Here is a 55283-nt window from a genome sequence, read left to right as displayed (position 1 = left end):
CCGGCGTGACAGTGCTGGACGATGGCACGATCCCCGACCGCCGCGGCTCCATCAGCATCGACGACGAGGGCACGCCGTCGGGCAAGACCGTGCTGATCGAGGATGGCATTCTGGTGGGCTACATGCAGGACCGGCAGAACGCGCGGCTGATGGGCGTGGCGCCTACCGGCAACGGGCGGCGCGAAAGCTATGCCCATGCGCCGATGCCGCGCATGACCAACACCTACATGCTGGGCGGCGACACCGATCCCGCCGATATCGTGGCGGATCTCAAGGACGGTATCTACGCCGTGGGCTTCGGCGGCGGACAGGTCGACATCACCAACGGCAAGTTCGTCTTCAGCTGCACCGAAGCCTACCGCGTGCAGAACGGCAAGATCGGCGCCCCGGTCAAGGGCGCCACGCTGATCGGCGACGGGGCCACCGCGTTGAAGAAGATCCGCGGGATCGGCAATGACATGGCGCTGGATCCCGGCATGGGCAATTGCGGCAAGGCGGGCCAATGGGTGCCCGTGGGCGTGGGCCAGCCGACACTGATGATCGGCGGATTGACCGTGGGCGGATCGGCCACCTGACCCTTCGCTTCATCTTTCCACAAATACTCATCAGCACGGCCTGCCTTCGGGTGGGCCGTTTCTTTGTTTGGTTTACCGGCCATTAACCACCCATCGTCTAAACCTGATTCTGCAAGCAGACGGAGTCGTGATGACCTGGGAACCCACCTCTTCCACTCACCCCCCACTCCCACCCACCACGGAAGATGACCGGGTGTCATGGCTTCGTCTCTTGCGCTCCTCCCGTGTCGGACCGGCCACCTTTTTCCGGCTGATGAACGAACATGGCAATGCCACCGCCGCCCTTGGCGCCCTGCCCGATGTCGCCCGCGCTGCGGGTATCGATGACTATCGCCCCTGCCCCGTCGGCGTGGCGCAGGCAGAACTGCGCGCGGCACGGGCGGCAGGCGCGCGGATGATCTGCGCGGGCGATCCGCTCTATCCCGCGCTACTTGCCCAGATCACCGACGCGCCACCGATCCTCTGGGCGATGGGGGATCCCGCGATCCTTGCCCGCCCGATGCTGGCGCTCGTGGGCGCGCGCAATGCCTCGTCGCTGGGGACGCGCATGGCCCGCAGCCTGGCGCGCGACCTGGCCGAAGCCGGGTTTGTCATCGTCTCCGGGCTGGCGCGCGGCATCGACACCGCCGCCCATGCCGCAACCCTGGACAGCGGCACCCTGGCCGTGCAGGCCGGTGGCGTGGATGTGCTTTATCCCGCCGAAAACGCCGGGCTTGCCCATGACATCGCGGCAACAGGGCTGCGCCTGTCCGAACAGCCCATGGGGCTGATCCCCCAGGCCCGACATTTTCCGCGCCGCAACCGCATCATCTCGGGTCTGGCCCAGGCGGTGGTGGTGATCGAGGCGGCCGCGAAATCGGGCAGCCTGATCACCGCCCGCTGCGCCCTGGACCAGGGACGCGAGGTGATGGCCGTGCCCGGTCATCCGTTCGATGCGCGCTCGTCAGGGTGCAACATGCTGATCCGCGACGGGGCAAGGCTGGTGCGTAACGCATCCGATGTGATCGAAGGGCTGGGCCAGGTGCCCGCCGCCGGCACAGCGCGCCACACATCGGCCGTCAAGCCCGCCCCTCTCCCTGCCTCGGCCCCGGCCACCGCACTGCCCCCCGCACCGGCCCCCACACCGGACAGCCCCCAGCCCGCGCGCCGGACATTGCGCGAAACCGCCGCATTGCACGGGCAGATCCTGGCCCGCCTGGGTCCTTCACCCCTGGCCGAAGATCAGCTGATCCGTGATCTGGACAGCCCCGCGCATCAGGTTGCCCCGGCCCTTCTGACGCTGGAGCTTGAAGGGCGGATCCTGCGCCAGCCCGGCGGCTTGCTGGCACGGGCAACGTAGCCCTGGCCGCAAGGTCCCGGGCGGCTTGCAGCCTGTCGCAAAGCACGTGACGCGGGCGCGCAGCCGCGCGTCGGCTGCGCGCCCACGCCGGATTTTCCCCGCATTGACAAAGCCCCCTTTCACCCCACATGGTCCCCCGCCATGGTGCACCGGCACTGATCAGTGTCCGAGTCGAAAGGAAGTGTGATGCCCGTCGTCGTTGTGGAATCCCCGGCCAAGGCCAAGACAATCAACAAGTATCTGGGATCCGACTACACGGTTCTGGCCTCTTACGGCCATGTGCGCGACCTGCCCGCCAAGGATGGCTCGGTCGATACGGAACACGGGTTCGACATGACCTGGGAAGTGGGCGCGGACAGCCGCAAGCATGTGAAAGCCATCGCCGATGCGCTGGCCAAGGACAACGCCCTGATCCTGGCGACCGACCCCGACCGCGAGGGCGAGGCGATCAGCTGGCATCTGGAAGAAACCCTGCGCCAGCGCAAGGCCATCAAGAAAGACACCCCCGTCAGCCGGGTTGTGTTCAACGCCATCACCAAGGCCGCCGTGACCGAGGCGATGCAGCATCCCCGCCAGGTCGATGCCCCGCTGGTCGAGGCTTATCTGGCCCGCCGCGCGCTGGATTACCTCGTCGGGTTCAACCTGTCGCCCGTGCTCTGGCGCAAGCTGCCGGGGGCACGCAGCGCCGGTCGGGTGCAATCGGTCTGTCTGCGCCTGATCGTCGAGCGCGAGATGGAGATCGAGGCGTTTCGCGCCCGCGAATACTGGTCGGTCACTGCCCGCCTGGTCACGCCCCGCGGCCAGGAATTCGACGCCAGGCTGACCCAGTTGGCCGGCAAGAAGCTGGACCGTTACGATCTTGAAAACGCGACCCAGGCCGAAATGGCCGTGCAGGCCGTCACCTCGCGCGATCTGAGCGTGACCTCGGTCGAGGCGAAACCGGCCTCGCGCAACCCTTCCGCCCCTTTCATGACCTCGACCCTCCAGCAGGAGGCCAGCCGCAAATACGGCATGGGCGCGCGCCAATGCATGAACGCCGCGCAGCGCCTCTATGAGGCCGGGCACATCACCTACATGCGGACCGACGGCATCGACATGGCGCCCGAGGCGGTGATGGCCACGCGCGACGCGATCAAGGACCGTTACGGCGCCGAATATGTGCCCGCCAGCCCGCGCATGTACAAGAACAAGGCCAAGAACGCGCAGGAAGCGCATGAATGCATCCGCCCCACCGACATGTCGCGCGATGCCGAAAGCCTGCGGATTTCCGAGGCCGACCAGCGCAAGCTTTACGATCTGATCTGGAAACGCACCATCGCCTGCCAGATGGAGGCCGCCCGCTTCGAGCGCACGACCGTCGACATCGGCAGCAAGGACGGCCAGGTCGAACTGCGCGCCACCGGTCAGGTGGTGCTGTTCGACGGTTTTCTCAAGGTCTACGAGGAAGGCCGTGACGATGACGCCGCCGAGGATGAACGCCGCCTGCCCCAGATCATGCAGGGCGAAAAGACCGACAAGCGCGGCGTGACCCCCGAGCAGCATTTCACCCAAGCCCCGCCCCGCTATACCGAGGCGACCCTGGTCAAGCGGATGGAAGAGCTGGGGATCGGCCGCCCCTCGACCTATGCCAGCGTGATCACCACGATCCAGGACCGTGAATATGTCCGCAAGGACAAGAACCGCCTGTTCCCCGAGGACAAGGGCCGGATCGTCACCGTCTTCTTGATGAATTTCTTCCGCAAATACGTGGAATACGATTTTACCGCAGACCTTGAAAACCAGCTGGACGAGGTCAGCGCCGGCGATCTGGATTACAAGGATGTGCTGGCCCGCTTCTGGCGCGACTTCTCCGCCGCCATCGCCGAAACATCCGAACTGCGTATCACCGAAGTGCTCGACGTGCTCGACGAGGCCCTGGCCCCCCAGCTTTATCCGCCGCGCGAAGACGGGTCCGACCCGCGCTCCTGCCCGCTGTGCGGCACAGGCCAGCTGCATCTGAAGACCTCGCGCACCGGCGGTTTCGTGGGATGTGGAAACTATCCCGAATGCCGCTACACCCGCCCTCTGAATGGCGATCCCGAAGCGCAGGGCGACCGCATCCTGGGTGTCGACCAGGGCGACGAGATCAGCCTGCGGTCCGGTCGCTTCGGCCCCTACGTGCAGCGCGGCGAGGCGACGCCCGAGAACAAGAAACCGCCGCGCGCCAGCCTGCCCAAGGGCTGGTCGCCCGATGACATGAATCTGGACAAGGCGCTGATGCTGCTGAACCTGCCGCGCGAGATCGGGCCCCACCCCGAGGATGGCGTGACCGTCGAAGCCGGGATCGGCCGCTATGGTCCCTATATCAAGCACGGATCGGTCTATGCCAATATCAAGGAGGTGGATGACGTCTTCACCATCGGCATGAACCGCGCGGTAGAAGAACTGGCCGCCAAGGCCGCCCGCACGCCGGGCGCAGGCCGCGCCGCCGCCAAGCCGCTGGCCGAACTGGGCGAACACCCCACCGAAGGGGGGCCAGTGCAGGTGCTGGATGGCCGCTACGGGCCTTATGTCAAATGGGGCAAGATCAACGCGACCCTGCCCAAGGACACCGACGCCGCCACGCTGAGCATGGATCAGGCCGTGGCGCTGATCGCCGAAAAGGCCGCGAAATCCGGCAGCAAGAAGGGTGCCGCGAAAAAGCCCGCCGCCAAACCCAAGGCCGCAACCGCCAAGAAGCCCGCCGCCAAGAAAACAGCGGCCAAGAAGCCTGCCGCGAAACCGGCTGCAAAGAAGGCGCCGGCCAAGAAGACGGGCACCTGACCCGGCAGGCCCGCGCCCTCTGCGCCGCGGCATTTGATTGACTCTTGCCATCACCGGCGGCAAACAAGGCCGCGACGCTGATGCGAGGAGAGATCAATGAAGAAAGTCTACAATTCGGCCGCGGAGGCGCTGGATGGGCTGCTGTTTGACGGCATGTTCATCGCGTCTGGCGGCTTTGGCCTGTGCGGCATCCCCGAGCTGCTTTTGCAGGCGATCAAGGACGCGGGCACGAAGGATCTGACCTTTGCCTCGAACAATGCGGGCGTGGATGATTTCGGCATCGGCATCCTGTTGCAGACCAGGCAGGTGAAGAAGATGATCTCGTCCTATGTGGGCGAGAACGCGGAATTCATGCGCCAGTACCTGTCGGGCGAGCTGGAGCTGGAATTCAACCCCCAGGGCACCCTGGCCGAGCGCATGCGCGCCGGCGGCGCGGGCATCCCCGGCTTCTACACCAGGACCGGCGTGGGCACCGTGATCGCCGAGGGCAAGGAGCACAAGGAGTTCGACGGCCAGACATATATCCTGGAACGCGGGATCTTTGCCGACCTGGCCATCGTCAAGGCCTGGAAGGCCGATGCCACCGGCAACCTGGTGTTCCGCAAGACCGCGCGCAACTTCAACCCGCCGGCGGCCATGTGCGGCAAGGTCTGCGTTGTCGAGGTCGAAGAGATCGTGCCGACCGGCAGCCTGGATCCCGATCACATCCACCTGCCCGGCATCTATGTGCACCGCATCATCCAGGGGCAGCACGAGAAACGCATCGAACAGCGCACGGTTCAGAAACGGGAGACCGCATAATGCCTTGGGATCGCAACCAGATGGCCGCGCGCGCGGCACAGGAACTGCAGGACGGCTGGTACGTGAACCTCGGGATCGGGATCCCGACGCTGGTCAGCAACTACATCCCCGCGGGCGTGGAAGTGACGCTGCAATCGGAAAACGGGATGCTGGGCATGGGCCCCTTCCCGCTTGAGGGCGAGGAAGACCCCGATCTGATCAACGCGGGCAAGCAGACGATCACCGAACTGCCGCAGACCGCCTATTTCGACAGCGCCATGTCCTTCGGGATGATCCGTGGCGGCAAGATCGCCATGGCGATCCTGGGCGCGATGGAAGTATCCGAGACGGGTGACCTGGCGAACTGGATGATCCCCGGCAAGCTGGTCAAGGGCATGGGCGGCGCGATGGACCTGGTCGCGGGCGTGGGCCGCGTGGTTGTCGTGATGGATCACACCAACAAGGCCGGCGAAAGCAAGGTGCTGCCCGCCTGCACCCTGCCGCTGACCGGCAAGGCCGTGGTGGACCGCATCATCACCAACCTGGGCGTGCTGGACGTGGTCGAGGGTGGCCTCAGAATCGTCGAGACCGCCGATGGCGTGACCGAAGCAGAGCTGCGCGCCGCGACCCTGGCCACCATCGTCGCCTGACGCGCGGATGTGGCACAACATAGGGCCTGCGCCATCAAGCGCGGGCCTTTTGCGTTTCTTCTTGCATCAAATATCCATGCGCCACGGGTCCACAAGCCACAGGCCACGAAGGTGTCAGCCCTCGCCGAGGTTGAACACGCACCCGTCCGAGATCAGCTGCGGCGGCGTCTTGCACAGATTGCGCGCCACGGCGAAAGCCGCCAGCACCTTGGGCACGTAATCGCGTGTCTCGGCAAAGGGGGGAACGCCCCCGTGACGTTTGACTGCGTTCTCGCCCGCATTGTAGCCGGCCAGCGCCAGGATCGGATCACCGTCAAACTCAGCCAGCAGCCAGTCAAGATAGGCCACGCCCCCCTTGATGTTCTGACCCGCATTCAAGCTGTCGGCCACGCCGAACCGATCTGCCGTGGCCGGTATCAGCTGCATCAGGCCCACCGCGCCTGCGGAACTGACAGCATTCGCGCGCCCGGACGACTCGACCGCGATCACCGCCAGCGCCAGGGCGGGTGAGACCCGCGTGCCGACGGTATTGAGCAGCAGCGCGGGCTGATGCGCGCGCGCGATCCCCAGCAGATCGCTGAGGCGCGGCGCCGCGATCTGCTGACCATCCCTTGCATTGGCAATCTGGATCAGCGCGGGCTCCAGCCGCCCCGGACCGCCATCTTCCAGCAGCGGCGAGACCGCCTGCCAGAACCAGCCATAGCGGCCCGGCACCGCATCGGGTGCAGCCGCGTCCGGCGTCTTGGGCGCGGCGGGGCGGGCCACGGCCACGGGTTGCGGCGCGATCTGCACGGTAATCCGCGGAGCCGTGCTGCCCGCTTCGGGTGGGCGCACGCGCTTGAAGGTGAAATCGGGAAAGGCCGGCGTATCCTGCGCGGCAGCCGGTGCCGCCGCATTCAAAACGCCAAGGCCGGTCAAGGCCGCTGCGGGCAGCATCTGAAGCGACAGCGCCAAGCACAGCGCAAACGGGTTGCCCCCGCAGGCGAATCTGCGCAGGTCAAACCCACGTTCCACTTGGATGAACCGCCACATCGCGGAAATGCCTGCCTATATCGTCGTCGGTTGCTCGATCTTATGAGCACCAACATCGCAGAAATCACGCTCTGAAACCAGTGATTAATGCGAATCGAGGCCCGCAGGGTCCGAAATGCCCATCCTGCTTGCCGTAATCCACGCCCGAAACACGCGCCAGAAAGGACCAGGCAAAATTTTTTCGCATTACTTAACAGATACTTAATATGAATTTCAGGCCACTTCGCGAAAAAAGAAAAAACGCTCGATTCCCGCCAAACTGTTGCCCCAATCCACTGGCTATATCAGGTCATACCGAAACGGAGACGGGCCAAGAGAGAGACAGCCCAGACAGTCACCGGCGCGGTTGTGCAAATGAGCAACTGATCCTTTGGAGGGACACAAAATGGTAAAATTCTTCAAGAACTTCAGCAAAGACGAATCCGGCGCAGTGACCGTTGACTGGGTCGTTCTGACCGCAGCTGTCGTTGGCCTGGCACTGGCTGCCTACGGCGCGATCGACTCGGCCACCATGAGCCTGACCGGCACGACGGCGACTGCAATCGGTACTGCAGGTCAGTAATCCTGCGAATTCCGAGGCTTCCTAAGCGATCTACACAGCTTTTGCATATTGTGGCGCGAGTCTCCTAGAAGAAATGTTTAAGGGGTCGCACAGCTTGCTATGCGGCCCCTTGAAATATGACGCGCTAAGGTTGAACCGAAAGACTGCATAGGGCGGTTTTCAGTCATCAACAATTAGAGGAAGAGGGCGCAATAATGATGAATTTTCTTAAGCGTTTCCGCGAAGACTCTTCCGGGGCAGTGTCGGTTGACTGGGTTGTTCTGACCGCCGGCGTCGTGGCACTTGCCCTGGTCGGATATGTCAGAGTGTCAGAGGAAACCAATCTGCTTTCGGATCGCGTGGCCACAAGCATCTCGACCGCATCCGAGCCATAAATCCCATCTTTCGACACATGGATGTCAAAGAAAAAATCGAATTGTTACGTAAGTATGGGGACCAAGACACCTTAACTTACTGACATGCATGAGAATATCTGAAAGGAAACACTATGCGAGCCGTTTTTGGACTTGTTCTCATTGCTGGCATCGGATTGGCCGGTTTCGCCGTGATGATGGCTAAAAAGCAGTTCGATACCTATCAGATGCAGCTATCCCAGGCTGAAAACATCAAGGACCAGATCATCCCCACGGTCGAAGTTCTGGTCGCGGCAAAGACATTGAATTACGGCGACATTCTTACAAAGGAAGACCTTCGCCCGGTCAAATGGCCAACCAATGCCATTCCGGAAGGCACCTTTGCCAGCATGGCCGAGATATTTCCCGAGAACACAACCGCGCCCCGCTACATCCTGCGCACGATCGAGAAGGATGAAGCGCTGATGGCCAGCAAGGTCAGCCTTCCGGGTGAGGATGCAGGCATCAATTCACGGATCGAGCGCGGGATGCGTGCCTTCGCCATCAAGGTCGATGTGACCTCTGGCGTGTCAGGTTTCCTGCGGCCGGGTGACCGGGTCGACGTCTATTGGACCGGCAGCGTGAATGACAGCATCGGCGGCGCCGAACGCGGCGAGATCACCAAGCTGATCGAAACCAACGTCCGCCTGATCGCTGTGGACCAGAGCGCCGATGGCGGCATGTCCGAGGCCCTTATCGCCCGGACCGTGACTGTGGCGGCCCGCCCGGATCAGGTAGCGGCGCTGGCCCAGGCGCAATCCACGGGACGGCTGGCGCTGTCGCTTGTGGGTGCCAATGACGATACCGTGGCCGAAGCCATCGAGATCGACCAGCGGCGTCTTCTGGGTCTGGTCAGTACCCCGATCGCGGCCCCGGTCGAGATCGCCAAGGAAGAGGTATGCACGACCCGCGTGCGTCGCGGTGCCGAAGTGGTGGAACTGGCGATACCCTGCACCAACTGAACGGCAGGCACCCGCCCCCCGGGATGACGCCCCACCAGGTCAAGACAAGGGACAGGTTCCGGCAAGGACCTGTCCCTTTTGCATTGTCGCCCGGCCCCGAAAAATCAGTTCAGAGGCGACTATGGCATATTATCCACATAAACACGGCAACTGAACCTGTTGATTCTTGCAATAAATATCGAAATGCCCCATGGTTTGTCCAAAGCGGGCGAAAAAAGACCCGCATTTTGAGGCGTGATCGGAAAGGCAGGTCACATGAAAATTGACAGATTCATCAAGGCCGCCCTTTTGGGGCTGGCGTTTGCTCATGGCCCATTTGCGGTCATTCCGCAGGCACAGGCCGAAACAGTGCGCGTCCTTCAGGAAGGTCGTTCAGCAAATCTTGCCGTGCCCATGAACCGCGCGGTCGTGGTCGAAAGCGAGGTTCCCTTTGCGGAACTTTCGATCGCGAACCCCGCTATCGCCGATATCTCATCCCTGTCCGAGCGCACGATCTACGTGCTGGGCAAATCGCCGGGCATCACCACGCTGACCCTTCTGGATGCCAGCGGACAGCTGATCACCAATGTGGATGTCCGCGTTGCCGCCGATGTCAGCGAATTCAAGGAACGTCTGGGCCAGATCCTGCCCGGCGAAAAGATCGAGGTCCGCACCGCCAATGACGGGATCGTCCTGTCGGGCACCGTGTCCAGCACCCAAAAGCTGCAACGCGCGCTGGACCTCGCCGAGCGTTACGCGCCGGAGCGCGTCTCCAACCTGATGACGGTTGGCGGTGTGCAGCAGGTCATGCTCAAGGTGCGCTTTGCCGAGATGCAGCGCAGCGTATCAAAATCGCTTAGCGCGTCGCTGGCCTTGAACGGCAGCGCCTTCGGGAATGACCTGGGCGTTTCGGGCGGCACCAACACCCTGAACAACCTGGGCGCACAGACCGGCGCGATCACGGGCAGCATTCCTGCGGTGAATACGAACAATGGCGCGATGCTGCTGGGCTTCGGCGCCGGCGCGGTCGAGGTGGGCATCCTGCTGGAAGCCCTTGAAACCAAAGGTGTTGTACGCACCCTGGCCGAACCGAACCTGGTCGCACTGTCCGGGCAGGAAGCCAAATTCCTGGCGGGCGGCGAATATCCCGTGCCAGTGGCGCAGGATGGCGGCACGGTCACGATCGAATTCAAGCCTTTCGGGATCGAGCTGAACTTCGTGCCACGCGTGGTCGATGGCGATCTGATCAATCTCGAGATGATGGCGGCCGTCTCGTCGCTGGACCCCAACAACGGGATCGAACTGAACGCTTTCCGCGTCGATGCCTTCCAGCGACGCGAGACATCGACCACGGTCGAATTGCGCGACGGCGACAGCTTTGCGGTGGCCGGCCTGTTGCAGGACGATTTCCGTGATACGGCCGGACAGGTGCCATGGCTGGGCGATATCCCGGTTCTGGGGGCCCTGTTCCGCAGCGCGGATTTCCGCCGCGCCCAGTCCGAGCTTGTCATCATCGTCACGGCGCATCTTGTGACGCCGACACGCGGCGATGCGCTGGCGCTTCCGACCGACCGTATCCGCCCCCCAAGCGAGCGTGACCTGTTCCTGTTCGGCCGTGTGGCCCGCGATGGTCAACCCGCCCTGCGCGGCGCGGCTGGCGAGGTTGCCAAACAGGACTTCAACGGGTCTTATGGATATGTAATGGACTGATCGGATGCAGGGCAACATGTACAAGACTCTCGCGGTAATCGGGCTTCTGGGCGTCAGCGCCTGCGCCAGCACCGATCCTCTGTATCGCAACTTCCAGGGCGAAGCCGGGGCCAGTCTGGACGATGGAAGCTTCGGCAACGCCACCATGAACAACACCCTGGCGATGACCAATCGGCAGAACTTCGTCATCGACATGTCGCGTCGCTTCTCGCAGGAAGTATCGCCCATGGTGAACTTCGCCTTCAACTCGGCGGTTCTGGATGAAGGGGCACGCGAGACATTGCGCGAACAGGCCCGCTGGATCCGCCAGTTCCCCGAGGTGCGTTTCCGCGTCTACGGCCATACCGACCTGGTCGGATCGGACAGCTACAACAAATCCCTGGGTATGCGCCGCGCGCAAGCCGTGGTCAGCTATCTGGCCAGCCAGGGGATCAGCCGCTCGCGGCTTGAAGCGGTGGCATCGTTTGGCGAAACACAGCCGCTGGTCGTCACCGAGGGCCGCGAACGTCGCAATCGCCGCACCGTCACCGAAGTATCGGGCGTGGTCGAAAAGCGTCAGGGCGAGCTGGACGGCAAGTATGCACAGATCATTTATCGCGAATACGTGAACAGCGCGATGCCGGTCAGCACCCTCAGCGGTGTCTCCATCGTCAGCGGCCCGTCCGAATAACCGACCGCCCAGGCGGCAATCCACGGCCTGGACATCCCCTTTTTCGATGGGGCATTTATCTTTTTCGACATATTTTTCAAGGGCATACACGGCGCCTCATGGCGGCGGACACTGATGCGCGACCGGGCTTTGGCCCCTGCGTCAGGCCCGGCCCAAATGCGTAAAAATCGCATTTTGATCGTCCAATGATACCGTACAATTACGATCTTTTAGCCCTAATGTTGCCCAGATTTTCCGCGACCTTGCCTCCAAAGGGTTAGCTTTGTCCGGCAGGTGCCGGGCACGGGTGGTCGGACGCCGGAACAGGAATGAACCCGCCAGAGGTTCACGTTGCTCCTGCCTTGCCAGACGACGGCCCCCGACGTCAGAGGACAAGAGGCGCAATGAGTAGCACAGTAGATTCCCACGTGGACCAGGCACCGATCCTGGCTTGCACGATCAGCCGCGACGTTCAGAATTTCGATCTGCTGATCGAGGACATGGAAGCCGTTCTTGGCGAAAGTTGGGGCGATCTCGGCTTTGGCGAGGCGCTGGCCTTTCTGTCGCAGCCCGATGCCGATGCCCTTGAATTCGTCGCTATCGCCATGGACCAGGAAGATGAGGAAAACCTCGTTCTTCTGGGCGAGATCATCCGCCATGCCCGCAGCCGCAACATCCGCGTGATCCTGATCGCCGAAGATGTAAGCCCCGCAGCGCTGCACCAGTTGCTGCGCCAGGGCGCCGATGAATTCGTGCCCTATCCTTTGCCGGAAAACGAACTGGCCTCGGCCATCGACCGTATCCGCATGCCCGAACCGGCCGCCGTGCTGGCAGCCCCCGAAAGCAAGGCCGCCGCCCGCAAGTCATCCCATGACCGCGAAGGGGTCGTGCTGGCCGTCCAGGGCATTGCCGGCGGAACCGGCGCCACCACATTCGCGGTGAACCTGGCCTGGGAACTGTGCAACGTCGCCAAGAAGGGCAAGCCCGAACCGCGCGTCTGCATTCTTGACCTTGACCTGCAATACGGTTCGGTTTCGACCTTCCTTGACCTGCCCCGCCGCGAAGCCGTGTTCGAACTTTTGTCGGACACCGAGTCGATGGACAGCGACAGCTTCGCCGCCGCCATGATCGGATTCGAGGAAAAGCTTCATGTGCTGACCTCGCCTGCGGACATGCTGCCGATGGATCTGGTCAGTTCGGAAGACATCAACCGCATGATCGGCATCGCCCGCCAGCAGTTCGATTACGTGGTGATCGACATGCCGCGCACCCTTGTGCAATGGACCGAGGCGGTTCTGAACAGCGCGCATGTCTATTTCGCCCTGCTGGAACTGGACATGCGCTCGGCCCAGAATGCGCTGCGCCTCAAGCGGGCGCTTCAGGCCGAAGACTTGCCGTTCCAGAAATTGCGCTTCGCGCTGAACCGCGCCCCCGGCTTTACCGACCTGAGCGGCAAAAGCAGGGTCAAGCGCATGGCCGAAAGCCTGGGGATCTCGATTGATCTGTTGCTGCCTGATGGTGGCAAGCAGGTCACGCAAGGGGCCGATCATGGCCTGCCCCTGGCGTTGAGCGCGGCAAAGAATCCGCTGCGCAAGGAAATTGCCAAGCTGGCCCTGTCGCTGCACGAGTTGGGTCAAACCGACGTGGAAGCTGCCTGAACGATAACCGGGGGATAAGACAATGTTTTCACGATATAAAAAGACTGGTGACAAGGATCAGGCCGCAAAGCCCGCTATGGCAAGCGCAAAGCCTGCGCCGCTACCGGCAACCCGCGCGATGGATGCGGGCGCGGCATCTGTGCCGGCCTCGATGCGGCGCGCACAGGCCATCGCCCCTGCACAGACCGTGGCGATGGACCGCGACCGCAAACGCCGCGAGCGGCTGGGCGAGATCAAGCTGGAACTGCACCGCGCCCTGCTGGACAACCTGAACCTGAGCGCGCTGGAAAGCGCGACCGAGAACGACCTGCGCGCGGAAATCACCTCGATCGCCTCGGAATTCCTGGATGAAAAGGGCATCGTGCTGAACCGCGAGGATCGCACCCAGCTGACGACGGAACTGTATGACGAGGTGAAGGGCCTTGGCCCGCTGGAAACCCTTCTGAAGGATGACAGCGTCAACGATATTCTGGTGAACGGCCCGCAACGCATCTTTGTCGAACGTGGCGGCAAGCTGGAACTGACCGACATCACCTTCAAGGATGAACGGCACCTGCTGCGGATCATCGACAAGATCGTGTCGGCCGTGGGCCGGCGCGTCGACGAATCCAACCCCTATGTCGACGCCCGCCTGGCCGATGGATCGCGTTTCAACGCCATGGTGCCACCGGTTGCGGTGGATGGCAGCCTTGTGTCCATTCGTAAATTCAAGAAGGAAAAGCTGGGGATCGACGATCTGGTCCGCTTCGGTGCCTTTTCCGAAGAGATGGCCGCCTATCTTCAGGCTGCGGTCGCCACGCGGCTGAACATCATCGTCTCGGGCGGTACGGGTTCGGGCAAGACAACCACGCTGAACGCGCTGTCGTCCTTCATCGACAACTCCGAGCGGATCCTGACGATCGAGGATACGGCCGAACTTCAGCTGCAACAGGTTCATGTTGGCCGGATGGAAAGCCGCCCGCCCAACGTCGAAGGCAAGGGCGCCGTCACCCAGCGCGACTGTCTGCGCAACGCGCTGCGGATGCGTCCTGACCGGATCATCGTGGGCGAAACCCGCGGCGAGGAAGTGATCGACATGTTGCAGGCCATGAACACGGGCCATGACGGGTCGATGACCACGATCCACGCCAACTCGGCACGCGACGGCGTCAGCCGTCTGGAAAACATGATCGCCATGGCGGGTATCGAGATGCCGATCAAGGCCGTCCGCAGCCAGATCGCCAGCGCCGTCAACCTGATCGTGCAGGCCAGCCGTCTGCAGGACGGCAGCCGCCGCATGACGTCGATCACCGAAATCACCGGCATGGAGGGCGAAGTCATCTCGATGCAGGAAGTGTTCAAGTTCCAGCGCGTCGGCCTGACACCGGAAAACAAGATCATCGGCCATTTCACGGCCACAGGGGTGCGGAGCCACTTCTCGGAGCGTTTCCGGTTGTGGGGCTATGACCTGCCCTCCTCCATTTTTGAGCCGATCGCAGCGGAGTAAGATCATGTCCATCAGCATAGAGCCGCTTATCTACGGCCTGATCTTCTTTGGCGTCCTGGTCCTGGTCGAGGGCCTGTACCTGACCGTCTTCGGGAAATCGATCAGCCTGAACCATCGTGTGAACCGGCGTCTGGAGATGCTGGAGAAAGGCACACGCCGCGACGAGGTGATGGAAACGCTGCGCAAGGAAATGCGCCAGCACATGAATTCACGCTCCATCCCGCTTTATTCGATGCTGGCAGACCGCGCACAGAAGGCCGCTATCGCCTTTACGCCGGCGCAGCTGATCATGGTCATGGCCGGCGTCAGCGTTATCTCTTTTCTGGGCTTGACGATCGGCACCGAGACCGAGCCCCCGATCCGCGCCGTGCTCTCGGTGGGTCTTGGCGTCGGCGGTGTCTATTTCTGGGTCAACAACAAGGCCAGCAAACGGATGTCGATGATCGAGGAACAGTTGCCCGACGCGGTCGAACTGATGGTGCGGTCGCTGCGTGTGGGGCATCCTTTCTCATCGGCGATCCAGATCGTTGCCAAGGAAGTCGCCGACCCCCTCGCCACCGAATTCGGAATCATCGCGGATGAAGCATCCTATGGCCGCGACATCGGTGAGGCCCTCAAGGACATGGCCGAACGTCTGGACATGCAGGATTTGCGCTTTCTGGCCGTGGCGGTGACCATCCAGCAGCAGTCAGGCGGCAACCTGGCCGAGATCCTGGCCGGTCTGTCCCGAGTGATCCGTGCCCGTTTCCGCCTGTTTCGCCGCGTCAAGGCAATCACCGCCGAGGCGCAGTGGTCAGGCAAATTCCTGTCGGGCTTCCCGGTCTTCGCCCTGATTGCGATCAACGTTCTGGATCCGCACTACTATGACGAGGTTCTGGACCATCCCTGGTTCATCCCGGGCTGTATCGCGGTCGGCCTGTTCCTGGTCGCAAACCTGCTTGTCATGCGCATGCTGGTCAACATCAAGGTCTGAGGAAAAACGATCATGGAATTCATCAACGACCTTCTGAACCAGCATTTCGGCGCGATGGGCCCTTTCGTCCTGATCGGCGGTCTGGGTCTGGCACTGATCCTCGCGGCGATCCCGATGATGCTGAACCAGCGCAAGGACCCGCTCGACAAGCTGCGCGAGAACGTGTCCTCGTCGCGCAACACGGCCCCGACCGGCAAAAGCCTGCGTAGTGCCAAGGGCAATGACAAACTTGAGAAATATTCGAACTTCCTGGAACCGCAGAACGAGCAGGAATATTCTGCCGTTCGCATGAAATTGATGCAGGCAGGATATCGAAGCAAGGATTCAGTGCGTTTCTTCCATTTCGCACAATTTTCCCTCGGTATGCTGTTCCTGTTCGTCGGCGTTGTCTACTACATGCTGGTGATCGCGGGGCGCGCCGACACAACAGCGCAAGACGCGGTGATGTACATCCTGGGGCCCGGGGTCGTGGGCTACATGATTCCCAAGTACTGGGTCACCAAGCGCCAGCAGAAGCGACAGGCAGAAATCACCGAGGGCTTCCCCGATGCGCTGGACATGATGCTTGTCTGCATCGAAGCGGGCCAGTCGCTGGATCAGTCGATCATTCGTGTCTCACGCGAGCTGCGCGCCTCGTTCCCATCGCTTTCGGACGAATTCGAGATCGTCAGCTACGAGATCAAGGCGGGCAAGGACAAGCCTTCGGTGCTGGCAGACATGGGCGAACGCTGCGGCGTGGCCGATATTTCCAGCTTCGTGACCGTGCTGGTCCAATCGGCGACCTTCGGCACCTCGATTGCCGATGCGCTGCGCGTCTATTCGGATGAAATGCGTGACAAACGCGTGATGCGGGCAGAAGAGAAGGCAAACAAGTTGCCGACAAAGATGACACTTGTCACTATGATGCTGACGGTGCCACCGCTTCTGATCATCCTGGTCGGGCCTTCTGTGGTGGGTATCCAGAAACTGGGAAATATGTAAACTCATCATGGCCTCACGCCTTAGCGGGTTCCGCCCTGCCCTTGCACTGGGGATCACCCTCTCCCTGGCCGCCTGTTCGACAGGCGGCTTTGGAACATCTGCGGACAATCCCTACGCGCCTGGCATCCGCCCTGGCGCCAAGGCCGAGGATGGGCTGGTCGTGGGCCACCGCCTGATGGCCGCCGGAGAATTCGAACTCGCGCTCAAGGCTTTTACCCGCGCCGCCTATGAAGACGGGCTGAACGTGGATGTGCTTTCGGCCCTTGGCAGCGCCAATCTTGGGCTGGGGCGGCTGGGCCAGGCCGAAACCCTTCTGCGCCGCGCCATTGCCACCGATGAGGCCATTCCAGAAACATGGAACAACCTGGGTGTTGTCCTGATGGAAAAGGGCGATGCGGCCGAAGCCGAACAGATCTTTCGACGGGCCTATGCGCTGGACAATGGCGAAAGTGACTCAATCCGCGACAATCTGCGCTTGGCCCTCGCAAAAATCGAAAATCAGGACTATGATGAGGCCGATCAAGAGTACAAGATGGTACGCCGAGGAAGCAGTGATTTCCTTCTCCGGCGCATACCGTGACGAGGCAGAGCAGCAAAAAAGGACGCAGAACATGCGCCACCCCATTATCTTGACCCTCTGCGCGGCAGGGGTGTTCGGTCTGGCCGGATGCCAGAACGCAGGCGGGAACGATGTCGAACGGGCCATGCAGGCCGTCAATGTCGTGGATGAAAGCAACCTCAGCGATATCATGCTGACCGTGGCCGACCCGAACGAGGCCGTGGCCTATTTCACGCGCACGGTCGGCGAACAGCCCGATCGCATTGACCTCAGGCGCGGGCTGGCCCTGTCGCTGGTGCGCGCGCAACGCGCCTCGGAGGCAACAGTCGCCTGGCGCAACGTCATCACCCATCCCGAAGCCACCGAAGAGGATCGCGTCGAACTTGCCGATGCGCTGATCCGCTCGGGCGAATGGGACGAGGCCCGCAAGACGCTGAATGGCGTGCCCCCCACCTATGAGACCTTCAAGCGCTACCGCCTGGAAGCGATGGTGGCCGATGCCAACAAGGACTGGAAGCGCGCGGACAGTTTCTATGAGATCGCGCTTGGCCTGACCACGCGACCCGCCGGCGTGATGAACAACTGGGGCTTTTCAAAGCTGACGCGCGGTTCCTATGCCGATGCCGAGCGGTTGTTCACCGATGCGATCCGCCAGGACAACAAGCTGTTCACCGCCAAGAACAACCTGGTTCTGGCCCGTGCCGCCCAGCGCAACTATGCCCTGCCGGTGATGCCCATGACCCAGTTGGAACGCGCGCAATTGCTGCACACGCTTGGCCTGAGCGCGGTCAAGCAGGGCGATGTCGAGATTGCCAAGAACCTGCTGCGTGATGCCGTGGAAACCCATCCGCAACATTTCGACGAAGCCGTACGCAGCCTTGCCGCACTTGAAAACAACGTGCGCGGCTGACCGGTCGCGCCCGATGTTGTCTTCGACCGCCGCCTTGTCGACGCCCCTGTTTGCCTTGCCCGCGCAGGCTGCGTTCTGGTTTTTCCTGGCCAGCCTGCCGATCTGCTTCTGGGTGATCCTCAGCGATCTGCGGGCCATGCGCATTCCCAACAAGGCCGTTCTGGCGCTTGTGGCGGTGTTTGTGCTGGTCGGTGTCTGGGTCCTGCCGCTGGCGGTTCTGGGAATGCAGCTTGTGAACCTTGTCGTGGTGTTGCTGATCGGGATCATGCTGAACGCAACCGGGCTGTTCGGCGCGGGTGATGCCAAGTTCGCCGCCGCCGCCGCGCCCTTCGTGATGCTTGCCGATGTCAGTTTCATGATGATGCTTCTGGCCGTCACCCTGCTGGCGGGGTTCCTGACGCACAGGCTTGCGGCGCGCAGCCCCCTGCGTCGCCTGGCGCCCGGCTGGGAAAGCTGGGACAGGCGCAAGGATTTTCCGATGGGCCTGTCGCTGGGCAGCAGCCTGACGATCTACCTGGGGTTGGCGGCCCTCTACGGCAACTGACCAGCCGCACGCCACGGCGCGCGGTGGAATCTGCGCGAATTCCCCGTCTGTTCCATCATTTTGCCACTTTATGCGGGCAGGTCTTGTCGTAACTGCCCGACACAGGACAGGCAGGCAGACCCCGGACAGGCACAACGGACAGGCACACCGATGAACATGCAGACCGCCCCCGCACAAACTCGCGTGATGGCCCCCCCGCCGCCCAGCAGCATCGAGGAAATGCGCCTTCCCGTCGTGATGATGCGCGACATCCTGCTGAAGACGATGTTCCGCAAGAACGTGACCATGGTCACCGAAGTGGCCGAGGCCATATGCCTGCCCCGGCAGGTCACGCAGGAACTGATCGACATGTCGCGCGAACAGCGCCTGCTTGAGGCAACCGGCACGCTGAACGCCAACTCCGGCAACGAGATGGGCTATCAGCTGACGGATGCGGGCAAGGCGCGCGCGTTGGACGCGCTGTCGCAATCCGAATATTTCGGCGCAATGCCGGTGCCGCTGTCGGTCTACCGCGAACAGGTCAAGCGGCAGTCGATCCGGGACATCCAGATTACCCGCGCGCAATTGACGACGGCCATGGGCCATCTGATCCTGCCGGAGGATCTGCTGTCCAACCTTGGCCCCGCCGTAAGTTCGGGCCGGTCCATCCTGATGTATGGCCCGCCGGGCAACGGCAAATCCTCGATCTCGAACGGGATCCGCGACGCGATGGGCGACAAGATCTATGTGCCGCGCGCCATCGAATATGCCGGACAGGTGATTACCGTCTATGACCCGATCGTGCATTCCGCCGCCGAGGTCGAAGTGGACGACCCCAATGCGCTGCGCCGCCGCCGCACCTTCGACACGCGCTATGTGCGCTGCGAACGCCCGACCGTGATCACCGGCGGCGAACTCAGCCTGTCGATGCTGGATCTGGTCTATAACCCCACCGCGCGCACCTACCAGGCGCCGCTGCAACTCAAGGCGACGGGCGGCATCTTCATCGTCGACGACCTTGGCCGCCAGGCGGAACCGCCCCAAAGCCTTGTGAACCGCTGGATCGTTCCGCTGGAAGAAAGCAAGGACATCCTTGCCCTGCAATCGGGCGAAAAGTTCGAGGTGCCCTTCGACACGCTCGTGGTATTCTCGACCAACTTCCACCCGAACGAGATTTTCGACCAGGCCGCGCTGCGCCGGATCTTCTACAAGATCAAGATCGACGGGCCGAACCAGGAAAACTTCCTCAAGATCTTCGCGCTTGTGGCGCGCAAGAAGGGGATGCAGCTGGATGAGGCGACACTGGTGCATCTGCTGAAGGTGAAATACCCGACGATCGGGAATATCTATGCGAATTATCAGCCGGTCTTCCTGATTGACCAGATGATCTCGATCTGCCGGTTCGAGGGCATTCCCCTTCAGATGAGCCCCGCATTGATCGACCGCGCCTGGGCCAACATGTTCGTGAAAGACGAAAAGATCGTCAAATAGGCCGCGATCAGACCGCGCTTGCGAAAAGCTGCGTGGCCACAAGGATCACCAGCGCACCCGCCGCGATCTCGATCAGTGACAGGGCCCGCGCCGTGGCGGGCCCGCCCGCGATCTGCGCCAGCGCGCTTTCGCGCGCCGTGACGGACAGTACCGCCACCAGAACGGTCACGCTGGCCGTGCCCAGCCCCATGACGAAAGCGCCGGCGATCCCGGCCGCGTCAATCCCCATCCGCCAGGTCAGGATCAGCAGGAACAGCGCCCCGGTACAGGGGCGCACCGCAACCGCGCCGATCAGCATCAGCGCATCGCGCAACGACCGCACCTGCGCCGCCTCCGCCACGGTGGGGCCATGCTTGTGGCCGCAGCTTTCGCAATGGGCGTGATCGTGGTCATGATGGTGATGATCGTGGTGATGATCGTGCACCTTCGCCATCATCGCCGCGCCAACACGCTGCCCCCACAGCTTGCGCGCCCCCCGCATCAGCAGCCACAGGCCCACTAACCCGATCAACAGGTAACTCAGCGGCGCAAGCCAGGTCTCGGCCGTGGCGACCATCCGCTCGCGCGACCAGTCAAGAATGAATACGCCACCATAAACCAGCGCCACGGCGGTACCCGCCTGCGCCAGGCTGGACGCCACCGCAAGCCCCGCCAACCGGCCCACCGGCACGCGCCGGCCAAGGCCGTAGCCGCCAATCAGCACCTTGCCATGCCCAGGCCCCGCCGCATGAAAGAAACCATAGGCAAAGCAGAACCCCAGCAACCCCGCCAGCGCGGCCGCATCGCCCGCCTTCAGCCGGCGCAGCAGCCCCGCCATGGCATTCTGCGCATCGCGCTGGCCATCCGCGGCCCAACGCTCCACTGCCGTGATGCCGCCCATGCCCCAAAGCCAGACCGCCAGGGCGGCAAGCGCACCAAGCACCAGCAGGGCCCAGGGCGCGCGGATCAGGCGTTGCATGTCACCTCGACCACATCGGCGAAAGCCTCGCCCACTTCGGGGAATTCGTCGTCGGGCATGGCGGGGTTCTTGTAAAGCGCCTCCTCGACCATCGTATAGGCGCGGTCCAGATCGGCCGGCTGGATCGCCAGCTTGCAGATGTCCGGCACCGTGACCCCGCCTTCAAGGTCATAGGCGGTGTAGAAAGTGGGATCATAGGCCTTGACGATCACAGGCCCCGACTGCGGCGCGAAGGCGCGAAAATGCCGTGTCACGATCTGGCCTGCGACCAGATCGGTGCCGCGCCCCTCGGGCGGGCCAAGATCCACCGCCGCACCGCCCGCCGTCAGGTAGAGATCCCCCAGGTACCCCTCGATCCATTGCAGATCGAACCCGTCCAGCCGCGCCAGTTCATCGGGCGTCAGTGTGCCGTCACCATCGGGGTCAAGCCCCATGTCCTCAAGCAGCAGCAGCGAATAGAAATCGTCATAGGTCCAGCTGACCTCGATCCCGACCAGCCGCCCGGCCGCGTCGGCCACAAGGGTCAGGCCGGTCTGCACGAAAACATGCGGATGCGCCTGCGCCACGGGCGCAGTCAGCAAGACCGCAAACACGGCAGGGATGACACGGGATCTGACCATGGCCAAGTCTTATGACAGCCGCCTGCATCCCGCAACATTGCAGCGCGTGATCGGCCAAAACCTGCGCGCCTTTCAGACCCGCCGCTGATCGGGATGCAGCGCCGTGCCAAGGATGTGATCCGCCTTGTGGATAACATGCCCTGCCCCGCCCACGATCAGCGGATCAGGCGCATGCACCAGATGCGGATCCTTGTCGGGATAATCCAGCGAGTTCAGGAAATGCAGCATGCAGTTCAGCCGTGCGCGTTTCTTGTCGTTGGATTTGACCACCGTCCAGGGCGCATCGGCGGTATCGGTATAAAAGAACATCGCCTCCTTCGCCTCGGTATAGTCGTCCCATTTGCCAAGGCTCGCCTTGTCGATGGGCGACAGTTTCCAGCGTTTCAGCGGATCGGTTTCCCGGCTGTGAAAACGCGCGCGCTGTTCCTCCTGCGTGACCGAGAACCAGTATTTGTAAAGCCTGATGCCAGACCGGACCAGCATCCGCTCAAGCTCAGGGGTCTGGCGCATGAATTCCAGGTATTCGGTCGGCATGCAAAAGCCCATCACCCGCTCGACGCCCGCACGATTGTACCAGCTGCGGTCGTAAAAGACGATCTCGCCCGCGGTCGGAAGATGCTGGATGTAGCGCTGGAAATACCACTGCCCGCGCTCGACATCGCTGGGCTTGTTCAGCGCCACGACGCGCGCCGCGCGCGGGTTCAGATGCTCTGTAAAGCGCTTGATCGTGCCGCCCTTGCCGGCCGCATCACGCCCCTCGAACAGCAGCACGAATTTCTGTCCCGTCTCCTGTGCCCATAGCTGCACCTTCAGCAACTCCGCCTGAAGCCGCGCCTTCTGCGCCTCGTAGCTGCGGCGCGACAGGGGCTTGTCATAGGGATATTCGCCGGTCTCGAAAGCATGGCGCACCTGGTCGGGTGAAGGCGACACCCGGCCCGCGCGCCCGCGCCCCTTTGTTTGCGGCGCTTGCGGCGCAGCCGGTGACCTGGCCTCGGATACCGGTTTCTCCGCCTGCTGCGCGACGGCAGTGGCATCCCGTGATGCAGGATCAATCAACGAGGCAGCAGGCTTGGCGGCTGGCGGCATGGGACACTCCTTTTGAAACCAGAACCATTTTAAACCGAAACCGGCGCGCGGGCCTTGATCCGCGTCAAATGCAAAGATCCTGATCTGACGTGACGGCACGACAGCCAAAGGTTGCGCGACACTGTCGCGCGGTCTCCAATGCCACACCAACCCGAGGAGAACCCCCATGACCCCGATAAAAACCGCAGCTCTCGCGCTGGGGCTGCTTGCAAGCCCCCTCGTCACCAGTCCAGTATCGGCCCAAATGACAGCCCATAACCCCATCGACCAGACCCGCCCCGATGCCCCTGAACTGGCCGCCTTCGGCGCCCATGCGATCGGTGTGCGGACGCTGAATTTCGTTCACCCCGGACAGATCGACATCCTGAATGTCACCGATGCCGCCACACCCACCTACGATCGCCCCCTGACGGTCGAGGTCTGGTATCCCGCAGCAGAGGGCACGGCACCCGGCACCACCTATGAGACGGTGATCCGCGACGGGCGCACCGCCACCACCCTGTCGGGCCGCGCCGCGCGCGATGCGGCCCCGGTTGCGGGGCAGCGCTTTCCGCTGGTGATCATCAGCCACGGCTACCCCGGCAACCGGTTCCTGCTGTCGCACCTGGGGGAAAACCTGGCCTCGAAAGGCTATGTCGTGGCCTCGATCGACCATGCCGACAGTACCTATTCGGATCAGGCGGCCTTTGGCTCGACCCTGCTGAACCGGCCGCGCGACCAGCGCTTCGTTCTGGACCGGATGGCGGACCTGACGGCGATGGCGCCGGATCTCGCCGCGATCATCGACGCGTCGAACACCGGCGTGATCGGCTATTCCATGGGCGGCTACGGCGCGCTGATCTTGGGCGGGGCGGGCGTGACGCAGGCCGCGGTCGACCTGCCCTGGGGCACACCCAAGGGGCTGCTGGCGGCAAACCTGGCCGGATCGGACAGCCATGAGGCGATCATCGACGACCGCGTCAAGGCGATCATCGCGATCGGCCCCTGGGGACGGCAATTCGGTTTCTGGGACGAGGCGGGGCTGGCCGGGCTGCGCAAGCCCACGATGATCATGGCCGGATCGGTCGATGACGTGTCGAATTACCCCGCCATGCGGCAGATCTTTGAACAGGCGACCGGCACAACGCGGCATCTGCTGACCTTCGAGAATGCCAATCACAACGCCGCTGCCCCCATGCCCGCGCCAGTGGAAAGCTGGCAGCCGGTCGAGGGGCTGGATTTCATCCCCTTCGATCACTACGCCGATCCGGTCTGGGACACGCTGCGGATGAACAACATCGCCCAGCATTTCGCCACCGGCTTCTTGGATCTGCACCTGAAGGGCGATACGGACAAGGCCGCCTATTTCGACCTGGTTCCGGTCTCGGGCGAGGGCGTCGTGGCCCTGAACGAGGACGGCACCCGGAAGCCGGAACATAGCTACTGGAAAGGCTTTGCCCCGCGCACGGCGGCCGGTCTTCGTTTCGAGACACGTCAACCGGAATGATCAACGAAGGGCCGCGCCTGTCGCGGCCCCGACCCAAGCGGGAACGCCTCATGCAAAGCCATCACGTCAACCTGAATGGCAAACCCTTCCACTACCGCGCATGGGGTCCCCCCGATGCGCCGATCCTGTTGATGCTGCATGGTTTTCCCGAATATTCCGGCGCCTGGGCCGAACTGGCGGAGCGCCTGTCCGACCGCTTCCGCTGCATCGCGCCCGATCAGCGCGGCTATGGCCAAAGCTGGGCCCCGGCGGAGGTGCGCGACTATGCCACCGGCAAGCTGGTCGGCGACATGGTGGCGCTGATCGACCACCTGGGCGGCGGGCCGGTCACGGTCCTGGGCCATGACTGGGGCGCATCGGTCGCCTATGTGCTGGCGATCAGGCACCCGGACAAGGTCGAACGCCTGATCATCGTGAACGGCGTGCACCCCGCCCCCTTCCAGCGCGAGATGGCCAGGGGCGGCGCGCAATCGGAGGCCTCGCAATATATCCTGTGGCTGCGGCGCGACGGGTCCGAGGACCGCCTGGCCGAAGATGATTTCGCCAAGCTGATGGACCTTTTCTCGGCCCGGATGGACCTGTCCTGGATGACGCCCGCGAAACTGGCGGAGTACAAGGCGGAATGGGCCCGGCCCGGCCGGATGCGCGGCATGGTCAACTGGTATCGCGCCTCGCCCCTGCAGGTGGCGCCCCCCGGACAGCCCATCACCGATCTGCCCGCCCTGCCGCGCGATCAGCTGACCCTGCGCCAGCCGCATTTGCTGATCTGGGGGACTGGCGACACGGCGCTGCTGACCGATTGCCTGGACGGGCTGCGCGACTATGCCCCCGATCTGACCATCCGCCAGATCGACGGTGCCGATCACTGGATCTGCCACCAGAAGCCCGACGCGGTCGCCGCGATCATCCGCGACTGGCTGGCGTGAGGCGCGCTTGCGCTTTGGATATTTGCAGCAAGAAGAAGCAGGGCCGCCCTTGACTTCATCTTTCCTCAAATACTCATGACAACAGCCAAGCCAAGGCGCATCATTCACGCCCCATCGGGGCCAAGACCGCTTTCCCCTCCCGCGACCTTCTGACATACTGCCTGCCAACCCATAAAAAGAAGCAGCAGCAGCATGGCCAACGATCTTCTGACCGGAACCGCCCCCGACGATTACAACGCCTCTTCCATCGAAGTCCTTGAAGGGCTGGAACCGGTCCGCAAGCGCCCCGGCATGTATATCGGCGGCACGGACGAGCGCGCGCTGCATCACCTTGTGGCGGAAGTTCTGGACAACTCGATGGACGAGGCCGTTGCCGGTCATGCCAACCGCATCGAGGTCGAGCTGCACGAGGATTACAGCGTCACCATCCGCGACAACGGGCGCGGCATCCCGATCGACCCGCATCCCAAGTTTCCCGACAAAAGCGCGCTGGAGGTCATCCTGTGCACGCTGCATGCGGGCGGCAAGTTTTCCGGCAAGGCCTATCAGACCTCGGGCGGTCTGCATGGTGTGGGCGCATCCGTGGTCAACGCGCTGTCGGATACGATGGTGGTCCAGGTCGCCCGCAACAAGGAGCTTTACGAGCAGCGGTTTTCCCGCGGCATCCCCCTGGGTCCGATCCAGAAAGTGGGGGCCGCACCCAACCGCCGCGGCACCACCGTGACATTTCATGCCGACGAGCAGATCTTCGGCCATCACCGTTTCAAGCCCGCGCGCCTGTTCAAGTCGATCCGGTCCAAGGCCTATCTGTTCTCGGGCGTGGAAATCCGCTGGAAATCCGCCATCAATGACGGCGAAACCCCGCAAGACGCGGTGTTCCACTTTCCCGGCGGCCTGTCCGATTACCTCAGCGAGACGCTCGGCACTGCCTCGACCTATGCGGACCGGCCCTTTGCCGGAACGGTCGAGTTCTCCGAAAAGTTCAACGTGCCGGGCAAGGTGGAATGGGCCATCAACTGGACACCCTCGCGTGACGGGTTCATCCAGTCCTATTGCAACACGGTTCCCACGCCGGAAGGCGGCACCCATGAGGCCGGGTTCTGGGCCGCGATCCTCAAGGGCATCCGCGCCTATGGCGAGCTGGTCAACAACCGCAAGGCCAAGGAAATCACCCGTGAGGATCTGATCACCGGGGGCTGTGCGCTGGTCAGCTGTTTCATCAGCGAGCCTGAATTCGTGGGCCAGACCAAGGACCGGCTGGCCACGATGGAGGCGGCCCGCCTGGTCGAAAACTCGGTACGGGACCATTTCGACAACTGGCTGGCCGCCGATACCAAATCCGCAGGCGCGATCCTTGATTTCCTGGTCCTGCGCGCCGAAGAACGGCTGCGCCGCCGCCAGGAAAAGGAAACCCAGCGCAAGACCGCCACCAAGAAACTGCGCCTGCCGGGCAAGCTGGTGGATTGCACATCCTCGACCCGCGAGGGCACAGAGCTCTTCATCGTCGAGGGCGACAGCGCGGGCGGGTCCGCCAAGATGGCGCGCGACCGCAAGAACCAGGCCCTTTTGCCGCTGCGCGGCAAGATCCTGAACGTGCTGGGGGCAGCCTCCGGCAAGCTGGGCTCGAACCAGGAGATCAGCGACCTCACACAGGCGCTGGGCGTGGGGCTGGGTACCAAGTTCAACATCGACGACCTGCGCTATGACAAGGTCATCATCATGACCGACGCCGATGTGGACGGCGCACATATCGCAGCCCTTCTGATGACCTTCTTCTTCACCCAGATGCGGCCGATGATCGACAAGGGCCACCTGTACCTGGCCTGCCCGCCCCTGTTCCGCCTGACGCAAGGCGCGAAACGCGTCTATTGCATCGACGAGGCGGAAAAGGCGATCTGGCTTGAGAAGGGCCTGGGCGGCAAGGGCAAGATCGATGTCAGTCGCTTCAAGGGCCTGGGCGAGATGGACGCGAAGGACCTCAAGGAAACGACGATGGACCCGGCCAGCCGCAAGCTGATCCGCGTCACCATAGACGAGGATGAACCCGGCGAGACGGGCGACCTGGTCGAACGGCTGATGGGCAAGAAGCCGGAACTGCGTTTCCAGTATATCTCGGAAAATGCCCGCTTCGTCGAGGAACTGGATGTGTAAGGGGCAATGCCCCCTACCCAACATGCACGCCTGTCCTATAGCATAATGACATGCGCCACCTGATCATCGCCCTGATCCTGACCCTTGCCGCACTGCCATTGCAGGCGCAGGATACGGATCTGGAACTTGTGCTGATGGCCGATGCATCGGGCAGCATCGACCCGGACGAGCTGTTGCTGCAACGCCGCGGCTACGCGCAAGCCATCACCGACCCCGACGTGATCGCAGCTATCCGCGATACCGCCTATGGCAGCATTGCCGTCACCTATGTGGAATGGGCGGCCAATCAGGCCGTGATCGTGGACTGGATGCGTATCGACGGGCCGGAGGCGGCGGCAATCTTTGCCGCCCAACTGGACAACCCGGTGCGCCGCGCGCTGGGGCGCAACGCGATCGGCGCGGCGTTGCTGCGCGGCAAGCAGCTGATCGAGCAGAACGACATCGACGGCTGGCGGCGTGTCATCGACTTTTCCGGTGACAGCGTGAACAACTGGTCCGGCCCCACGATCGCAGAGGCGCGCGCGCAGGTGCTGGCCGCAGGCATCACGATCAACGGCCTGCCCCTGATGCTGAACGATGACATGGGTCGCGCCGCCACGCTTGAGGCGAATTACCGCGACCAGATCATCGGCGGACCGAACGCCTTTACCCTTCCGACCGCCAGCCGCGATGATTTCGCGGCCGCGGTAAAGCGCAAGCTTATCCTTGAAATCTCGGGCCTCGTTCCGGACAGGGCGCTGGCCTTGCGCGACTAGCGCTGAATGCTTTCCAGGTAGACCAGCAGCGCCGCAAGCGGGCGGGGGACGGGCGACATCTTGCCATCCTCCAGCACCACGGGCACGGTTTCGCCTTCCAGCAGCAGACCGAATTCGGGCATCTTCTCATCCGGGGCGCGGCGCGTGTAGCCGTCGATCACCGACAGCACGCGGGTGCGCGGAAAGACATCACGCTCGCGGAAGGTGATGCGCGTCAGGTCTGGCGGCGCGGGGTCCAGCTGGCGCGCGATCAAGCCATCGCCACGCCCCGAAGCCCCATGACAGACCGCGCAGTTCTGTTCGAACAGGATCTGGCCCTCCACCGGTTCGGGCATGTCGACAGTGGCGCAGGCCACGATCAGGCCAAGCCCCCCGACAGCCAGCCCGCCTATCACCTTGTTCATTTCTGGATCTCCTGCAAATAGAGGACGAGATCGGCAACCGCCCGCCCCATCAGCACAGGTTGTCCCGAAGCCGTCTTCAATGCAACCTCGTCGCCCCGGAACATGGGGCCGTAGACCGGCATGGCACTACCATGGCTGACCAGCGGATCGGACCCGTCGATCCGGCGCACGACACGCAGCAGGGGAAATACACCCCCCTCGGCCGCGCCGAGCCCGGTCAGATCCGTGGGCTGGACCAGCAGCACCGGCGACATCGGCCCCGCGCCGGTCCCGTCGATCCCGTGACAGGTGGCGCAATACCATTGGTAGAGGGCACCGCCCTCGGCTGCATCCTGAGCGCGGCCCGGCACCGGCAGCAGGGCAAACGCAAGGCCAAAAAAGCCAGCCAGTGTCGTCAGCCGTATCGAGCGCATGGAAATTCCCCTTCCGCTGAGGCAACGCTTATGGGCGCTGCAGGCTTTCCAGATAGGTCACAACCTCTGCCAGACGCATCGGCATCACCTCCTCACCCCCGTCTGCCCGTGGCACGGACACATCCGGGCCATCCAGCAGCGGGCTGAACTCCGGCATCAGATCGGCCTCGTGCTTGCCGGAAAAGCCATAGACCGTATCGGCCACCGCACGCAGCGGGAACACCCCGCCGTTGCGGGTGGAAATCAGGGTCAGATCGGGTGGCGGCACCTCAAGTTCCGGCGCGATCGGCCCGTCGCCCAAGGCGCGGCTGCCATGGCAGATGGCGCAATAATCCTGATAGGCGGCGGCACCGGGCGACGGGGCTGGCTTGGGCCCGCACCCTGCCAGCAGCACCCCCGACGCAAGCGTCAGCAGCGCCAGCCCGACGGGGCGGATGGGGCGGATGGGTCGCCTCAAAGGATCACGCATTCTGGCCTCCCTTTGCCTTTGGCCAAGTCTGCGCCAAACCTGGCGCAACCACATTGATCTGGATCATGGCTTGCAAATCCCCCAAGCCACGGCATTCTGAACCGGGACAGGACGAAAGGTCAGGCGCATGTTCGGAAAAAACGAGGCGCAAGCCTTCCTGGCAGATGCGTTCGCGCCCTGGGTACAGGCACTTGACCTGACCGTGGACGAGATCGACCCCGAGGGCCGCGCCGTAGTGTCAATGCCCATCACCGCGGACATCGCCCGCATGGGTGGCATCGTCTGCGGTCAATCGCTGGCGACGCTGGCCGATACCGCGATGGTCCTGTCGACAGCCGCCCATTTCGGCGCCCCCCGCGATGTGGCGACCACCAACCTCGACACCCAGTTCCTGAGTGCCGGGCGCGGGGCGCGCATTCGCTGTACGGCGCGCATCACCCGCGCGGGCCGCTCGCTGATCTTTGCCCAGGCCGATCTGGTCGCCCTGCCCGACGGCAAGCCCGTCGCCAGCGCATCCGCCACCTTCTTTGTCCCGGAGAAAGCCCCCCGATGATGCCCCCCACCACCGCCTATGCCCTGACGATGCTGGCTGCCGGGATCGGCATTCCCATCCTTGCGGCACTGAACTCCAGCCTTGGCAGCAGACTTGGCTCCCCGGTTGCCGCAGCCACAATCCTGTTCAGTGTGGCGCTGGCCGCAACGCTGATCGTTCTTGCGCTGAAAGGCGCCCCCGCCCTTGCAGCCGTGATCGCCGCGCCAAAGCACCTGTTCCTGGCGGGGCTTCTGGTGGCCTTCTACATCCTGTCGATCACCTTCATCGCGCCGAAATTCGGCATCGGCAATGCGGTTTTCTTCGTGCTGCTGGGCCAGTTGATCAGCGCCGCCCTGATCGATCATTTCGGCCTGTTCGGCGCCCGCATCAGCCCGTTGTCGCTGTCACGTGCGGTTGGGATCGCCTTGATGGCCGGTGGCGTTTTTCTGACGCAGCAAGCCTAGCGGATCACCATCTCGCTGATCCAGGCGCGGACCGCGGTCTTGGTATCGTCGCTGTCGGCCGATACGGCGATGCCCACCAGCGCCTCTGGCGCGCCGCCAAAGATCCGGGCGTAATCCGCCGCAAGATCCACCGCCTCGGGATGCGCGCCGGTCCCGGCACCGCGCAGGATCAGGGACTTGCCGCGCGCGGCCAGGTAGGGGCTGTCAAGCACCGCGCCGCGTGGCTGATCCCCGCCCCAGACATAGACCAGCATCCGTGCATTGCGATTGCCCAGCAGGCTGCGCAGGCGCGGATCGGGGCCGGCACGGCGGGCGGATGCCTCGTCCATGAACACGAAATAGATCGAGATATTGCGATCATCACCGCCCTTGCGGCGCAGGTCCGTGGGCGGCACGGATTGTTCGACCCCCCAGCGCCAACTTGCGCTGCGCGCGCGCCACCGGCTTTCGGGTAACGCGGTATAGAGCACCGACACAGCCTGATCCGATACGATATCCAGCCGGTTGCCAAGCGCCCCATAGCTGTTGGCGCTCAGCCTTGGAAAGCTCTGCTCGCGCCAATCCGGGGTGAATGGCAGCGGGTCGGCCCGGACCACGGACACCAACACCGACACCGACACCGCCACCGCCAGGGCCAAACCGACCAAGACGGCAGGAAAGGGAAAGCGAAAGACGACAGCCATGCAATGCTCCGCACCAGGTTGGCCACAAACCTAGCGCAAGCCGCGATCACCTGCGCGACACTTCTGCGTGACATCCCCGCCCCGATGGCCGGCTACAGCCCTTCGGCCAGATGCCCCTTGTCCAGCCGCAGCACACGGTCCATCCGCGCGGCCAGGTCCAGGTTATGCGTCGCGATCAGGGCAGACAGGCCGGTGCCGCGCACCAGTTCCATCAGCGTGCCGAACACCTGGTCCGAGGTGGCCGGATCCAGGTTCCCCGTCGGCTCGTCCGCCAGCAACAGCCGCGGCGCATTCGCCAGCGCCCGGCAGAAGGCCACGCGCTGCTGCTCGCCACCCGACAGGGCCGCGGGACGGTGATCGGCCCGCGCCGCGATGCCCACCCGCGTCAGCAGGTCATAGGCACAGCTGCGCGCCTCGTCGCGCGGCACGCCATTGGCAAGCTGCGGCAATACGATGTTCTCCAGCGCGGAAAATTCCGGCAACAGGTGGTGAAACTGGTAGATGAAGCCCACATCGGCCCGCCGCACCGCCGTGCGCCGCCGATCCGACAGGCCGACCATCTCGGCCCCGCCGATCCGCACCGATCCCGCATCGGGCGTATCCAGCAGCCCGGCAATATGCAAAAGCGTCGACTTGCCCGCGCCGGAGGGCGCGACCAGCGCCACAACCTCGCCCCGCGCGACTGTCAGATCGACTCCTTGCAGTACCTGCACGGCATTGGGTTTGCCCCGGTTGTAGGTCTTTTCCACGCCCTGCAGCGCCAGTACCACCTCACTCATAGCGCAGCGCCTCGACCGGGTTCATCCGTGCGGCGCGGCGCGCGGGAAAGATCGTCACCACGAAGGACAGGCCCAGCGACAGCGCCACCGCAGACAGCACATCACCCAGCTGCAGCTTGGCCGGCAGCGCATAGATCCCGCGCACGGCCGGGTCCCAGACGCCGCCGCCCGCCACGTAGTTCACGAAGGAAAAGATCGGATCGATATAGATGGCGAACAAGCAGCCAAGGATGACCCCCGCCGCCGTGCCGATGATGCCGGTAAAGGCGCCGCAGATGAAAAAGACCCGCAGCACCGCGCCCTCGGTCAGGCCCATGGTCCGCAGGATGCCGATATCGCGGCCTTTGTTTTTGACCAGCATGATCAAACCAGAAACGATGTTCATCGCCGCAATCAGCACCAGGATCGACAGGATCACGAACATCACGTTATCCTCGATATCCAGCGCGCGCAGGAAACCGCCGCTGGCGTCGCGCCATGTCCAGACCTGGGCGCGCGGCCCCGCCGCCTCCAGCAAGGCAAACTCCAGCATGTCGACCCGTTCCGGCGCCGCGACCATCACCTCGATCTCGTCGGCCGTGCCCTCGCGGTTGAAATAGCTCTGCGCCTCGGCGAAGGGCAGATAGACACGGGTGCGGTCGATGTCCCAGCGCCCGGCGGTAAAGACATAGACCACCTCATAGGCCTTGACCCTGGGGCTGGTGCCGAAGGCGGTCTTGACCCCGTCGGGAGAGATCAGTCTGATCCGGTCGCCCAGGCCGATCCCAAGTTCGCGCGCCACACCCGACCCGATGGCGATGCCCTCGTCGAACCGCGCAAGATCGCCCTGCGCCTGCGCCTGGTCGCCGCCAACGCGCGGGATGCCGCGCAGATCGTCGGCGCGGATGCCGAACACCTCGATCCCCGCGTTGCGCCCGCCCGCATTGGCCATCACCTGCCCCTTGATCAGGGGCGCGGTCCGGGTCACGCCGGGCACGCCGCGCAGGGCCGCGGCCATCGTCTCGTAATCGGTCAGGCTGCGGTCGATGCGCCCCGATACGGGGTCGATGCGCCCCGCCTCGTATACGGTGACATGTGCATTGGCACCCAGGATCGTATCGACGAATTCCGCCCGGAAACCCGACCGGACCGCCAGCGTGGCGATCAATGCGAAAACCGCAAGCGTGATCCCGATCAGGCTGATCCAGGTCATCACCGACACGCCACCCTCGGCGCGCCGCGCGCGCAGATAGCGCCAGGCGATCATCCATTCGAAACCCGCGAAAGGCGGCGTTGTTCCTGCCATCGGCTGCTCCCTACCTGCCCTGTAACCTGTGCGGCGCGGGGGCCGGGGTCAAGACGCGCGGCGCAGATCGCTGCCACCGCGCGTCAATTCTTCTTGCCTCAAATATCCATGGCGCCACGGCAGCCCCGGACACTCCGGTCAGCCATAGATCGCCGTGATGCGCGCAATCGCGGCCTCGGGCGTCAGTTCCTCGCTCTCGCCTGTCCGGCGCGAGGTCAGCTCGACCACACCCGCCGCAAGGCCGCGCGGGCCCACGGTAATCCGCCAGGGCAGGCCGATCAGGTCCATGGTGGCGAACTTGGCGCCGGCGCGTTCGTCGCGATCGTCGTAAAGCGGCTCCAGCCCGGCGGCGGTCAGCGCCTTGTAAAGCCCCTCGCAGGCCGCGTCGGCGGCAGCATCGCCCTGCTTGAGGTTGACGATCCCGCAATGGAAAGGCGTGACACCCTCGGGCCAGATGATGCCCTTGTCGTCATGGCTGGCCTCGATGATCGCACCCACAAGACGGCTGACGCCGATACCGTGGCTGCCCATGTGCACCGGCACCTTGCTGCCCTCGGCGGTCTGGACGGTGGCGCCCATCGCTTCGGAATATTTGGTGCCGAAATAGAAGATCTGCCCCACCTCGATGCCGCGCGCGGTGCGGCGGCGCTCCTCGGGAATGGCGTTGAACAGCGCCCCGTCATGGGTCTCGTCGGTGCGCGCATAGCGGCTGGTGAATTCCTCCAGCACGGCGCGGCACTGATCCACGCTGTCGTAATCGATCTCGCGGTCGCCGAATTTCAGATCGGTGATCTGGCTGTCATAGAACACCTCGGACTCGCCGGTTTCTGCCAGCACCAGGAATTCATGGGTGTCATCGCCGCCGATCGGCCCGCTATCCGCGCGCATCGGGATCGCCTGCAGGCCCATCCGCTCGTAGGTCCGCAGATAGCTGACCAGATGGCGGTTATAGGCATGCAGCGCCGCATCCTTGTCCACGTCGAAGTTGTAACCGTCCTTCATCAGGAACTCGCGGCCGCGCATCACGCCGAACCGGGGGCGCATCTCGTCGCGGAATTTCCACTGGATGTGATAGAGGGTCAGCGGCAGGTCCTTGTAGCTGCCCACATGGGCGCGGAAGATGTCGGTGATCATCTCCTCGTTGGTGGGACCATAGAGCATGTCGCGGTCCTGCCGGTCGGTGATGCGCAGCATCTCCTGCCCGTAATCGTCATAGCGACCGCTTTCGCGCCACAGGTCCGCCGGTTGCAGCGTCGGCATCAGCATCGGGATATGGCCCGCGCGGATCTGTTCCTCGTGCACGATCTGTTCGATCCGGCGCAGCACCTTGTAGCCAAGCGGCAGCCAGGAATAGATCCCGGCGGCGCTTTGCTTGATCATGCCCGCCCGCAGCATCAGCCGATGGCTGACAATCTGCGCCTCGGCGGGGTTTTCTTTCAGAACAGGCAGGAAGTAGCGCGTCAGACGCATGATGGACCCCTCGGGAATGGCATTTGCGCCGGTTTAGGGCAGAGGGGCGGATCAGGCAAGCAGGATGGCAGCGGATCGTGACGGCCAGGCGCCTGGGTGCCGGGCAGAGAAGTGGCCGGGCCGTTGGCGGCGCCATCACGCAAGCAACGGCACCGCCTGTCCGCAACCACAAAACGAAGCGCCTTGCGAAAGGCGCTTCGCCGCGAAACTGGCACATACCACACTGGTCCCAGTTGATGCGGCATTCCTAGCCCATAGGATAGTACGGGATTCCTTACCATTGCCCGTGATCCGCCATGTCGCTGGTCTTGAGGGGCCGGCGCATATGCAGCGTGCAGGCCCGATATCCCGCAAGGTCGGGACTTGAATTGCGACCCGCGACGCGCGACATAGAACCCAACCGCAAGGAGCGCGCATGGCCCTGCCTGTCAAAGATCAGATCCGTTACTGGGGCATCGCCACGGCGGCCTTCCTTGTGATCCTTTGGTTTCTCGGGGATGTGATCCTGCCCTTTGTGCTGGGCGGGGCCATTGCCTATTTCCTCGACCCGGTGGCCGACAGGATCGAACGTCTGGGGGCATCGCGGGCCGTGGCGACAACGGTCATCACGCTCAGCGCGGTCCTGGTCTTCGTGTTGATGGCCCTGCTGGTGGTGCCCCTTCTTGTCCAGCAGGCCGTATCGCTGTTCGACATCGCGCCAAAGCTGTTCCAGGACCTTCAGGCCTTTCTGACCACGAAATTCCCCTCGATCGTGGATCAGGAGTCGGTGCTGCGCCAGTCGCTGATCTCGGTCGGCGAGACGATCCGCGAGCGCGGCGGCGAGTTGCTGAACACGGTGCTGACCTCGGTCAACTCGCTTGTGGGCATCGTTCTGCTGTTCGTGATCGTGCCGGTTGTGGCCTTCTACCTGCTCTATGACTGGGACAACATGGTGGCCCGGATCGACGACCTGCTGCCGCGCGATCATGCGCCCACGATCCGCCTGCTTGCCGCCGAGATCGACCGCACGCTGGCCAGCTTCATTCGCGGCATGGGCACGGTCAGCCTGATTCTGGGCACCTATTACGCGGTGGCACTGATGGTGGTGGGGCTGCAATTCGGCCTGATTGTCGGGGCGCTGGCGGGGCTGGTGACATTCATACCCTATGTCGGCGCGCTGGTCGGCGGGGCGCTGGCCATCGGCCTTGCCCTGTTCCAGTTCTGGGGCGACTGGATGTCGATCGGCCTGGTCGCGGGGATTTTCGTCCTGGGACAGGTGGTAGAGGGCAATGTCCTGACGCCCCGGCTTGTCGGCACTTCGGTCGGCCTGCACCCGGTCTGGCTGATCTTCGCGCTGTCGGTCTTCGGGTCGCTCTTCGGTTTCGTCGGCATGCTGGTGGCCGTGCCCGTCGCTGCGGTGATCGGCGTCGTCGCCCGCTTCGGGATCGGCGGTTACAAGCGCAGCCTGCTCTATCGCGGCATCGACCTGCACAGGGAAGACTGATGCATCGGCAACTCAGCTTCGATCTGCCGGTGCGCGCCGCACTGGGCCGCGAGGATTTTTTCGTCACCCCCGCCAATGCCATGGCTGTCGCCCTGATCGAGGGCTGGCAGGGCTGGCCGGGGCGCAAGCTGGTGCTGGAAGGTCCGAAAGCCTCGGGAAAGACGCATCTGGCCCATGTCTGGGCGCAGACCTCGGGCGCGCGGATCGTGCAGGCCTCGACACTGGCGCAGGCCGACATTCCCGCCCTGGCCCGTGGGCATGTCGCGGTCGAGGACGTACCCGCCATCGCCGGAAATGCAGCGGCGGAACAGGCCTTGTTCCATCTGCACAACCTTGTTCTGGCCGAGGGGCGCACCCTGCTGCTGACCGCGGATCGCCCTGCCGCCCGCTGGGGCCTTGTGCTGCCTGACCTGGCCAGCCGGATGCAGGGCACGACCGCCACACGGCTTGACGCGCCCGATGATCGCCTGCTGACGGCCGTTCTGGCCAAGCTCTTTGCCGATCGTCAGCTTGTCCCGACGCCAGAGACGATCCCCTACCTGGTCACGCATATGAACCGCGCCTTCGACAGCGCGCAGGCGCTGGTCGCGGCAATGGATGCCGCGGCTCTGGGTCAAGGCCGCCCGCTGAACCGCAAGCTGGCCGCAGAGGTGCTGGAACAGGTCATGCAACCGGGCCTGCTGGACAATTCCCCCGACCAAGGGCAGCATCGGTAATCAAACCGTCACAATCAGGCAGCATAAGCCGCTCATGACACATGCAGATTTCCTCAAGGCGCCATTCGATCCCCCGGTCGAGATCCAGGATCTGGACCTGACCGGACCGGGCCGTTTCTACAACCGCGAACTCAGCTGGCTGGGCTTCAACTGGCGCGTGCTGGAAGAGGCGGAAAATCCCCGCGTGCCGCTGCTGGAGCGGCTGCGTTTTCTGTCCATCTCGGCCACGAACCTTGATGAATTCTATACCGTGCGTGTGGCGGGTCTGCGCGAGCTGGCCCATGCCGGCAACACGACGCCCGCGGCGGATGGGTTGACCCCCGCCGAACAGCTGGTGCTGATCAACGAGGATGCCCGCCACCTGATGCAGCGCCAGCAATCCGTCTTCGACGAGCTGCGCCGCCAGATGGAGGTTGAGCGGATCACCATCCTGGACCGCAACACCCTGTCGGACGAGGATCGCATCACGCTTGAGGCGATCTTTCTCAACAACGTCTTTCCGGTGCTGTCGCCGCTGGCCATCGACCCTGCACACCCCTTTCCCTTCATCCCGAACACCGGCTTCAGCCTTGCGTTGCAACTGCAGCGCCGCCGCGACAAGCGGCCGCTGCGCGCGCTGCTGCCGATCCCCGCGCAGATCGCGCGCTTCGTGCCCCTGCCCGCCCCCGACGGCGCGCATCGCTTCCTGCCGCTGGAGGATGTGCTGCTGCTGCATGTGGACAGCCTGTTCCCCGGCTATGACCTGAAGGGGCATTGCGCCTTCCGCGTGCTGCGCGACAGCGATCTGGAAGTCGAGGAAGAAGCCGAAGACCTTGTGCGCGAGTTCGAGACCGCCCTGAAGCGCCGCCGCCGCGGCGAGGTGGTGCGCATGAAGATCACCGCCGGCGCCCCCGAGGCGTTGCGAAAGATCATCATGGAAGAGCTTCACGTCGATACCGATGAGGTCGTCGAAGTGGACGGGATGATCGGCATTGCCGATGTCAAGGAACTGGTGCTGGACGCGCGCCCCGATCTGCTGTGGCCCAACTTCACCCCGCGCGTACCCGAACGGGTGCAGGATCACGAGGGCGACATGTTCGCGGCCATGCGCCAGAAGGACATGCTGCTGCATCACCCCTACGAGACCTTCGACATGGTGGTGCGCTTCCTGCAACAGGCTGCGCGCGATCCCGATGTGGTGGCGATCAAGCAAACGCTCTACCGCACCTCGCGCAACTCTCCCATCGTCGAGGCGCTGTGCGAAGCCGCCGAGGATGGCAAATCCGTCACGGCACTGGTCGAACTCAAGGCGCGGTTCGACGAAGCCGCCAACATCCGCCAGTCCCGCCGGCTGGAACGCGCGGGCGCCCATGTGGTTTACGGCTTCATCGATCTGAAAACACACGCGAAAATCAGCACCGTTGTCCGGCGTGAGGGTGATGCGCTGGTGACCTACACCCATTACGGCACCGGCAATTATCACCCGATCACCGCGCGCATCTATACCGATCTGTCACTGTTCACCTGCGATCCGAAGCTGGGGCGCGACGCCACCAAAGTGTTCAACTACCTGTCGGGCTATGCCCAGCCCGAACATCTGGACAACCTGGCGATTTCGCCGATCAGCCTGAAACCGCGCCTGCTGGAGATGATCGCGGCCGAGATCGCACATGCGAAAGAAGGCCGACCCGCCGAGATCTGGGCCAAGATGAACGCGCTGATCGACCCCGAGGTGATCGACGCGCTTTACGCGGCCTCCCAGGGGGGCGTGAAGATCAGCCTGGTGATCCGGGGCATCTGCGGGCTGCGCCCCGGCATCAAGGGTCTGTCGGAAAACATCCGCGTCAAATCCATCATCGGGCGCTTTCTGGAACATTCGCGCATCGTCTGTTTCGGCAACGGGCACGGCCTGCCCTCGAAAAAGGCGCGCGTCTACATCAGTTCGGCCGACTGGATGGGCCGCAACCTGAACCGCCGGGTGGAAACCCTGGTCGAGATCGAGAACCCGACCGTCAAGGCACAGATCGTCAGCCAGATCATGGCGGCCAACATGGCCGATGTGGCGCAAAGCTGGGTCATGCTGCCGGATGGGCATTTCAAACGCGCCGAAGTGCCCGAGGGCGAGTTTGTTTTCAACTGCCATCGCTTCTTCATGGAAAACCCGTCCCTGTCCGGTCGCGGCTCGGCCGGTGCGGGTGACGTGCCGCAACTCACCCACACGGATTATTGACCTTGCCATCCGTTCCGGCGCATTTAGGGGACGGACCAAGGAAAGACGGCATGGACGGCACGACAGACCCCGCCCCGCATGATTGGGGCCCGTTCGGGCGACCCCTGTTCAACGACGCCTCGTCGCGTGCCCTGTCACGGGTGGGTGTTGTCGATGTCGGATCGAACTCGGTGCGCCTTGTGGTGTTTGACGGCGCGGCCCGCTCGCCGGCCTATTTCTACAACGAAAAGATCATGTGCGCGCTTGGGCAGGGTCTGGCTGAAACCGGCCGGCTGAACCCGCAGGGCCGCATCCGCGCGCTGAACGCGCTGCGCCGCTTTCAGAAACTGGCCGATGGAATGGGTATCGCGCCGCTGACAGCCGTGGCCACAGCCGCCATGCGCGAGGCCGAGGACGGCGCCGAATTCCAGGCCCTGATCGAGGCCGAAACCGGCCTGAAGCTCTGGGTCATCGACGGCGAGGAAGAGGCGCGCCTGTCCGCGCAAGGCGTGCTGCTGGGCTGGCCGGGTTCCTATGGGCTGGTCTGCGATATCGGCGGCGCTTCGATGGAGCTTGCGGAAATCGCGGGTGGCATCGTGGGCCGCCGCGTCACCTCGCCGCTGGGGCCGCTGAAACTGAACGCCGTGCCGGGCGGCAAGAAGGGGCGCAAGGCCCATATCAAGACCATTCTTGAAGGGCTGGCCGAAACCCTTGGGCCGCAGAAGAACCGTTTGTTCCTGGTCGGGGGCTCGTGGCGCGCCATTGCACGGATCGACATGGAGCGGCGCGGCTATCCGCTGCATGTTCTGCACGAATACCGCATGAGCGCGAAATCCATCTCGGCCACGATCGACTACATCCGGCAGAACGATCCGGACGAGCTGCGCGCCCGCTGCGGCGTATCCGCAGCCCGGATGGATCTGGTTCCCTTGGCCTGCGAAGTGCTCAAGGCCGTGGTCAAGACCTTCCATCCGCGCGATATCGCCGTCTCAAGCTACGGCATCCGCGAAGGGATGCTGTATGAACAGATGCCGCAATCCCTGCGCGACCGCGATCCCCTGATCGAATCGTGCTATTTCGCCGAGGCCAAGGACGCCCGCATCCCCGGCTTCGGCAAGCAGCTTTACAATTTCATCCTGCCGCTGTTCAAATCCGCCCCCCTTGAACGCAAGCGCCTGATCAAGGCCGCATGCCTGCTGCACGATGTCAGCTGGCGCGCCCATCCCGATTACCGCGCCGAAGTCTGTTTCGACAATGCCACCCGCGCCAACCTGGGCGGGCTGAAACATTCCGAGCGTGTCTTTCTGGGGCTGGCCCTGCTGCATCGCTATTCCAACAAGCGCGAGGGCACCCGGTTCGAGCCGATGTTCCGCCTGCTGGACGAGGCCGCGATCCACCAGGCCGAAATCGTGGGCAAGGCCATGCGTTTCGGCGCGATGCTCTGGCTGCAACGCGATGCGCCCATGGGCGAAATGCGCTGGTTCCCGAAGAAAAAGGTGCTGGAACTGCACCTGACCGAATCCGCCGGCGCGCTTTACGGAGAAGTGGCCGAGGCGCGGTTCATGTCCCTCGCGGCTTCGCTGGGCGCACAGACGGATGTGCGGATCAAAGGCTGAGCCCGGCGCGCGGCGTCAGATGTCGATCTCGCCGTCTTCCGGTGGCGGCAAGGGGCCGCTGTCCGGCTTGCGGCGGATGATGATATCGCCATTGGGCAGAAGTTCCGGCGCCTCATAGGCCGACAGATCGTCGATCCGGCGCAGCAGATCGGCCATGGCTGGCCCCATGTCGCGCATGAATTGCTGCATGGCGGGTCCCATGTCGACCATCAGGTCGCGCAGGTCTTCAAGCGCAGGCTCCATCTCGCGGCGCATGCCCTCAAGAAACATGCGCGCCCCGCGTTCCATCAGGCTCAACCCCTCGTCGCCGGGCTGATCCCCGGTCTCAGGCGGCGCGGGCGCATCGCTGTCCTGCGCCTGGGCGGGGGCAAGTGTCAGGCCAATCGCCAGAAGCGCGGCAAGGGCAAAATCATGTCTCATGCGGCCAATATAGTCGGGATCGCCACCGATTTTAAGTTGCCAGATCAATATCCAGCGTTACCGGGTAATGATCCGAGGCATCAATCAGCGCATCGCGCAGCTCGGGCACCTTCCAGCAGGCCGGGTCGTGGAACGGATGCCAGATGCGCCACTGCGGTTGCCGCCCCATCAGATCGGGCGAGATCATGATATAATCCAGCAGCGCCTCGAGATAACGATCCAGATGCTGAATGTAGAACCGCGCGGTCGTGGGGCTGGCGACACCGGGGCGGCGTTGCAGGGATTGGCGCGCATGCGGATCGAACAGGCAGCCCGTGATCGGCTCGCCCTGCCCGGCCTCCCCCATCACCACCTCGACAGAGGAGCGGCCGAACAGCCCCTCGTATTCATCAAGTCCCGGACCGTCGTTCAGATCGCCCAGCACGATCAGCGGATCGCCCTGCTCCAGATGGCGGGACACGCGGCGCCGCAGCCAGACCGCCTGCGCCTGCTGCTTGCGCCGGTTGGCGATGGCCAGCCGCATCACCGCATCCCGTCCGCGCGCCCCGTGCGGCGCCTTGGATTTCAGATGCGCCCCGATCATGCGAAACGTGGTGCCCTGCATCGTCGTGACCGACAATTCCAGCGGCGGCTTTGAAAAGCTGATCAAATCCTCGGTCCCGTCCAGATCAAGATCGATCCGGAATACCCCGTCAAAACGCGGATCCGCATCGGACCCCTTCTTGCCTGTCGCCTCGCCCAGCGGATCATGGCGCGGGTCGACCACATAGGGGTCATACATCAACGCGATTTCCTGCTGGGTCTCATTGGGAAAGCCCATGATCGCGGATTTGCAGCGCAGATCGAAAGCATGGGCAAAGGCCTGCAACGCTGTCACCGTCGACCGCTTGCCGCTGTGATCGGGCGCCTCGATCACCATGACCATATCGGCATCCAGCGCGGTAAAGACGATCCCCAGCGCTTCCAGCTGCCGGAAACGGCTGACGCCATAGCGCCCCGAGGGTTCGTCATCGGCCAGTGGCTGGCCTGCGTCATCAAACAGGGAATTGAACCATTCCACGTTATACGTGGCGATCCGCATCAGCCCCGCGCATCCGCGATCTCGGACCAGGCGCGGTTGATGTCGACCATGCGCCGCTCGGCCAGTTGCACCGCTTCTTCCGGCAGGCCCCGCGCCACCATCGCATCGGGATGGGTTTCGCGCACTAGGCGCTTCCAGGCCGCGCGGATCTCGTCGATCGGCATGTCCGGGCTCACGCCCAGAATGTCATAGGGATCACCCCCGGCATCCGGCACGAACCGGCTGCGCAAGCTGCGAAACCGCGCCTCGGGCAGGCCGAAGGCCGCGGCGACCTCGGACAGGAAATCGTTCTCGGCCGGGTGATAGCGCCCATCGGCCACAGCGATATGGAACAACCCTTCCATCACGTCGCAAAGCGTCTCGCTGCCCTCGCCGAACATGGCGCGGATCTTGCGGGCATAGTCGCGAAAACCGGCCACATCCTGCCGCGCCAGGTTGAAGACACGCGCCGCATCCTTCTCATCCTCGGGTGGAATGTGAAACACCTCGCGAAAGGCCGCGACCTCATCGCGCGTCACCTGCCCGTCGGCCTTGGCCATCTTGGCGCCCAGTGCGATCACCGCGATGGTAAAGGCCACGGATCGTTCAGGCGGGGCGCTCAGCCGGTCGAGAACCGCGCTCAGCCCCTCGCCCGAGGTCAGCGCGCCCAGCGCGTCCATGATGCGGGTCCAGATCGACATGTGCCTACACTATCCTGTCACCCGACCGCTGTCAGCGGGGGATCGCACCCCTCGTCAGAGGATTTTCTGCATCAGCACAAGATCCATCCAGCGGCCGAACTTGTAGCCGACTTCGGGCAGGCGCGCGATCTCGGCAAAACCGACAGAGCGATGAAAGGCGATACCTGCGGGGTTCTCGGCACTGACACCGGCCCAAAGCGAGTGCGCCCCCCGGTCGCGGGCATGATCCCCGATCGCCGCCATCAGCGCCCGCCCGACACCTCGCCCCCGCGCGGCAGGTGCCAGAATGATCGAATGCTCCATCGTATGCGCATAGCCTGGCCCGTTGCGAAACTGGAAATAGGTGGCAAAGCCCAGCACTTGCCCCGCCTCCTCCGCCAGCAGAAAAAGCTTGCCCTCGGCAGCCCGCGCCGCGAAATCAGCCGCCAGACCGGCGACGGTCTTTTCCAGCGATGTGAATGTCGCGGCCGTATCGCGGATCACCGGGTTCCAGATCGCCGCGACCGGTGCGGCATCGGCAGGCTGCGCCTCCCGCAGGATCATGCCAGCACCCGCAAGCCATGCGGTGTCTCGATCTCGGCATGCATGGCCATCGACGCTCCCTGCGCGATCGCGACCCGTGGATCCACCAGCATGCCGGACAGCGCCACGCGCAGCGCATCTGCCTGCGGATGGACCACCTCCAGCCGCCGCAACCGACAGCCCGAAGGTGTCAGCCGTGCCGCCGGATGCGCACCCTGCCACTGGATCAGGGATGGAAACGCCCCGCCGAAGGGCATTCCCCCATCCGCCGCCACGGCCATGCGCCAGCGCAGATCGCCACGCGCCAGATCGACAGGCACACCCGCCCCATCCGGGGCTTGCGCCAGCGCCGCCTCAAGATCGGCGCAACGGCAGATCCAGGTGCCCAGCCGGGGCGGGCCGGTAAAGCGATCCAGGTCGAACCAGCGCGGCACGGTGGGCGCGGGCGCCGCCGGATCGACAGCGATCACCTCAAGATAAAGCCCGTCATCAAGCCCCAGCAGCAGGTTATGGGTGCCAAACCGCGCATGCTGCCCCCCCGCCTGCAATGCCACGCCAAGCGCCGCTTCCACATGGGCGCGGCCCTCCTCAAGCGTTGCCGAAGCAACCGCCAGGTGATCCAGTTCCAGCATCATCTCTTCTTCTTGCCTGAAATATCCTCGGGGGGCGTCCCGCAGGGACGGAGGGGGGCAGACAGCCCCCCTTGCAGCGATTCAGCCCCGCGCCTCCCGGATCAGACGCAGGATATCCTGCGCCGCCTCGGGGATGTTCGTGCCCGGCCCGAAAATCGCCTTGACCCCCGCCTTCTTGAGGAAATCGTAATCCTGCTGCGGGATCACGCCACCGCAGATCACGATGATATCGCCGGCATCCTTGTCCTTCAGCGCCTGGATCAGCTGGGGTGCGAGGGTCTTGTGGCCCGCGGCCTGGCTGCTGATGCCCACCACATGCACATCGTTGTCGACGGCATCCTGCGCGGCTTCCTCGGGGGTCTGGAACAACGGGCCCACATCCACGTCAAACCCGATATCGGCAAAGGCAGTGGCGATCACCTTGGCGCCGCGGTCATGCCCGTCCTGGCCCATTTTCACGACCAGCATCCGGGGGCGGCGGCCTTCTTCCTCGGCAAAAGCCTCGACCGAGGCCTGGATGGCGGCAAACCCCTCATCCCCCTCATAGGCAGCGCCGTACACACCGGCCAAGGTCTTCACCTCGGCCCGGTGACGGCCGAAAATCTTCTCCATGCTCATGCTGATCTCTCCCACAGATGCCCTGGCGCGGGCCGCCTCGACCGCGGCTTCCAGCAGATTGCCACCTTCCGCCGCGCGGCGTTCCAGTTCGGCCAGCGCGGCCTGGCAGGCCGCCTCGTCCCGCGTGGCGCGGATCTTCTCCAGCCGGGCGATCTGGCTGGTACGCACTGCGGCATTGTCGATATCCAGGATATCGATCGGGTCTTCCTTGTCCTTTCGGTATTTGTTGACGCCCACGATCACCTCGGTGCCGCGGTCGATGCGGGCCTGGCGCGTGGCGGCGGTTTCCTCGATCCTCAGCTTGGGCATGCCGCTGGCCACGGCCTTGGTCATGCCACCCATCGCCTCGACCTCCTCGATCAGGGCCCAGGCCTTTTCAGCCAGCTCATGGGTCAGGCTTTCGACGTAATAGCTGCCGGCCAGCGGGTCGATCACATTGGTGATGCCGGTTTCTTCCTGCAGGATCAGCTGGGTATTGCGCGCGATCCGCGCCGCGAATTCGGTCGGCAGGGCAATCGCCTCGTCCAGCGCATTGGTATGCAGCGACTGCGTGCCGCCCAGCACGGCCGACATCGCCTCATAGGCGGTACGGATCACGTTGTTGTAGGGGTCCTGCTCCTGCAGGCTGACACCCGATGTCTGGCAATGGGTGCGCAGCATCGAGGATTGCGGGTTCCTGGGCTCGAACTCGGCCATGATCCGGTGCCACAACAGGCGCGCCGCGCGCAGCTTGGCCGCTTCCATGAAAAAGTTCATGCCGATGGCGAAGAAGAACGACAGACGTCCCGCGAACTTGTCCACATCCATGCCCGCCGCGATCGCCGCGCGCACATATTCGCGCCCGTCCGCCAGGGTATAGGCCAGTTCCTGCACCAGGTTCGCGCCCGCTTCCTGCATGTGATAGCCGGAAATCGAGATCGAGTTGAACTTGGGCATCTCGTCGGACGTGTACTGGATGATATCCGAGATGATCCGCATCGAGGGTTCGGGCGGATAGATATAGGTGTTGCGGACCATGAACTCCTTGAGGATATCGTTCTGGATCGTGCCCGACAGCACCGCGCGGTCATGGCCCTGCTCTTCGCCCGTGACGATGAAACTGGCCAGGATCGGGATCACGGCGCCGTTCATCGTCATGGACACCGACACCTTGTCCAGCGGGATTCCATCGAACAGGATCTTCATGTCCTCGACGCTGTCGATGGCCACGCCCGCCTTGCCCACATCCCCCACGACCCGGGGGTGATCGCTGTCATAGCCGCGATGGGTGGCCAGGTCGAAGGCGACGGATACGCCCTGCTGACCGGCCGCCAGCGCCTTGCGGTAGAAAGCATTCGATTCCTCGGCCGTGGAAAACCCCGCATATTGGCGGATGGTCCAGGGCCGGCCCGCGTACATCGTGGCCTTGACGCCGCGGGTGAAGGGGGCAATTCCCGGCAGGCTTCCCAGGTGCGGCAGCGCCTTCACATCCTCTTCGGTATAGAGCGGCTGCACCTCGATCCCTTCAAGGGTCTTCCAGGTCAGATCCTCGATCGGCCTTGTACGCAGTTCCTTCTGCGCCAGGTCACGCCACGCGTCCTTCTTGCTGGTCATCGTCTTGTCCTCTTGTCAGTGGATCGCGCTGCGGGCTTGTGCCCGTCTGATCGCGCGTCTTTTCGGTCATCAGTTTCGCCAGGCCATCGGCGCCCGAGGCCAGCCAGAACAGATCGTCCTGATAGGTCTCGCGCAGCCGCGCCCTTTGTGTCGCGGTGAATGGCTCGTACCGCCCCTCGTCCGGGCCCAGACGCACCGGGTCCTCGCCGCGCAGGGCCAGGTACTTTCGCAACTGCGCCATGTCGGGGGCCTGGTTCAACCAGAGACGATGCTGCCGGGTCGGTGCGGCCCAGGTCGCCGCCGTCATGATTTCCAGCCGCCGTTCCGGCATGCCGCCATAGGTTTCGTGCGGCAGGACCAGCAGTTCGACACCCGGCATCGCGCAGGCCAGGTCGGTGATCACATCGCGCCAGCTGCGTTTCTGCTGCACGATAGCCTCCAGATGCGCGGCATCCGGCAGCTGATGGCCGCGACCGATGCCATAAGCCAGCGCCGATGACCAATAGCTGTCCAGACAACGGATCGACACCACGGCCCGCGTGATCCGCCCCCCGAAGGCCGCCGCATGTTGCGCCATCCTTACGCCGGCGCCACGATAGAGCGTGGTGTCGCGCAGGTTGCGCCGCGACGCACCGATGATGTTCTCGTCGGTGACGATCAACTGCCGCATCCCGTTCAGCCGGGCGCGTTCGAGCTGCAACCCGATCCGCCCCTTGGCCATGCGCGCCTGCCGTTCCAGCCGGGGCGATCCATTGACAGGCACGATCCCCGAAAACAGCCCGCCGCGCGTGCGCTTGGGCCCCCAGAAACAGACTGCCAGCTCCTCCAGCGCGTCTGCATTGGCCCGCAGATAGGCCTGGAAACTGGTCGATGCGGTACGATGTGCGCCGATATGAAGAACGATATCCATCAGACTGAAAACCCTGTGTGAACAGGCCATGACGAATGACCCGAAGAGAAAGAACCTCTCCGATCATCGTCCCGCACCCGTCACCAGGTCTTTAAGATCGAAAAACTTTCGCACCACCTGTCGAAAGCCATTCGCATTTGGCCTTGCACCGCCTATATCTGACAGGACAGGAGGCCACATGAAAACCATATTCGCCCTTGTAATCGCAGGATTATTAGCCTTTCCAGCAGGTGCGGCAGACACTGCGGAAGGACAGCCGACACTGCCCGTGGTAGAAGACAACGACGTAGATTTGAGTGAATTTTTATGGACAAAAAGGCCCATCGTCGTCTTTGCCGACACGCCCAATGACCCGCGCTTCATCGAGCAGATGAACTTTCTGAACGCGGACATCCCCGCGCTGCTTCTGCGTGACATCGTCGTGCTTACGGATACCGATCCCGCAGCGCGCTCCGATCTGCGCCGCAAGCTGCGCCCGCGCGGCTTCATGCTTGTGCTGATCGACAAGGATGGCGGTGTCAAACTGCGCAAGCCCGCCCCCTGGGACATGCGCGAGATCACCCGCAGCATCGACAAATGGCCCACCCGCCAGCAGGAAATCCGCGAGAACCTGGGCAAGGAATGACGCGCCTGCGCCGACGCCATGGCCCGACTATCCCCCGCCAAGGAGGATGTGGGCGCGGCATATGCGCAGGCGGCTGTCATGGGATCACTCGAACTCCATGATCACGGCATCCACGGCCAGGCTTTCGCCGGGCGCGGCGTTGATCTTGGAAACCGTGCCCTTGCGCTCGGCGCGCAGGATGTTCTCCATCTTCATCGCCTCGACCGTGCACAGCGCCTGACCATCCTGAACCACGTCGCCGACTTCGACATTGATCTTCACGATCAGGCCGGGCATCGGGCAAAGCAGCAGCTTGGACGTGTCGGGCGGCGTTTTCTCGATCATCAGACCGGCCAGTTCGGCCTGGCGTGGCGTGCGGACATGCACCTTCAGATCGGCACCCCGCGAGCGGATGCGGAACCCGCCCGAGATCTTGCCGACCTTCAGCACCAAAGGATCACCGCTGACGTCCAGCGTGGCCAGCTGATCGCCGGGCGTCCAGCCGCTGGTCACGCGCAGTTCGGATCCGTCATCGAAACAGACCGTGGAACCGCCATGATCGGCGCGGATCGTCACCGGATAGCTGTTGCCCTGCAATGAAACCACCCAATCGGTGCCGACCTTGCGCTCATGGTTGTCCATCCGTCCCGACACGCGCGACCGCCGGATTTCCGCCACCCGGTGCATCGCCGCGCAAGAGGCCGCGATTCGCCGCAGCACATCGTCCGGCAAGGCCACGCCGTTGAAACCATCGGGGAATTCTTCGGCGATGAAGGCTGTCGTGATGGTGCCCGCCACGAATTTGGGATGATCCATCACCGCGCTCAGGAAGGGCAGGTTGTGACCGATCCCTTCAACCTCGAACCCATCCAGCGCATTGCGCATCGCTTCGATCGCATCGGGTCGCGTCGGGCCCCATGTGCACAGCTTGGCGATCATCGGGTCGTAATACATGCTGATCTCGCCGCCCTCATAGACGCCTGTGTCATTGCGCACGACGTGACCCGGCTCGGCCACTTCGACCGGCGGACGATAGCGTGTCAGCCGCCCGATCGAGGGCAGGAAGCCACGATAGGGATCTTCGGCATAAAGGCGGCTTTCCATCGCCCAGCCATTCAGTTTCACATCCGACTGCTTGAACTGCAGCGCCTCGCCGTAAGCCACGCGGATCATCTGCTCGACCAGATCGACGCCGGTGATCAGTTCGGTCACGGGATGTTCCACCTGAAGGCGGGTGTTCATTTCCAGGAAGTAGAAGTTGCGCTGCCCGTCGACGATGAATTCGACCGTGCCCGCCGAGGTATAGCCCACGGCCGCAGCCAGCGCGCAGGCCTGCTCGCCCATCGCCTTGCGGGTCGCCGCGTCAAGGAAGGGGCTTGGCGCCTCCTCGATGACCTTCTGGTTGCGGCGCTGGATCGAACATTCCCGCTCGCCCAGGTAGATCGTGTTGCCATGGCTGTCCGCCAGCACCTGGATCTCGATGTGGCGCGGCTGGGTCACGAATTTCTCGATGAAGATCCGGTCATCGCCAAAGGAACTGGCCGCCTCGTTCTTGGATGACTGGAAACCTTCGCGGGCCTCCTCGTCATTCCAGGCGATACGCATGCCCTTGCCGCCGCCACCGGCCGATGCCTTGATCATCACCGGATACCCGATCTCGCCCGAGATCTTCACGGCCTCGTCCGCATCGGCGATCAGGCCCATGTAACCGGGCACGGTCGACACGCCCGCCTCGGCCGCGATCTTCTTCGAGGTGATCTTGTCGCCCATCTTCTCGATCGCACCCACGGGCGGCCCGATGAAGGCAACGCCGGCGGCCGACAGCGCCTCGGCGAACTTGCTGTTCTCGGACAGGAAACCATAGCCGGGATGCACGGCTTCCGCGCCGGTCTGGCGGATCGCCTCCATGACCTTGTCGATCACGATATAGGACTGGTTCGCAGGTGCGGGCCCGATATGCACGGCCTCGTCGGCCATCTGCACATGCAGCGCCTGCCGGTCCGCATCCGAATAGATGGCGACCGTCTTGATCCCCATCTTGCGGGCGGTCTTGATGACGCGGCAGGCGATTTCGCCCCGGTTCGCGATCAGGATCTTCTTGAACATCTCAGGTCCCTTCTTGTTCTTGGCCGCAGGCACCGTGCGCCGCGGGAAACGGTTCTTCAGACAGCAAAAAAACCACCGGACCGCGTCAGGGTCCGGTGGTCTGTTTTCGATAGGGCCGGGGCGCGCGGGCGCAGCCGCGCGACACCATCAGCAGCGCGAGGGGTACTGCTTGCAGTAAAGCACGTTGGCCGCGCCGCCCACGATAGCGCCGGTAACCGGGTTGCCATCAAGAACGACGGCCGTGGCCGTGCCGGCGCCCGCGCCGATAAGACCCTGCTCAAGCGGCGTGTCGCCACAGCCGGCAAGCGCAAGGGCGCAAGCCGCGCCGGCGATCCATTTGGTGAACTGCATCTGTAGGTGCCTTCCTTGTTCAACGATAATGCTGGCACGCACGATGGCATGACCGGGAAAAAGATCAACGTCCGATTGAAGCGGCCAGAAATATTGGCGGGCCTCCGCCTATCGCGCGAAGCCACCCGTGCCGGCGGCAAAAACGCGGGTGGAGCGCCTGGGGGACGGGCACTCCACCCGAGAGGGGAAGGGTAACGGTGCAGGCTGCCAGGCCTGACCCGCAGGGAACGGGTAACCAGTACGCCGTGCAGACTGCCGCATGGCATGGGTCCCGCCAAGATGGATTCCGGCACCCTGAAATCTTGGGCATTTTCCCGCCCAAGTAGACCATTGAGATGCAGAAATCCGCCGATCATTCTTCGAATACCTCGGGGAAGGACTCGCGTGCCGCGGCCTCGTCGATCACCAGCAGGGCATCATAGCTGGCAGGATCGAAAGGGTCAGTTGCGGGAATGACTTCGCGGCCGAACAGCCAGCTCAGGCGGCCCGCATCCAGATTGCCCCGCTCGAAGGGCGCGTCACCGAAATGATCCCACAGTGCCGCCATGAAGACTGCATCCGCATGCCGGTCCACGGCCTTGCGATCGCGATAACGTTCGCGCCGTGTCAGCGGGGTCACGCCCTTGGGGTTCGCGCGACGGATGGTGAACTGGAAATCAGACCCCGGAAGCCGCCCCGGGAAGCCGCGATGCTTCAGCATGGGCGGACCCTCCCGCCGGTTGCCGTGATCGCCGCGCGCACCGCACCCGCGGCGCGGTTGGACGGGACCGGCGCGGACGTCAGACGTCCGGTGACCAGTCCCGATCCTGTTTTACTTGTATTTGCCGGTGTAGGCGGGCTCCATCGAGATGGGCTCGGGATCGACCACGACGAATTCTTCTTCCTTGGGCTGCGAGCAGGCCGCCACGAGGGCAACCATGCACAGAGCCAGCATGCTCGTGATGTTCTTTGACATCTGTTTCTCCTGTTACTTGTTCCTGACAGAACGCCCGAATTCCGGCCGGCCTGCCTCTTGCACGAGGTATCGGTCACTTGGGGTTGACCGCTGTCCATCATACCGGAACGCACAGGTGAAACATATCCGCCGGCGTGAAAGACGGCAGGCTGTGTCGCAAAAGACTCAGATTTGCAGAAACATGAAGTCTGACCCGCAAGATATTGTGGATACATCAAAACTCCTCCCAGATGCAGCGGCCTTCGCGGATCGCGAAAATCTCGAAATACTGCACGGAACCGCTGTCGGATTGACCGAATTCCAACGGCTTGTCCATCAGCGAGACGATGATTTGCGACACATCTTCGCCCGCATCGGACAGCATCGGCAGCGCCTGGGTCTCGCACAGGACAATGAAATCATCCTGCACCCTGTCGAAATCCCCGCCCTCTGCCAGGGCGGGCATGACATAGCGGAACCGCGCCCAGCGCGCCCCGTCCGGCTGCACCTCGACGAAGCCCTCCAGCAGCCCCGCCTCAAGGCCCGAGGGCAGGACAACACCGGTTCCGGCAAGGGCCAGGCCTGCAATCCCGGACAAGGCAAAGCCAAGCGCCGCAACGCTGACAACTGCGCCCGTCCGCATCATGACCGCGCCTCCGCATGGCGGATCCAGCGCGCGCGGCAGGCCGGATCGGCCAGCACCTCGGCCAGGGCGGCCTGCGCCCAGGACAGCGGCGCCGCGGCATCCAGCGCCCCCCCTGCGGTGACATGCACGCCCTCGGCCCCCTGCTCGATCCGCACCGCAGGCATGAAACCGCGCAGCCCCTGAAGCCTGCGCCAGACATCCTGACGGATCTGATGGGCCAGGCGCGCCCGGCCCACCCTGCGGCCACCAGTGGGCAGGACCGTGCTGGCCGACAGATCGAAGCGCGCGGGCAAACGCCGCGTCAGGGTCAGCACGCCGCCCTCTCGCAGAAGGTGCCAGCCATCCCGGCGTCCCCTTTCCTGATGTCCAGCAGCCCGTGTCATACGGCGCAGCCTCTCTTTCAACCTGTTGAACTCATCGTGTCGCACACAGACACGTTTCCCGACCCGTTTTCCGGACCTGCCCGCACGCCTCCTCGCGCGCGGGCAAGCCTCTCGTCCCGCCTTACAGCGGGATGTTGTCGTGTTTCTTCCAGGGGTTTGTCAGCTTCTTGTTGCGTAGCCCCGCAAAGGCCCGCGCGACGCGGCGGCGCGTGCTGTGCGGCTGGATCACCTCATCAATGAAGCCGCGTTCGGCGGCCACGAAGGGATTGGCGAAACGATCCTCGTAATCCTTGACGCGACCCGCGATCTTTTCGGGATCGTTCAGCTCGCTGCGATAAAGGATCTCGGTCGCGCCCCTGGCCCCCATCACGGCAATCTCGGACGTGGGCCAGGCATAGTTGATGTCACCCTGCAGATGCTTGGACGCCATCACCACATAGGCCCCGCCATAAGCCTTGCGCGTGATCACGGTGACCTTCGGCACCGTCGCCTCGCCATAGGCGAACAGCAGCTTCGCGCCATGCTTGATCACGCCGTTATATTCCTGCGTCGTGCCGGGCAGAAAGCCGGGCACATCCACGAGGGTCAGGATCGGGATCTCGAAGGCGTCGCAAAAGCGCACGAAACGCGCGGCCTTGCGGCTGCTGTCGATGTCCAGACAGCCGGCCAGCACCATCGGCTGGTTCGCGACCACGCCCACGCTTTGCCCCTCAAGGCGGATGAAGCCGGTGATGATGTTCTTGGCGAAATCCTCCTGGATCTCGTAGAAATCCCCCTCATCCGCGACCTTCAGGATCAGCTCCTTCATGTCATAGGGCATGTTCGGGTTGTCGGGCACCAGGGTGTCCAGGCTCATCTCGACGCGCGCCGGATCGTCGAAGAAGGGGCGCACGGGCGGTTTTTCACGGTTGTTCAGCGGCAGGAAATCGACAAGCCGGCGCACTTCGCTCAACGCCTCGACATCGTTCTCGAAGGCCCCATCGGCCACGCTGGATTTCTTCGTATGGGTCGAGGCGCCGCCCAATTCCTCGGCGCTGACGACCTCGTTGGTGACGGTCTTGACCACGTCCGGCCCGGTCACGAACATGTAGGAGCTGTCCTTCACCATGAAGATGAAATCCGTCATCGCCGGCGAATAGACGGCACCGCCCGCGCAGGGCCCCATGATCAGGCTGATCTGCGGCACCACGCCCGAGGCCAGGATGTTGCGCTTGAAGACCTCGCCATAGGCGGCCAGCGAGCTGACCCCCTCCTGGATCCGCGCACCGCCCGAATCGTTGATCCCGATCACCGGCGCACCGTTCTGAACCGCCATATCCATGATCTTGCAGATCTTGGCCGCATGGGTTTCCGACACCGATCCGCCCAGGACAGTGAAATCCTGGCTGAACACATAGACCATGCGGCCGTTGATCGTGCCCCAGCCGGTGACCACGCCATCGCCGCGCGGCTTGCTGGCCTCCATGCCGAAATCGGTGCAGCGATGGGTCACGAACATGTCGTATTCCTCAAAGCTGTCCTCATCCAGCAGCAGCTCGATCCGCTCGCGCGCGGTCAGCTTTCCCTTGGCATGTTGCGCGTCGATCCGTGCCTGACCACCACCCAGACGGGCCGTGCCGCGCCGTTCCTGAAGTTCCTGAAGGATATCTTTCATCGCCACTTCCCTGCTGCTGGACCTTCGCGCCAGGCGCGTGTCAGGCCTGTCTGTTCCCCTTGGCCGCCCGATCTTGCGGGCATGCCCTTTATGCTGCTGGTATAGGCGCAGCTGCGCCACGCGCAAAGCAGATTTCAGCAAATTTGCAAACTATTGGCAAGCTTATGACTGCTAATTGCAAATTAGCAAAATCCTGCATCTATGGAATGGACTTCCCCCCTGCTGCGCCCTACCCATTTGCCCATGCAAGACCCCAAAGTGGTCCGCTATCTGGACCGATCCACCGCACCGCATGTTTCGACGCTGATCCTGCTGGCAGGCATCTCGGCCATGGCGATGAATGTCTTTCTGCCCTCGCTTCCGGGCATGGCGGCCCATTTCGAGGTGGATTACAGCGTGATGCAACTGTCCGTCGCCACATATCTGGCGATGAATGCGGTGCTGCAGATCCTGATCGGGCCGGTATCGGACAAGATCGGACGCCGCCCGGTGATCCTGTGGGGTGTGATCCTGTTCTGCCTGGCGACAGTCGGTTGCCTGCTGGCGCCGAATGCCACGATCTTCCTTATGTTCCGGTCCTTCCAGGCGGTTGTGGCCGTCGCCATGGTCCTCAGCCGGGCGGTGGTGCGCGACATGTACAGCCAGGACCGGGCCGCCTCGATGATCGGCTATGTCACGATGGGCATGGCCGTGGTGCCCATGGTGGCCCCGGCGATCGGGGGTATCCTCGAAGACGCCTTTGGCTGGCGCGCGAATTTCCTGATGTTGCTGGGGTGCGGGCTTCTGGTGCTGGTCATCGCCTGGCGTGATCTGGGCGAAACCGGCGCCACCAGTGAAAATTCCCTGCTGCAGCAATTCCGCGAATATCCCGAACTGCTGACATCACAGCGCTTCTGGGGTTACTGCCTGGCATCGGCCTTCGGCTCGGGTGCCTTCTTCGCCTATCTGGGCGGCGCGCCCTTCGTGGGCACAGAGGTCTTCGGCCTGACACCCAGCCAGCTGGGCCTGTATTTCGCGGCCCCCTCGATCGGGTATTTCCTGGGCAACTGGGCGACCGGCCTGCTGGCCGCGCGCAAAGGCGTCAATACCATGGTGCTCTGGGGCACGTTGATCTCGACCCTGGGCATGGGACTGTCGCTGATGGTCAGCTATGCAGGCCATTCCAGCCCGCTTGTCTTCTTCGGCTTCATGAGCCTTGTGGGCGTCGGAAACGGCATGACCATCGCCAATGCCACCGCGGGGATGTTGTCGGTGCGCCCGCATCTGGCAGGAACGGCATCGGGCCTGGGCGGGGCCATCATGATCGGCGGCGGCGCGGGGCTGTCGGCCCTGGCCGGCGCGCTGCTGAAACCGGGGCGGGGCGAATTTCCACTGGTCTGGATCATGTTCGTCACCTCGATCCTGGCCGTTGCCGCCATCCTCTACGTGATCCGGCGGGAGCGTCAGCTGGGCCTGTGACGCAGCTTGCCCGCGCGGCTTTGCAAAGCTAGGCTGATCAGGCAGCGAAACTTTGCAAAGATACCCCATGGCCACGCAGAAACTCTATGCCGGTGCGAAACTGCGCGAAACGCGGCAGCGTCTTGGGCTGACCCAGAAGGAGTTTGCCGGCAAACTGGGCGTGTCCCTGCCCTATCTGAACCAGATGGAGAACA

56 protein-coding genes (2 of these 56 cut by a window edge) are annotated in these 55283 nt (G+C 63.6%); 31 read left to right on the top strand and 25 right to left on the bottom strand.

The genetic code is table 11. The features are described from left to right. The 5 genes from tldD to ACFQ3C_RS01310 form a co-directional block, all read left to right on the top strand. Window positions 1-575, top strand: partial view of a metalloprotease TldD gene (tldD, locus tag ACFQ3C_RS01330; protein ID WP_380788462.1) — the 3' portion only. 847 nt of this gene lie to the left of the window's left edge; 575 of the gene's 1422 nt are visible here — the last part of the coding sequence; its start codon lies off the left edge, out of view; its stop codon occupies window positions 573-575. A 130-nt stretch (window positions 576-705) separates the two neighbouring features. Beyond that, window positions 706-1914, top strand: a complete 1209-nt coding sequence (gene dprA / locus ACFQ3C_RS01325; protein WP_380788460.1) for a DNA-processing protein DprA — start codon at window positions 706-708, stop codon at window positions 1912-1914. A 186-nt stretch (window positions 1915-2100) separates the two neighbouring features. Continuing rightward, window positions 2101-4716, top strand: a complete 2616-nt coding sequence (gene topA, locus ACFQ3C_RS01320) for a type I DNA topoisomerase (RefSeq protein WP_380788458.1) — start codon at window positions 2101-2103, stop codon at window positions 4714-4716. 96 nt (window positions 4717-4812) lie between these two features. Then, a complete protein-coding gene (locus ACFQ3C_RS01315) occupies window positions 4813-5517 on the top strand; it encodes a CoA transferase subunit A (RefSeq protein ID WP_380788456.1) in 705 nt (234 codons plus the stop codon). Beyond that, window positions 5517-6146 (top strand): 3-oxoacid CoA-transferase subunit B, encoded by a 630-nt coding sequence (locus ACFQ3C_RS01310; RefSeq protein ID WP_380788454.1) that lies wholly within the window; start codon window positions 5517-5519, stop codon window positions 6144-6146. The genes ACFQ3C_RS01315 and ACFQ3C_RS01310 overlap by 1 nt, the downstream gene beginning before the upstream one ends. 114 nt (window positions 6147-6260) lie before the next feature. Here the strand turns inward: ACFQ3C_RS01310 and ACFQ3C_RS01305 are convergent, their stop codons facing one another. Beyond that, window positions 6261-7082 carry a lytic transglycosylase domain-containing protein gene (locus ACFQ3C_RS01305; RefSeq protein ID WP_380789102.1) on the bottom strand — a complete coding sequence of 274 codons (822 nt, stop codon included), beginning with the start codon at window positions 7080-7082 and terminating at the stop codon, window positions 6261-6263. A gap of 481 nt (window positions 7083-7563) precedes the next feature. Here ACFQ3C_RS01305 and ACFQ3C_RS01300 point away from each other — a divergent pair, with 481 nt between their 5' ends. The 13 genes from ACFQ3C_RS01300 (at window position 7564) to ACFQ3C_RS01240 (ending at window position 20013) form a co-directional block, all read left to right on the top strand. Beyond that, window positions 7564-7740, top strand: a complete 177-nt coding sequence (locus tag ACFQ3C_RS01300) for a hypothetical protein (RefSeq protein WP_380788452.1) — start codon at window positions 7564-7566, stop codon at window positions 7738-7740. A 194-nt stretch (window positions 7741-7934) separates the two neighbouring features. After that, on the top strand, window positions 7935-8114 hold the full coding sequence (locus ACFQ3C_RS01295; RefSeq protein ID WP_380788450.1) for a Flp family type IVb pilin: 180 nt from the start codon (window positions 7935-7937) through the stop codon (window positions 8112-8114). Between the two features lie 113 nt (window positions 8115-8227). Next, window positions 8228-9094 carry a Flp pilus assembly protein CpaB gene (gene cpaB / locus ACFQ3C_RS01290; RefSeq protein WP_380788448.1) on the top strand — a complete coding sequence of 289 codons (867 nt, stop codon included), beginning with the start codon at window positions 8228-8230 and terminating at the stop codon, window positions 9092-9094. 255 nt (window positions 9095-9349) lie between these two features. Beyond that, the gene (locus ACFQ3C_RS01285; RefSeq protein ID WP_380788446.1) at window positions 9350-10783 is read left to right on the top strand and encodes a type II and III secretion system protein family protein; all 1434 of its coding nucleotides are present in this window, start codon (window positions 9350-9352) and stop codon (window positions 10781-10783) included. Between the two features lie 16 nt (window positions 10784-10799). Beyond that, on the top strand, window positions 10800-11453 hold the full coding sequence (locus tag ACFQ3C_RS01280; protein ID WP_380788444.1) for an OmpA family protein: 654 nt from the start codon (window positions 10800-10802) through the stop codon (window positions 11451-11453). 383 nt (window positions 11454-11836) lie between these two features. Next, entirely contained in the window at window positions 11837-13090 is a 1254-nt protein-coding gene (locus tag ACFQ3C_RS01275; protein WP_380788442.1) for an AAA family ATPase, read from the top strand. Window positions 13091-13112: 22 nt separating this feature from the next. Next, on the top strand, window positions 13113-14576 hold the full coding sequence (locus ACFQ3C_RS01270; protein ID WP_380788440.1) for a CpaF family protein: 1464 nt from the start codon (window positions 13113-13115) through the stop codon (window positions 14574-14576). A gap of 4 nt (window positions 14577-14580) precedes the next feature. Then, entirely contained in the window at window positions 14581-15549 is a 969-nt protein-coding gene (locus ACFQ3C_RS01265) for a type II secretion system F family protein (RefSeq protein WP_380788438.1), read from the top strand. Between the two features lie 12 nt (window positions 15550-15561). Next, the gene (locus tag ACFQ3C_RS01260; RefSeq protein WP_380788436.1) at window positions 15562-16530 is read left to right on the top strand and encodes a type II secretion system F family protein; all 969 of its coding nucleotides are present in this window, start codon (window positions 15562-15564) and stop codon (window positions 16528-16530) included. A gap of 7 nt (window positions 16531-16537) precedes the next feature. Beyond that, entirely contained in the window at window positions 16538-17110 is a 573-nt protein-coding gene (locus ACFQ3C_RS01255) for a tetratricopeptide repeat protein (RefSeq protein WP_380788434.1), read from the top strand. A 31-nt stretch (window positions 17111-17141) separates the two neighbouring features. Then, window positions 17142-17999 (top strand): tetratricopeptide repeat protein, encoded by an 858-nt coding sequence (locus ACFQ3C_RS01250; protein ID WP_380788432.1) that lies wholly within the window; start codon window positions 17142-17144, stop codon window positions 17997-17999. Between the two features lie 13 nt (window positions 18000-18012). After that, entirely contained in the window at window positions 18013-18543 is a 531-nt protein-coding gene (locus ACFQ3C_RS01245) for a prepilin peptidase (RefSeq protein WP_380788430.1), read from the top strand. A 150-nt stretch (window positions 18544-18693) separates the two neighbouring features. After that, the gene (locus ACFQ3C_RS01240) at window positions 18694-20013 is read left to right on the top strand and encodes an ATPase (protein WP_380788428.1); all 1320 of its coding nucleotides are present in this window, start codon (window positions 18694-18696) and stop codon (window positions 20011-20013) included. Window positions 20014-20020: 7 nt separating this feature from the next. Here the strand turns inward: ACFQ3C_RS01240 and ACFQ3C_RS01235 are convergent, their stop codons facing one another. The 3 genes from ACFQ3C_RS01235 to ppk2 form a co-directional block, all read right to left on the bottom strand. Next, the gene (locus tag ACFQ3C_RS01235; protein ID WP_380788426.1) at window positions 20021-20971 is read right to left on the bottom strand and encodes a nickel/cobalt transporter; all 951 of its coding nucleotides are present in this window, start codon (window positions 20969-20971) and stop codon (window positions 20021-20023) included. Beyond that, window positions 20959-21591: a DUF1007 family protein gene (locus tag ACFQ3C_RS01230; protein WP_380788424.1), complete on the bottom strand. Its 633-nt coding sequence runs from the start codon at window positions 21589-21591 to the stop codon at window positions 20959-20961. Before ACFQ3C_RS01230 ends, ACFQ3C_RS01235 begins: the two co-directional genes overlap by 13 nt. A 72-nt stretch (window positions 21592-21663) precedes the next feature. Beyond that, window positions 21664-22677, bottom strand: a complete 1014-nt coding sequence (gene ppk2, locus ACFQ3C_RS01225; RefSeq protein WP_380788422.1) for a polyphosphate kinase 2 — start codon at window positions 22675-22677, stop codon at window positions 21664-21666. Window positions 22678-22843: 166 nt separating this feature from the next. On the opposite strand from ppk2, the gene ACFQ3C_RS01220 reads away from it, so the two are divergent. The 4 genes from ACFQ3C_RS01220 (at window position 22844) to ACFQ3C_RS01205 (ending at window position 27995) form a co-directional block, all read left to right on the top strand. Further along, complete coding sequence (locus tag ACFQ3C_RS01220; RefSeq protein ID WP_380788419.1) at window positions 22844-24163, top strand: alpha/beta hydrolase family protein; 1320 nt, start codon at window positions 22844-22846, stop codon at window positions 24161-24163. A gap of 50 nt (window positions 24164-24213) precedes the next feature. Beyond that, a complete protein-coding gene (locus ACFQ3C_RS01215) occupies window positions 24214-25089 on the top strand; it encodes an alpha/beta fold hydrolase (RefSeq protein ID WP_380788417.1) in 876 nt (291 codons plus the stop codon). Window positions 25090-25281: 192 nt separating this feature from the next. Then, window positions 25282-27240, top strand: coding sequence for a DNA topoisomerase IV subunit B (gene parE / locus ACFQ3C_RS01210; RefSeq protein WP_380788414.1), 1959 nt, complete (start codon window positions 25282-25284; stop codon window positions 27238-27240). A gap of 50 nt (window positions 27241-27290) precedes the next feature. Further along, window positions 27291-27995, top strand: a complete 705-nt coding sequence (locus tag ACFQ3C_RS01205) for a DUF1194 domain-containing protein (RefSeq protein ID WP_380788410.1) — start codon at window positions 27291-27293, stop codon at window positions 27993-27995. Here ACFQ3C_RS01205 and ACFQ3C_RS01200 read toward each other — a convergent pair. Genes ACFQ3C_RS01200 through ACFQ3C_RS01190 form a run of 3 tightly spaced genes read right to left on the bottom strand, consistent with a single transcriptional unit; the run spans window position 27992 to window position 29281 of the window. Continuing rightward, entirely contained in the window at window positions 27992-28399 is a 408-nt protein-coding gene (locus ACFQ3C_RS01200) for a c-type cytochrome (protein ID WP_380788406.1), read from the bottom strand. The two genes, ACFQ3C_RS01205 and ACFQ3C_RS01200, sit on opposite strands and share 4 nt — an antisense overlap. After that, window positions 28396-28812 (bottom strand): c-type cytochrome, encoded by a 417-nt coding sequence (locus ACFQ3C_RS01195; RefSeq protein ID WP_380788404.1) that lies wholly within the window; start codon window positions 28810-28812, stop codon window positions 28396-28398. Before ACFQ3C_RS01195 ends, ACFQ3C_RS01200 begins: the two co-directional genes overlap by 4 nt. Window positions 28813-28840: 28 nt before the next feature. Next, window positions 28841-29281 carry a c-type cytochrome gene (locus tag ACFQ3C_RS01190; RefSeq protein WP_380788402.1) on the bottom strand — a complete coding sequence of 147 codons (441 nt, stop codon included), beginning with the start codon at window positions 29279-29281 and terminating at the stop codon, window positions 28841-28843. Window positions 29282-29408: 127 nt separating this feature from the next. Here ACFQ3C_RS01190 and ACFQ3C_RS01185 point away from each other — a divergent pair, with 127 nt between their 5' ends. Both ACFQ3C_RS01185 and ACFQ3C_RS01180 read left to right on the top strand, forming a co-directional pair. Then, window positions 29409-29834 carry a PaaI family thioesterase gene (locus tag ACFQ3C_RS01185; RefSeq protein WP_380788400.1) on the top strand — a complete coding sequence of 142 codons (426 nt, stop codon included), beginning with the start codon at window positions 29409-29411 and terminating at the stop codon, window positions 29832-29834. Then, complete coding sequence (locus ACFQ3C_RS01180; RefSeq protein ID WP_380788398.1) at window positions 29834-30277, top strand: DMT family transporter; 444 nt, start codon at window positions 29834-29836, stop codon at window positions 30275-30277. Before ACFQ3C_RS01185 ends, ACFQ3C_RS01180 begins: the two co-directional genes overlap by 1 nt. Here the strand turns inward: ACFQ3C_RS01180 and ACFQ3C_RS01175 are convergent. From ACFQ3C_RS01175 to proS, 4 genes are all read right to left on the bottom strand, one after another. Next, entirely contained in the window at window positions 30274-30960 is a 687-nt protein-coding gene (locus tag ACFQ3C_RS01175; RefSeq protein WP_380788396.1) for a DUF3047 domain-containing protein, read from the bottom strand. The genes ACFQ3C_RS01180 and ACFQ3C_RS01175 overlap by 4 nt on opposite strands. Before the next feature lie 92 nt (window positions 30961-31052). Continuing rightward, the gene (locus ACFQ3C_RS01170; RefSeq protein WP_380788394.1) at window positions 31053-31739 is read right to left on the bottom strand and encodes an ABC transporter ATP-binding protein; all 687 of its coding nucleotides are present in this window, start codon (window positions 31737-31739) and stop codon (window positions 31053-31055) included. After that, entirely contained in the window at window positions 31732-33024 is a 1293-nt protein-coding gene (locus tag ACFQ3C_RS01165) for a lipoprotein-releasing ABC transporter permease subunit (protein ID WP_380788392.1), read from the bottom strand. The genes ACFQ3C_RS01170 and ACFQ3C_RS01165 overlap by 8 nt, the downstream gene beginning before the upstream one ends. A 138-nt stretch (window positions 33025-33162) precedes the next feature. Beyond that, complete coding sequence (proS, locus tag ACFQ3C_RS01160; RefSeq protein ID WP_380788389.1) at window positions 33163-34494, bottom strand: proline--tRNA ligase; 1332 nt, start codon at window positions 34492-34494, stop codon at window positions 33163-33165. A gap of 415 nt (window positions 34495-34909) precedes the next feature. On the opposite strand from proS, the gene ACFQ3C_RS01155 reads away from it, so the two are divergent. From ACFQ3C_RS01155 to ACFQ3C_RS01140, 4 genes are read left to right on the top strand one after another with little or no spacing between them, the layout of a single operon-like run. Next, the gene (locus ACFQ3C_RS01155) at window positions 34910-35977 is read left to right on the top strand and encodes an AI-2E family transporter (protein ID WP_380788387.1); all 1068 of its coding nucleotides are present in this window, start codon (window positions 34910-34912) and stop codon (window positions 35975-35977) included. Next, the gene (locus tag ACFQ3C_RS01150; RefSeq protein ID WP_380788385.1) at window positions 35977-36693 is read left to right on the top strand and encodes a chromosomal replication initiator DnaA; all 717 of its coding nucleotides are present in this window, start codon (window positions 35977-35979) and stop codon (window positions 36691-36693) included. The genes ACFQ3C_RS01155 and ACFQ3C_RS01150 overlap by 1 nt, the downstream gene beginning before the upstream one ends. A gap of 34 nt (window positions 36694-36727) precedes the next feature. Beyond that, window positions 36728-38902 carry an RNA degradosome polyphosphate kinase gene (locus tag ACFQ3C_RS01145; protein ID WP_380788383.1) on the top strand — a complete coding sequence of 725 codons (2175 nt, stop codon included), beginning with the start codon at window positions 36728-36730 and terminating at the stop codon, window positions 38900-38902. Between the two features lie 50 nt (window positions 38903-38952). Continuing rightward, window positions 38953-40497 (top strand): Ppx/GppA family phosphatase, encoded by a 1545-nt coding sequence (locus tag ACFQ3C_RS01140; RefSeq protein ID WP_380788381.1) that lies wholly within the window; start codon window positions 38953-38955, stop codon window positions 40495-40497. Between the two features lie 15 nt (window positions 40498-40512). On the opposite strand, the gene ACFQ3C_RS01135 is transcribed toward ACFQ3C_RS01140, so the two are convergent. The 7 genes from ACFQ3C_RS01135 to ACFQ3C_RS01105 form a co-directional block, all read right to left on the bottom strand. Next, entirely contained in the window at window positions 40513-40917 is a 405-nt protein-coding gene (locus ACFQ3C_RS01135) for a hypothetical protein (RefSeq protein ID WP_380788379.1), read from the bottom strand. A gap of 31 nt (window positions 40918-40948) precedes the next feature. Beyond that, window positions 40949-41998 (bottom strand): endonuclease/exonuclease/phosphatase family protein, encoded by a 1050-nt coding sequence (locus ACFQ3C_RS01130; protein WP_380788377.1) that lies wholly within the window; start codon window positions 41996-41998, stop codon window positions 40949-40951. Beyond that, window positions 41998-42678, bottom strand: coding sequence for a TerB family tellurite resistance protein (locus ACFQ3C_RS01125; RefSeq protein WP_380788375.1), 681 nt, complete (start codon window positions 42676-42678; stop codon window positions 41998-42000). Before ACFQ3C_RS01125 ends, ACFQ3C_RS01130 begins: the two co-directional genes overlap by 1 nt. A gap of 54 nt (window positions 42679-42732) precedes the next feature. Next, window positions 42733-43221 carry a GNAT family N-acetyltransferase gene (locus ACFQ3C_RS01120; protein ID WP_380788372.1) on the bottom strand — a complete coding sequence of 163 codons (489 nt, stop codon included), beginning with the start codon at window positions 43219-43221 and terminating at the stop codon, window positions 42733-42735. Beyond that, window positions 43218-43832, bottom strand: coding sequence for a VOC family protein (locus ACFQ3C_RS01115; RefSeq protein ID WP_380788370.1), 615 nt, complete (start codon window positions 43830-43832; stop codon window positions 43218-43220). The genes ACFQ3C_RS01120 and ACFQ3C_RS01115 overlap by 4 nt, the downstream gene beginning before the upstream one ends. Window positions 43833-43913: 81 nt before the next feature. Then, entirely contained in the window at window positions 43914-46043 is a 2130-nt protein-coding gene (gene scpA / locus ACFQ3C_RS01110) for a methylmalonyl-CoA mutase (RefSeq protein WP_380788368.1), read from the bottom strand. Then, window positions 46015-46953 carry a hypothetical protein gene (locus ACFQ3C_RS01105; protein WP_380788366.1) on the bottom strand — a complete coding sequence of 313 codons (939 nt, stop codon included), beginning with the start codon at window positions 46951-46953 and terminating at the stop codon, window positions 46015-46017. The genes scpA and ACFQ3C_RS01105 overlap by 29 nt, the downstream gene beginning before the upstream one ends. Before the next feature lie 28 nt (window positions 46954-46981). Between ACFQ3C_RS01105 and ACFQ3C_RS01100 the strand changes: the two genes are divergently transcribed. Further along, window positions 46982-47578, top strand: a complete 597-nt coding sequence (locus ACFQ3C_RS01100) for a DUF4174 domain-containing protein (protein WP_380788364.1) — start codon at window positions 46982-46984, stop codon at window positions 47576-47578. 84 nt (window positions 47579-47662) lie between these two features. On the opposite strand, the gene ACFQ3C_RS01095 is transcribed toward ACFQ3C_RS01100, so the two are convergent. The 7 genes from ACFQ3C_RS01095 to ACFQ3C_RS01065 all read right to left on the bottom strand — a co-directional run bounded on the left by ACFQ3C_RS01095 (window position 47663) and on the right by ACFQ3C_RS01065 (window position 53631). Then, complete coding sequence (locus ACFQ3C_RS01095; RefSeq protein ID WP_380788362.1) at window positions 47663-49663, bottom strand: acetyl-CoA carboxylase biotin carboxylase subunit; 2001 nt, start codon at window positions 49661-49663, stop codon at window positions 47663-47665. Between the two features lie 147 nt (window positions 49664-49810). Beyond that, window positions 49811-50014, bottom strand: a complete 204-nt coding sequence (locus tag ACFQ3C_RS01090; RefSeq protein ID WP_380788360.1) for a hypothetical protein — start codon at window positions 50012-50014, stop codon at window positions 49811-49813. 352 nt (window positions 50015-50366) lie between these two features. Then, complete coding sequence (locus tag ACFQ3C_RS01085) at window positions 50367-50714, bottom strand: hypothetical protein (RefSeq protein ID WP_380788358.1); 348 nt, start codon at window positions 50712-50714, stop codon at window positions 50367-50369. A 111-nt stretch (window positions 50715-50825) separates the two neighbouring features. Then, a complete protein-coding gene (locus ACFQ3C_RS01080) occupies window positions 50826-50969 on the bottom strand; it encodes a hypothetical protein (protein ID WP_380788356.1) in 144 nt (47 codons plus the stop codon). Window positions 50970-51183: 214 nt separating this feature from the next. Beyond that, on the bottom strand, window positions 51184-51591 hold the full coding sequence (locus tag ACFQ3C_RS01075; RefSeq protein WP_380788352.1) for a DUF6497 family protein: 408 nt from the start codon (window positions 51589-51591) through the stop codon (window positions 51184-51186). After that, on the bottom strand, window positions 51591-51977 hold the full coding sequence (locus tag ACFQ3C_RS01070) for a hypothetical protein (RefSeq protein ID WP_380788350.1): 387 nt from the start codon (window positions 51975-51977) through the stop codon (window positions 51591-51593). Before ACFQ3C_RS01070 ends, ACFQ3C_RS01075 begins: the two co-directional genes overlap by 1 nt. 121 nt (window positions 51978-52098) lie before the next feature. Next, entirely contained in the window at window positions 52099-53631 is a 1533-nt protein-coding gene (locus ACFQ3C_RS01065) for an acyl-CoA carboxylase subunit beta (RefSeq protein ID WP_380788348.1), read from the bottom strand. Window positions 53632-53874: 243 nt separating this feature from the next. On the opposite strand from ACFQ3C_RS01065, the gene ACFQ3C_RS01060 reads away from it, so the two are divergent. Together ACFQ3C_RS01060 and ACFQ3C_RS01055 are read left to right on the top strand one after the other, a co-directional pair. Next, window positions 53875-55089: a multidrug effflux MFS transporter gene (locus ACFQ3C_RS01060; RefSeq protein WP_380788346.1), complete on the top strand. Its 1215-nt coding sequence runs from the start codon at window positions 53875-53877 to the stop codon at window positions 55087-55089. Window positions 55090-55156: 67 nt separating this feature from the next. Beyond that, window positions 55157-55283 carry the 5' portion of a helix-turn-helix domain-containing protein gene (locus ACFQ3C_RS01055; RefSeq protein WP_380788344.1) on the top strand. It continues 1271 nt past the right edge of the window, so only the first 127 of its 1398 coding nucleotides appear in the window; its start codon is at window positions 55157-55159; its stop codon lies off the right edge, out of view.

The organism is Seohaeicola saemankumensis, from assembly GCF_042678485.1.
Lineage (GTDB): Bacteria > Pseudomonadota > Alphaproteobacteria > Rhodobacterales > Rhodobacteraceae > Seohaeicola > Seohaeicola saemankumensis.
Note: the sequence above shows the minus strand (reverse complement) of the source record. Positions and strands in the feature narration are given on the sequence as shown.

Coding starts and splice junctions, on each gene's coding strand:
- dprA (WP_380788460.1), top strand. CDS start 706: ATGACCTGGGAACCCACCTCTTCCACTCACCCCCCACTCCCACCCACC.
- topA (WP_380788458.1), top strand. CDS start 2,101: ATGCCCGTCGTCGTTGTGGAATCCCCGGCCAAGGCCAAGACAATCAAC.
- ACFQ3C_RS01315 (WP_380788456.1), top strand. CDS start 4,813: ATGAAGAAAGTCTACAATTCGGCCGCGGAGGCGCTGGATGGGCTGCTG.
- ACFQ3C_RS01310 (WP_380788454.1), top strand. CDS start 5,517: ATGCCTTGGGATCGCAACCAGATGGCCGCGCGCGCGGCACAGGAACTG.
- ACFQ3C_RS01305 (WP_380789102.1), bottom strand. CDS start 7,082: ATGCTGCCCGCAGCGGCCTTGACCGGCCTTGGCGTTTTGAATGCGGCG.
- ACFQ3C_RS01300 (WP_380788452.1), top strand. CDS start 7,564: ATGGTAAAATTCTTCAAGAACTTCAGCAAAGACGAATCCGGCGCAGTG.
- ACFQ3C_RS01295 (WP_380788450.1), top strand. CDS start 7,935: ATGATGAATTTTCTTAAGCGTTTCCGCGAAGACTCTTCCGGGGCAGTG.
- cpaB (WP_380788448.1), top strand. CDS start 8,228: ATGCGAGCCGTTTTTGGACTTGTTCTCATTGCTGGCATCGGATTGGCC.
- ACFQ3C_RS01285 (WP_380788446.1), top strand. CDS start 9,350: ATGAAAATTGACAGATTCATCAAGGCCGCCCTTTTGGGGCTGGCGTTT.
- ACFQ3C_RS01280 (WP_380788444.1), top strand. CDS start 10,800: ATGTACAAGACTCTCGCGGTAATCGGGCTTCTGGGCGTCAGCGCCTGC.
- ACFQ3C_RS01275 (WP_380788442.1), top strand. CDS start 11,837: ATGAGTAGCACAGTAGATTCCCACGTGGACCAGGCACCGATCCTGGCT.
- ACFQ3C_RS01270 (WP_380788440.1), top strand. CDS start 13,113: ATGTTTTCACGATATAAAAAGACTGGTGACAAGGATCAGGCCGCAAAG.
- ACFQ3C_RS01265 (WP_380788438.1), top strand. CDS start 14,581: ATGTCCATCAGCATAGAGCCGCTTATCTACGGCCTGATCTTCTTTGGC.
- ACFQ3C_RS01260 (WP_380788436.1), top strand. CDS start 15,562: ATGGAATTCATCAACGACCTTCTGAACCAGCATTTCGGCGCGATGGGC.
- ACFQ3C_RS01255 (WP_380788434.1), top strand. CDS start 16,538: ATGGCCTCACGCCTTAGCGGGTTCCGCCCTGCCCTTGCACTGGGGATC.
- ACFQ3C_RS01250 (WP_380788432.1), top strand. CDS start 17,142: ATGCGCCACCCCATTATCTTGACCCTCTGCGCGGCAGGGGTGTTCGGT.
- ACFQ3C_RS01245 (WP_380788430.1), top strand. CDS start 18,013: ATGTTGTCTTCGACCGCCGCCTTGTCGACGCCCCTGTTTGCCTTGCCC.
- ACFQ3C_RS01240 (WP_380788428.1), top strand. CDS start 18,694: ATGAACATGCAGACCGCCCCCGCACAAACTCGCGTGATGGCCCCCCCG.
- ACFQ3C_RS01235 (WP_380788426.1), bottom strand. CDS start 20,971: ATGCAACGCCTGATCCGCGCGCCCTGGGCCCTGCTGGTGCTTGGTGCG.
- ACFQ3C_RS01230 (WP_380788424.1), bottom strand. CDS start 21,591: ATGGTCAGATCCCGTGTCATCCCTGCCGTGTTTGCGGTCTTGCTGACT.
- ppk2 (WP_380788422.1), bottom strand. CDS start 22,677: ATGCCGCCAGCCGCCAAGCCTGCTGCCTCGTTGATTGATCCTGCATCA.
- ACFQ3C_RS01220 (WP_380788419.1), top strand. CDS start 22,844: ATGACCCCGATAAAAACCGCAGCTCTCGCGCTGGGGCTGCTTGCAAGC.
- ACFQ3C_RS01215 (WP_380788417.1), top strand. CDS start 24,214: ATGCAAAGCCATCACGTCAACCTGAATGGCAAACCCTTCCACTACCGC.
- parE (WP_380788414.1), top strand. CDS start 25,282: ATGGCCAACGATCTTCTGACCGGAACCGCCCCCGACGATTACAACGCC.
- ACFQ3C_RS01205 (WP_380788410.1), top strand. CDS start 27,291: ATGCGCCACCTGATCATCGCCCTGATCCTGACCCTTGCCGCACTGCCA.
- ACFQ3C_RS01200 (WP_380788406.1), bottom strand. CDS start 28,399: ATGAACAAGGTGATAGGCGGGCTGGCTGTCGGGGGGCTTGGCCTGATC.
- ACFQ3C_RS01195 (WP_380788404.1), bottom strand. CDS start 28,812: ATGCGCTCGATACGGCTGACGACACTGGCTGGCTTTTTTGGCCTTGCG.
- ACFQ3C_RS01190 (WP_380788402.1), bottom strand. CDS start 29,281: ATGCGTGATCCTTTGAGGCGACCCATCCGCCCCATCCGCCCCGTCGGG.
- ACFQ3C_RS01185 (WP_380788400.1), top strand. CDS start 29,409: ATGTTCGGAAAAAACGAGGCGCAAGCCTTCCTGGCAGATGCGTTCGCG.
- ACFQ3C_RS01180 (WP_380788398.1), top strand. CDS start 29,834: ATGCCCCCCACCACCGCCTATGCCCTGACGATGCTGGCTGCCGGGATC.
- ACFQ3C_RS01175 (WP_380788396.1), bottom strand. CDS start 30,960: ATGGCTGTCGTCTTTCGCTTTCCCTTTCCTGCCGTCTTGGTCGGTTTG.
- ACFQ3C_RS01170 (WP_380788394.1), bottom strand. CDS start 31,739: ATGAGTGAGGTGGTACTGGCGCTGCAGGGCGTGGAAAAGACCTACAAC.
- ACFQ3C_RS01165 (WP_380788392.1), bottom strand. CDS start 33,024: ATGGCAGGAACAACGCCGCCTTTCGCGGGTTTCGAATGGATGATCGCC.
- proS (WP_380788389.1), bottom strand. CDS start 34,494: ATGCGTCTGACGCGCTACTTCCTGCCTGTTCTGAAAGAAAACCCCGCC.
- ACFQ3C_RS01155 (WP_380788387.1), top strand. CDS start 34,910: ATGGCCCTGCCTGTCAAAGATCAGATCCGTTACTGGGGCATCGCCACG.
- ACFQ3C_RS01150 (WP_380788385.1), top strand. CDS start 35,977: ATGCATCGGCAACTCAGCTTCGATCTGCCGGTGCGCGCCGCACTGGGC.
- ACFQ3C_RS01145 (WP_380788383.1), top strand. CDS start 36,728: ATGACACATGCAGATTTCCTCAAGGCGCCATTCGATCCCCCGGTCGAG.
- ACFQ3C_RS01140 (WP_380788381.1), top strand. CDS start 38,953: ATGGACGGCACGACAGACCCCGCCCCGCATGATTGGGGCCCGTTCGGG.
- ACFQ3C_RS01135 (WP_380788379.1), bottom strand. CDS start 40,917: ATGAGACATGATTTTGCCCTTGCCGCGCTTCTGGCGATTGGCCTGACA.
- ACFQ3C_RS01130 (WP_380788377.1), bottom strand. CDS start 41,998: ATGCGGATCGCCACGTATAACGTGGAATGGTTCAATTCCCTGTTTGAT.
- ACFQ3C_RS01125 (WP_380788375.1), bottom strand. CDS start 42,678: ATGTCGATCTGGACCCGCATCATGGACGCGCTGGGCGCGCTGACCTCG.
- ACFQ3C_RS01120 (WP_380788372.1), bottom strand. CDS start 43,221: ATGATCCTGCGGGAGGCGCAGCCTGCCGATGCCGCACCGGTCGCGGCG.
- ACFQ3C_RS01115 (WP_380788370.1), bottom strand. CDS start 43,832: ATGCTGGAACTGGATCACCTGGCGGTTGCTTCGGCAACGCTTGAGGAG.
- scpA (WP_380788368.1), bottom strand. CDS start 46,043: ATGACCAGCAAGAAGGACGCGTGGCGTGACCTGGCGCAGAAGGAACTG.
- ACFQ3C_RS01105 (WP_380788366.1), bottom strand. CDS start 46,953: ATGGATATCGTTCTTCATATCGGCGCACATCGTACCGCATCGACCAGT.
- ACFQ3C_RS01100 (WP_380788364.1), top strand. CDS start 46,982: ATGACGAATGACCCGAAGAGAAAGAACCTCTCCGATCATCGTCCCGCA.
- ACFQ3C_RS01095 (WP_380788362.1), bottom strand. CDS start 49,663: ATGTTCAAGAAGATCCTGATCGCGAACCGGGGCGAAATCGCCTGCCGC.
- ACFQ3C_RS01090 (WP_380788360.1), bottom strand. CDS start 50,014: ATGCAGTTCACCAAATGGATCGCCGGCGCGGCTTGCGCCCTTGCGCTT.
- ACFQ3C_RS01085 (WP_380788358.1), bottom strand. CDS start 50,714: ATGCTGAAGCATCGCGGCTTCCCGGGGCGGCTTCCGGGGTCTGATTTC.
- ACFQ3C_RS01080 (WP_380788356.1), bottom strand. CDS start 50,969: ATGTCAAAGAACATCACGAGCATGCTGGCTCTGTGCATGGTTGCCCTC.
- ACFQ3C_RS01075 (WP_380788352.1), bottom strand. CDS start 51,591: ATGCGGACGGGCGCAGTTGTCAGCGTTGCGGCGCTTGGCTTTGCCTTG.
- ACFQ3C_RS01070 (WP_380788350.1), bottom strand. CDS start 51,977: ATGACACGGGCTGCTGGACATCAGGAAAGGGGACGCCGGGATGGCTGG.
- ACFQ3C_RS01065 (WP_380788348.1), bottom strand. CDS start 53,631: ATGAAAGATATCCTTCAGGAACTTCAGGAACGGCGCGGCACGGCCCGT.
- ACFQ3C_RS01060 (WP_380788346.1), top strand. CDS start 53,875: ATGCAAGACCCCAAAGTGGTCCGCTATCTGGACCGATCCACCGCACCG.